This window comes from Methanogenium sp. MK-MG (assembly GCF_009914725.1).
Taxonomy (GTDB): domain Archaea; phylum Halobacteriota; class Methanomicrobia; order Methanomicrobiales; family Methanomicrobiaceae; genus Methanogenium.
In genome coordinates this window covers 1-57671 of the sequence record NZ_JAAAWJ010000005.1, presented here as the reverse complement: position 1 = coordinate 57671, position 57671 = coordinate 1, and the positions used below count along the sequence as shown (strand labels likewise).

54 protein-coding genes are annotated in these 57671 nt (G+C 55.5%); 31 read left to right on the top strand and 23 right to left on the bottom strand.

Translation table 11 applies throughout. The features are described from left to right. The first annotated feature begins 53 nt into the window (after positions 1-53). The gene (locus tag MKMG_RS01670; RefSeq protein WP_165074801.1) at positions 54-2693 is read left to right on the top strand and encodes a S8 family peptidase; all 2640 of its coding nucleotides are present in this window, start codon (positions 54-56) and stop codon (positions 2691-2693) included. Between the two features lie 52 nt (positions 2694-2745). Here the strand turns inward: MKMG_RS01670 and MKMG_RS01665 are convergent, their stop codons facing one another. Beyond that, positions 2746-3219, bottom strand: coding sequence for a universal stress protein (locus tag MKMG_RS01665; RefSeq protein WP_165074799.1), 474 nt, complete (start codon positions 3217-3219; stop codon positions 2746-2748). Positions 3220-3528: 309 nt separating this feature from the next. Here MKMG_RS01665 and MKMG_RS01660 point away from each other — a divergent pair, with 309 nt between their 5' ends. From MKMG_RS01660 to MKMG_RS01620, 9 genes are all read left to right on the top strand, one after another. After that, entirely contained in the window at positions 3529-4761 is a 1233-nt protein-coding gene (locus MKMG_RS01660; RefSeq protein ID WP_165074797.1) for a methanogenesis marker 16 metalloprotein, read from the top strand. Beyond that, positions 4758-4895, top strand: coding sequence for a hypothetical protein (locus MKMG_RS01655; RefSeq protein WP_165074795.1), 138 nt, complete (start codon positions 4758-4760; stop codon positions 4893-4895). Before MKMG_RS01660 ends, MKMG_RS01655 begins: the two co-directional genes overlap by 4 nt. Continuing rightward, entirely contained in the window at positions 4888-6042 is a 1155-nt protein-coding gene (gene comD / locus MKMG_RS01650) for a sulfopyruvate decarboxylase subunit alpha (RefSeq protein WP_165074793.1), read from the top strand. The genes MKMG_RS01655 and comD overlap by 8 nt, the downstream gene beginning before the upstream one ends. A 45-nt stretch (positions 6043-6087) precedes the next feature. Then, a complete protein-coding gene (locus tag MKMG_RS01645) occupies positions 6088-7113 on the top strand; it encodes an iron ABC transporter permease (protein WP_254059042.1) in 1026 nt (341 codons plus the stop codon). Then, on the top strand, positions 7110-8363 hold the full coding sequence (locus MKMG_RS01640) for an ABC transporter ATP-binding protein (RefSeq protein ID WP_165074791.1): 1254 nt from the start codon (positions 7110-7112) through the stop codon (positions 8361-8363). Before MKMG_RS01645 ends, MKMG_RS01640 begins: the two co-directional genes overlap by 4 nt. Positions 8364-8491: 128 nt before the next feature. Further along, entirely contained in the window at positions 8492-10861 is a 2370-nt protein-coding gene (locus MKMG_RS01635) for a PQQ-binding-like beta-propeller repeat protein (RefSeq protein WP_165074788.1), read from the top strand. Beyond that, positions 10846-12423, top strand: a complete 1578-nt coding sequence (locus MKMG_RS01630; protein ID WP_165074786.1) for a DUF4430 domain-containing protein — start codon at positions 10846-10848, stop codon at positions 12421-12423. Before MKMG_RS01635 ends, MKMG_RS01630 begins: the two co-directional genes overlap by 16 nt. 22 nt (positions 12424-12445) lie before the next feature. Beyond that, entirely contained in the window at positions 12446-14431 is a 1986-nt protein-coding gene (locus MKMG_RS01625; protein ID WP_165074784.1) for a helical backbone metal receptor, read from the top strand. Further along, positions 14428-15534: a WD40 repeat domain-containing protein gene (locus tag MKMG_RS01620; protein ID WP_165074782.1), complete on the top strand. Its 1107-nt coding sequence runs from the start codon at positions 14428-14430 to the stop codon at positions 15532-15534. The genes MKMG_RS01625 and MKMG_RS01620 overlap by 4 nt, the downstream gene beginning before the upstream one ends. 125 nt (positions 15535-15659) lie before the next feature. Here MKMG_RS01620 and MKMG_RS01615 read toward each other — a convergent pair whose 3' ends face one another. Further along, the gene (locus tag MKMG_RS01615) at positions 15660-16148 is read right to left on the bottom strand and encodes a helix-turn-helix domain-containing protein (RefSeq protein WP_165074780.1); all 489 of its coding nucleotides are present in this window, start codon (positions 16146-16148) and stop codon (positions 15660-15662) included. Positions 16149-16291: 143 nt separating this feature from the next. On the opposite strand from MKMG_RS01615, the gene MKMG_RS01610 reads away from it, so the two are divergent. From MKMG_RS01610 to MKMG_RS01580, 8 genes are all read left to right on the top strand, one after another. Beyond that, positions 16292-17545, top strand: coding sequence for an aldehyde dehydrogenase family protein (locus MKMG_RS01610; protein ID WP_254059041.1), 1254 nt, complete (start codon positions 16292-16294; stop codon positions 17543-17545). Then, a complete protein-coding gene (locus MKMG_RS11485) occupies positions 17451-17726 on the top strand; it encodes an aldehyde dehydrogenase family protein (protein ID WP_254059040.1) in 276 nt (91 codons plus the stop codon). The genes MKMG_RS01610 and MKMG_RS11485 overlap by 95 nt, the downstream gene beginning before the upstream one ends. Positions 17727-17796: 70 nt before the next feature. Then, a complete protein-coding gene (locus MKMG_RS01605; RefSeq protein ID WP_165074778.1) occupies positions 17797-18699 on the top strand; it encodes an ADP-ribosylglycohydrolase family protein in 903 nt (300 codons plus the stop codon). 26 nt (positions 18700-18725) lie between these two features. Further along, entirely contained in the window at positions 18726-19718 is a 993-nt protein-coding gene (gene argC, locus MKMG_RS01600; RefSeq protein ID WP_165074776.1) for an N-acetyl-gamma-glutamyl-phosphate reductase, read from the top strand. 20 nt (positions 19719-19738) lie between these two features. After that, positions 19739-20224 carry a CBS domain-containing protein gene (locus tag MKMG_RS01595; protein ID WP_165074774.1) on the top strand — a complete coding sequence of 162 codons (486 nt, stop codon included), beginning with the start codon at positions 19739-19741 and terminating at the stop codon, positions 20222-20224. After that, entirely contained in the window at positions 20224-21396 is a 1173-nt protein-coding gene (gene argJ / locus MKMG_RS01590) for a bifunctional ornithine acetyltransferase/N-acetylglutamate synthase (protein WP_165074772.1), read from the top strand. The genes MKMG_RS01595 and argJ overlap by 1 nt, the downstream gene beginning before the upstream one ends. Next, positions 21393-22265, top strand: a complete 873-nt coding sequence (argB, locus tag MKMG_RS01585; RefSeq protein ID WP_165074770.1) for an acetylglutamate kinase — start codon at positions 21393-21395, stop codon at positions 22263-22265. The genes argJ and argB overlap by 4 nt, the downstream gene beginning before the upstream one ends. 92 nt (positions 22266-22357) lie before the next feature. Next, entirely contained in the window at positions 22358-24871 is a 2514-nt protein-coding gene (locus MKMG_RS01580; RefSeq protein ID WP_165074768.1) for a PAS domain S-box protein, read from the top strand. A 22-nt stretch (positions 24872-24893) separates the two neighbouring features. Here the strand turns inward: MKMG_RS01580 and MKMG_RS01575 are convergent, their stop codons facing one another. After that, a complete protein-coding gene (locus MKMG_RS01575; RefSeq protein ID WP_165074766.1) occupies positions 24894-25178 on the bottom strand; it encodes a chorismate mutase in 285 nt (94 codons plus the stop codon). Between the two features lie 108 nt (positions 25179-25286). Between MKMG_RS01575 and MKMG_RS01570 the strand changes: the two genes are divergently transcribed. Both MKMG_RS01570 and MKMG_RS01565 read left to right on the top strand, forming a co-directional pair. After that, positions 25287-25946 (top strand): peptidase M50, encoded by a 660-nt coding sequence (locus tag MKMG_RS01570; RefSeq protein WP_254059039.1) that lies wholly within the window; start codon positions 25287-25289, stop codon positions 25944-25946. A gap of 207 nt (positions 25947-26153) precedes the next feature. Then, positions 26154-26729 carry a flavodoxin family protein gene (locus MKMG_RS01565; protein WP_165074764.1) on the top strand — a complete coding sequence of 192 codons (576 nt, stop codon included), beginning with the start codon at positions 26154-26156 and terminating at the stop codon, positions 26727-26729. 219 nt (positions 26730-26948) lie between these two features. Here MKMG_RS01565 and MKMG_RS01560 read toward each other — a convergent pair whose 3' ends face one another. After that, entirely contained in the window at positions 26949-28505 is a 1557-nt protein-coding gene (locus MKMG_RS01560) for a sodium:solute symporter (protein WP_165074762.1), read from the bottom strand. Next, a complete protein-coding gene (locus MKMG_RS11725) occupies positions 28495-28626 on the bottom strand; it encodes a symporter small accessory protein (RefSeq protein ID WP_371415186.1) in 132 nt (43 codons plus the stop codon). Before MKMG_RS11725 ends, MKMG_RS01560 begins: the two co-directional genes overlap by 11 nt. Before the next feature lie 653 nt (positions 28627-29279). Here MKMG_RS11725 and MKMG_RS01555 point away from each other — a divergent pair. After that, entirely contained in the window at positions 29280-31076 is a 1797-nt protein-coding gene (locus tag MKMG_RS01555; protein WP_165074760.1) for a chloride channel protein, read from the top strand. Between the two features lie 84 nt (positions 31077-31160). Beyond that, positions 31161-32279: an aminotransferase class I/II-fold pyridoxal phosphate-dependent enzyme gene (locus MKMG_RS01550; protein WP_165074758.1), complete on the top strand. Its 1119-nt coding sequence runs from the start codon at positions 31161-31163 to the stop codon at positions 32277-32279. Positions 32280-32384: 105 nt separating this feature from the next. Here MKMG_RS01550 and MKMG_RS01545 read toward each other — a convergent pair whose 3' ends face one another. Beyond that, the gene (locus MKMG_RS01545) at positions 32385-33821 is read right to left on the bottom strand and encodes an MATE family efflux transporter (protein ID WP_165074756.1); all 1437 of its coding nucleotides are present in this window, start codon (positions 33819-33821) and stop codon (positions 32385-32387) included. Beyond that, on the bottom strand, positions 33799-34278 hold the full coding sequence (locus MKMG_RS01540; RefSeq protein WP_165074754.1) for a MarR family winged helix-turn-helix transcriptional regulator: 480 nt from the start codon (positions 34276-34278) through the stop codon (positions 33799-33801). The genes MKMG_RS01545 and MKMG_RS01540 overlap by 23 nt, the downstream gene beginning before the upstream one ends. A gap of 133 nt (positions 34279-34411) precedes the next feature. Between MKMG_RS01540 and MKMG_RS01535 the strand changes: the two genes are divergently transcribed. Together MKMG_RS01535 and MKMG_RS01530 are read left to right on the top strand one after the other, a co-directional pair. After that, the gene (locus tag MKMG_RS01535; RefSeq protein WP_165074752.1) at positions 34412-34693 is read left to right on the top strand and encodes a hypothetical protein; all 282 of its coding nucleotides are present in this window, start codon (positions 34412-34414) and stop codon (positions 34691-34693) included. A gap of 161 nt (positions 34694-34854) precedes the next feature. After that, complete coding sequence (locus MKMG_RS01530; RefSeq protein WP_165074750.1) at positions 34855-35130, top strand: hypothetical protein; 276 nt, start codon at positions 34855-34857, stop codon at positions 35128-35130. Between the two features lie 302 nt (positions 35131-35432). Here MKMG_RS01530 and MKMG_RS01525 read toward each other — a convergent pair whose 3' ends face one another. Next, positions 35433-35591, bottom strand: a complete 159-nt coding sequence (locus tag MKMG_RS01525) for a hypothetical protein (RefSeq protein WP_165074748.1) — start codon at positions 35589-35591, stop codon at positions 35433-35435. A 186-nt stretch (positions 35592-35777) separates the two neighbouring features. On the opposite strand from MKMG_RS01525, the gene MKMG_RS01520 reads away from it, so the two are divergent. Then, a complete protein-coding gene (locus tag MKMG_RS01520) occupies positions 35778-36386 on the top strand; it encodes a hypothetical protein (RefSeq protein ID WP_165074746.1) in 609 nt (202 codons plus the stop codon). 263 nt (positions 36387-36649) lie between these two features. Here MKMG_RS01520 and MKMG_RS01515 read toward each other — a convergent pair whose 3' ends face one another. The 4 genes from MKMG_RS01515 to MKMG_RS01500 form a co-directional block, all read right to left on the bottom strand. Then, positions 36650-39955 (bottom strand): AAA family ATPase, encoded by a 3306-nt coding sequence (locus tag MKMG_RS01515; RefSeq protein ID WP_165074744.1) that lies wholly within the window; start codon positions 39953-39955, stop codon positions 36650-36652. Further along, positions 39952-41190, bottom strand: a complete 1239-nt coding sequence (locus MKMG_RS01510) for an exonuclease SbcCD subunit D C-terminal domain-containing protein (RefSeq protein WP_165074803.1) — start codon at positions 41188-41190, stop codon at positions 39952-39954. The genes MKMG_RS01515 and MKMG_RS01510 overlap by 4 nt, the downstream gene beginning before the upstream one ends. 407 nt (positions 41191-41597) lie before the next feature. Further along, positions 41598-43715, bottom strand: coding sequence for a histidine kinase N-terminal 7TM domain-containing protein (locus tag MKMG_RS01505; protein ID WP_165074742.1), 2118 nt, complete (start codon positions 43713-43715; stop codon positions 41598-41600). Between the two features lie 67 nt (positions 43716-43782). After that, complete coding sequence (locus tag MKMG_RS01500; RefSeq protein WP_165074740.1) at positions 43783-43974, bottom strand: hypothetical protein; 192 nt, start codon at positions 43972-43974, stop codon at positions 43783-43785. A 289-nt stretch (positions 43975-44263) separates the two neighbouring features. On the opposite strand from MKMG_RS01500, the gene MKMG_RS01495 reads away from it, so the two are divergent. Then, entirely contained in the window at positions 44264-46513 is a 2250-nt protein-coding gene (locus tag MKMG_RS01495) for an RND family transporter (protein WP_165074738.1), read from the top strand. A 92-nt stretch (positions 46514-46605) separates the two neighbouring features. On the opposite strand, the gene MKMG_RS11635 is transcribed toward MKMG_RS01495, so the two are convergent. Continuing rightward, positions 46606-46734 (bottom strand): hypothetical protein, encoded by a 129-nt coding sequence (locus tag MKMG_RS11635; RefSeq protein ID WP_256366053.1) that lies wholly within the window; start codon positions 46732-46734, stop codon positions 46606-46608. Positions 46735-46853: 119 nt separating this feature from the next. Between MKMG_RS11635 and MKMG_RS01490 the strand changes: the two genes are divergently transcribed. After that, complete coding sequence (locus tag MKMG_RS01490) at positions 46854-48122, top strand: metallophosphoesterase family protein (RefSeq protein WP_165074736.1); 1269 nt, start codon at positions 46854-46856, stop codon at positions 48120-48122. A gap of 175 nt (positions 48123-48297) precedes the next feature. Here the strand turns inward: MKMG_RS01490 and MKMG_RS01485 are convergent, their stop codons facing one another. From MKMG_RS01485 to MKMG_RS01445, 9 genes are all read right to left on the bottom strand, one after another. After that, positions 48298-48930, bottom strand: a complete 633-nt coding sequence (locus tag MKMG_RS01485; protein WP_165074734.1) for a flavodoxin family protein — start codon at positions 48928-48930, stop codon at positions 48298-48300. Continuing rightward, positions 48927-49646: a flavodoxin family protein gene (locus MKMG_RS01480; protein WP_165074732.1), complete on the bottom strand. Its 720-nt coding sequence runs from the start codon at positions 49644-49646 to the stop codon at positions 48927-48929. Before MKMG_RS01480 ends, MKMG_RS01485 begins: the two co-directional genes overlap by 4 nt. A 367-nt stretch (positions 49647-50013) precedes the next feature. Next, positions 50014-50271 (bottom strand): helix-turn-helix domain-containing protein, encoded by a 258-nt coding sequence (locus MKMG_RS01475; protein WP_165074730.1) that lies wholly within the window; start codon positions 50269-50271, stop codon positions 50014-50016. Positions 50272-50352: 81 nt separating this feature from the next. Next, positions 50353-50514 (bottom strand): hypothetical protein, encoded by a 162-nt coding sequence (locus tag MKMG_RS01470; protein WP_165074728.1) that lies wholly within the window; start codon positions 50512-50514, stop codon positions 50353-50355. Between the two features lie 344 nt (positions 50515-50858). Beyond that, the gene (locus MKMG_RS01465; RefSeq protein ID WP_165074726.1) at positions 50859-51674 is read right to left on the bottom strand and encodes a DUF1670 domain-containing protein; all 816 of its coding nucleotides are present in this window, start codon (positions 51672-51674) and stop codon (positions 50859-50861) included. 158 nt (positions 51675-51832) lie between these two features. Beyond that, positions 51833-52498: a peroxiredoxin gene (locus tag MKMG_RS01460; protein WP_165074724.1), complete on the bottom strand. Its 666-nt coding sequence runs from the start codon at positions 52496-52498 to the stop codon at positions 51833-51835. 172 nt (positions 52499-52670) lie between these two features. Beyond that, positions 52671-53015 carry a carboxymuconolactone decarboxylase family protein gene (locus MKMG_RS01455; protein WP_165074722.1) on the bottom strand — a complete coding sequence of 115 codons (345 nt, stop codon included), beginning with the start codon at positions 53013-53015 and terminating at the stop codon, positions 52671-52673. A gap of 4 nt (positions 53016-53019) precedes the next feature. Next, positions 53020-53145 (bottom strand): desulfoferrodoxin FeS4 iron-binding domain-containing protein, encoded by a 126-nt coding sequence (locus MKMG_RS01450; protein WP_165074720.1) that lies wholly within the window; start codon positions 53143-53145, stop codon positions 53020-53022. Between the two features lie 52 nt (positions 53146-53197). Then, entirely contained in the window at positions 53198-53416 is a 219-nt protein-coding gene (locus MKMG_RS01445) for a zinc ribbon-containing protein (protein WP_165074718.1), read from the bottom strand. A 129-nt stretch (positions 53417-53545) separates the two neighbouring features. Here MKMG_RS01445 and MKMG_RS01440 point away from each other — a divergent pair, with 129 nt between their 5' ends. Then, the gene (locus MKMG_RS01440) at positions 53546-54151 is read left to right on the top strand and encodes a flavodoxin family protein (protein ID WP_165074716.1); all 606 of its coding nucleotides are present in this window, start codon (positions 53546-53548) and stop codon (positions 54149-54151) included. 60 nt (positions 54152-54211) lie between these two features. Here MKMG_RS01440 and radC read toward each other — a convergent pair whose 3' ends face one another. Next, the gene (gene radC, locus MKMG_RS01435; RefSeq protein WP_165074714.1) at positions 54212-54877 is read right to left on the bottom strand and encodes a DNA repair protein RadC; all 666 of its coding nucleotides are present in this window, start codon (positions 54875-54877) and stop codon (positions 54212-54214) included. Positions 54878-55039: 162 nt separating this feature from the next. Here radC and MKMG_RS01430 point away from each other — a divergent pair, with 162 nt between their 5' ends. From MKMG_RS01430 to MKMG_RS01420, 3 genes are all read left to right on the top strand, one after another. Beyond that, the gene (locus tag MKMG_RS01430) at positions 55040-55540 is read left to right on the top strand and encodes a rubrerythrin family protein (RefSeq protein WP_165074712.1); all 501 of its coding nucleotides are present in this window, start codon (positions 55040-55042) and stop codon (positions 55538-55540) included. A gap of 59 nt (positions 55541-55599) precedes the next feature. Beyond that, entirely contained in the window at positions 55600-56760 is a 1161-nt protein-coding gene (locus tag MKMG_RS01425; RefSeq protein ID WP_165074710.1) for an FAD-dependent oxidoreductase, read from the top strand. Between the two features lie 80 nt (positions 56761-56840). Then, the gene (locus tag MKMG_RS01420) at positions 56841-57443 is read left to right on the top strand and encodes a HEAT repeat domain-containing protein (RefSeq protein WP_165074707.1); all 603 of its coding nucleotides are present in this window, start codon (positions 56841-56843) and stop codon (positions 57441-57443) included. Positions 57444-57671 lie beyond the last annotated feature (228 nt).

The following is a 57671-nucleotide window of genomic DNA, read 5'->3' as shown; positions in this document are numbered from 1 at the left end:
TGGCACAGTATTATACCAATCAGAACACTGCCGCGTCGTACCTGGGTGATTCGATGAAACATTCAAAGACAATACTATTTCTTTTCATTCTGATTGTGTGTGCAGGAGTCTGTATCTCTTCTGCCGTTGCCGGTATGTCTCCTGAGTTTATCTCCTCCTCTGCAACGGATAGTATCCGGTTCAGTTCAGCGGGCGATGAAGAGAAACCGGTTGTTGCACCAAAAACGGTTCTGAAGAAAGAGATTCTATATCCAGATCGGAGATATGCCCCGGGTGTGGTCATCGTCGTCTATGAAGTGCCGGATATGGTTGCCACAGGCCCGGAACATACCATATCCGCATCAGTCAATGCCGGAATCGGTGCGGTGGTGACAGCGTCGTACGTTACCGGGGTGCTGCCCGGTTATCAGGTTGTCTCCCTCCCTGAGAGCATGAGCGTTGATGAGGCACTCATCTATTATGGGAATCAGCCCGGCGTGGCATATGCCCAGCCGGACTTCATCTACACGATTGACGCGGTGCCGGACGATCCTCTCTACGGGCTTCAGTGGGGGCTGCAGAACACCGGCCAGGCAACCCCCCAGTTTCCTTCGGGAGGCACCGTTGGCGCTGACATCAGTGCAAAAGATGCCTGGGACATCACCACCGGGTCTGATACCGTTGTGATTGCGGTCATCGACACCGGTGTTGACTACCTGCATGCAGACCTCGTGGCAAACATGTGGGACGACGGATCCGGTCACAGTGGGTATGACTTCGTCAATAATGATGATGACCCGATGGATGACAACAGCCACGGCACCCACTGTGCCGGCATCATCGCTGCGGTGGGGAATAACGGGCTGGGTGTCACCGGTGTCTGCTGGGACACGCGAATCATGGCACTCAAGGTCTTTAATGCAGACGGTGTGGGGACGACCACCGATGAGATTGCCGCCACCAACTATGCGGTTACCCACGGGGCAGACATCCTCTCCTGTTCGTGGGGCGGGACGGATTATGACCCTGCGCTGAAGACGGCGATTGACAATTCCGGTCTCCTTACCGTATGTGCGGCGGGGAATGACGGCACGGACAATGATGTCATCCCGCATTATCCGTCAAATTTTATCAGCCCGAATATTCTCTCGGTGGCAGCCACTGCACCGGATGACAGCCTCTCTTCTTTCAGCAACTACGGCGCAACCAGTGTCGACGTCGGCGCTCCGGGCACGGACATCTACAGCACTATCCCACGGGAGATTTCGATAGGCACCACCCGCTACAGCGATGATTTTTCATCCCTTGCCGGATGGTTTGAGTATGACCATACCCAGTCCGGCCGGATGGCATGGCATCTCGACAACATGACCTACACCAGCGCCCCGTCTTCTGCTGCAACCGGGCCGTACGAGAATAGCTGGGACCAGTGGCTCGTAAAAACAGACAATATCTCCTTAGCGGGACTGACCAATCCGGTTCTCCGGTATCAATGGTCGGTTGATACCCAGATGAATTCTGATTTCGCATATGTGGGTATATCGGAAGACGGATCGGGTTTTTCATTCATCGGCCTGTCAGGATATACCGGCGGGTTTATCGAGCAGACGCTTGACCTCACAAACTTTGGTGGTACAGATTACACAGGCAAGAATATATGGATCGCCTACCGGCTGATAAGCGATGCATCAACCACCGGCAGAGGTGTCTGGGTCGATGACATCCAGATCGGTCAGCTGGACGGGCCGGTGACGTCAGTCTATGGCTACAAATCGGGGACGTCCATGGCCACACCGATGGTGTCAGGGGTGGCCGGCCTGCTTCTCGCGAAGAATTCCTCATATACTTTCGCTGACCTGAAAGCAACCATCATGGATACCACAGATTCCATCCCTGCCCTCACCGGAAAATGTGTCAGCGGCGGCCGGGTGAATGTCTCTGCCGCCATGGGCCCGGCGCCTAAGCCGCCTGTTGGTCCGCCGTCTGTCTCCGGGATCACTCCCTCCACGGGGTATGACACCGGATTCACCTATATCTCCGCCCTCACGGGGACGAACTTCACCGGCAATATGACCGTTCAGCTCACCCGCAACGGGGAGGCAGCGATCCCGGCGGAGTATGTCTATACTGAGAACACCACGCACGCCCGTTGCGCCTTTGACTGTGCAGGTGCTGCCGCCGGTGCCTGGGATGTCTCTGCCACGACCGTGGGCGGCACCGCTACCATGACCTCCGCCTTCACGGTCGCTGTCGATACCTCAGCGACAGACACGCTGACAATTCCGGTGGAGACCGGCTGGAACATGGTCTCTGCTCCCCGACAGGGCCTGGACGTTGACCTCACAAACATCACCCCCGGCACCCTCTACTCTTATGACCCCATGCAGGGGAAGTACACGAGCTGTAGCGTCGCTGATATCATCCCCGGCAGAGGCTACTGGGTCTCTGCCCCGTCACTCACTGATATCAGTGCGACCGGACACACCTGCCCGACATACCAGTATGGGGTGCATCCCGGCTGGAACCTCATCGGCTCCATCCAGACACCGGTTGCAACAGGAAACATCACTCTGGTTCCTGACTCACTGATCCTCACCGGACAGGTCTACGTATATGACCCCGGTACCCGGCAGTATACGGAAACCACTATTCTCACGCCGGGGAAGGCATACTGGATGGCCTTCTCCGGTGACGGGGTGATAATCGTTGAGTGACGGGGCCTTTCAGTGCGGAACCATTCAAAAAACTGAGGGGGAGACCTCTCCCTCATTGCGATTCAGAACCCCGCACCACCAGTACCGGCTGGCGGGCACGGCGGATCACGTCAGCAGAGACTGAGCCCAGGAATGCCTGTGAGAGGCTCGTTCTCCCGTGAGCACCCACTACGATGAGAGAGACATTTCTGTTATCTGCTATTCGCACGATCTCGTCTGCCGGGTTACCGCTGATGATCAAAGGTTCTACTTCAAGCCCTGCTTCGCGGAATCGGGTGACGCTCTCCATCATCAGCTGCGAGCACTCCCGGTGGACCCGGTCACGGAGGGTGTCTTCATAGGCTGTGGCCGAATCGGCATCCAGACCAGGAGGTTCGCTGATGACGAATTGTTTTTTCGGGCCGTCGGACACGTGCAGGAGCACGACCTTACGGCACCCGGCGCTCGTGAGTCTGAGGACGTAGTCTGCCGCCCTCACGGAGACGGGGGAGAAGTCGGTTGCAAGGCAGACCGTCTCAAAAAGCATACTGGCCCCTCCCCGGTATTGTATGTGCTGGTCTCAGGTGTATCATGATGATTCTTCCTGTCACATGTTGTTTACTGTCCGGCAGGGAAAAATATGTTGCGGCAATTATCTCCGGTCTTGCGGCTGAAATGCGGCTCTTCAGTATCTGTCCGGTCGAAAGAGTGAGAGTGCCGCCGATAGCAGGTTCGCACCCATGACATGCAGTGAGGTCTGTGCTGTCTCTCACATCAATGAATCGTGAACCAGCCAGGAGTGCCTCCAAGGGCAAAAAGAGAATACTATAAATGCCTGTACGAAGAAGAGCGCACGATGAAGACGATGCAGGAAATCCGGGACCGGCTGGCCAGTGGGGAGGCGGCTGTCTGGACGGCGATGGAGATGAAGGAACGGGTGCGGAAGGGAGACATTCCCACGGTGGACGAGGTGGATGTCGTCACTACCGGTAGCTTTGGTGTCATGTCAGGCACTGCTGCCGTGATGACCGTCCCCGTCGCAGCCCCCGGTGCATTTCTTCGGGCAGATACGGTCACCCTCAATGGTGTCCCTGCCTTCCCCGGCCCCTGCCCGAATGAACGGCTTGGCACCGTGGATCTCATGGTCTATGGCACTGCCGCCGCTTCAGAAATCTATGGCGGCGGCCACCTGTTCCGGGATCTGGTGGACGGCAAAGAGGTCGATGTGGTGGCAGAGGCCGGCGGGAAGACCTTTGAGAACACCATCTACATCGAGGACCTCCCTGCCGCCCGCATCTTCACCACCCGGAGCTGTTTCCGTAATTACACCGCCTTTGTGAACCGTGGATCTGATCCCGCCCGCACCATCTTTTCGGTCCTTCCCTTAGAGGGTCACATGAGCGCGGCAACCGTATCAGGGTGCGGGGAGATAAATCCGGTCGAAAACGACCCTGCTCTCGGCCATATCCGACCGGGCACCCCGCTTCTGTTAAACGGTGCCATTGGCATGGTGATGGGTGAAGGCACCAGAAGCACCCCGGAACGCCGCAACATCGCCGCCTGTGCCGAGCTCAGTGCGATGGACGGCGACTGCATGGGAGGTTTTGTCACTGCCCATGGCCCGGAGTGCCTCACCTCGGTCGCCATTCCCCTACCTGTCCTTTCCGCAGACGACATCATCCGCCTATCAGTCACAGATGATCAGATCTCTCTCCCGGTGGCAGACATAAACGACCGTGTCCCCTTCTCCGCTGCCTCCTATGCCGATGTCTGGCAGCAGACCGACTTCACTGTGCAGGTAGATCCGCTTCGCTGCCTCTTCTGCGGGCCCTGCACCGCCGCCGAGGCCTGCCCGACAAAGGCCGTGATGATGGGCGGTGGCATTATGCGTTCACGCTGTGTTGCCTGCGGGACCTGTGTGCATACCTGCCCGAATGGTGTCTATACGATGGATGCCGGTGCCCTGCATCTGCAGGATGACAGCGAAGCAGCCGTGCCCATCGTGCTCCGGCAGTCAGACAGATCACGGGCTGAGGCACTCTGTGAACATCTGAGAGTGCAGCTCCAGAGGGGGGAATTCCTGTTATGACCGCCTCAGATCGTCTCATCAGGCCGACACAAGGTGTCTCCATCCTGCCGGTATTCTCTGTTTGGTTTTGCAATGCAGGGATGCCTGCAAACATGAAGCTGATGCACTCCGGGGAGGTGACCTGCCATGCATGAAGAGAGTGCCCTGAGGTATGTTGCTTCCGCCGGTGTGGACACGGTCGTCAGCCTGCCCTGTGACCGGACACAGAATCTACACTCCCTGATTCTGGACAGCTTCCGGCAGATCACGGTTATGCGTGAGGAGGACGGTGTCGGCCTCTGTGCCGGTCTCTTTCTTGCAGGAAACCGCCCGATGATGCATATACAGAGTTCAGGCATCGGCACGATGCTCAATGCAGTCATGAGCCTGCCGGTGCCGTATGAACTCCCACTCCCGGTTCTTGCCTCGTGGCGGGGCATCCACCGGGAGAAAATTGAGGTCCAGATGCCGTTTAATATCCATCTCCCCGATCTCCTGGATGCGCTGGACATTGTCTATACAGTGATACACGAGGCAAGTGACCTCGATCGTATCGGGGGAGCCATTGCCGATGCCTTTGAGCACCACCGGCCGCATATCATCCTCGTCTCCCCGAAGGTATGGGAAGGTATCGGGGGTACAGCCGGGAGTCCGACCCCCCGGGCCCTTCCCCCCCGCAGCCGTGAAATCACTCTTGCATACAAACGAACGGTCACCGAACCGTTCTGGCGCCGGGCGGATGCCATCGGTGCTGTGGCACCGCTCCTCACCAGTGAACTGGCGGTCACCAATCTCGGGGTGCCTGCAGACGAACTCTACGCTGCCCGGGACCGGCCGGAGAACTTCTACATGATGGGAAGCTATACGCAGGCGACGCCCATCGGGCTGGGGCTTGCCCTCGGGCAGGACCGGGACGTGGTCGTCTTTGACGGGGACGGCAGCCTCCTCGGGACGGCTATCCTGCCGGTTGTGGCCGCAGAAGCGCCGGAAAATCTCACCATCATCGCCCTTGACAACGGGTCATTTGGCAGCACCGGCGACCAGCTGACCCATGCGTATGGGGTCGCTGACCTCGAACTGCTGGCCCGCGGTGCAGGCATCACCCGGACGTGCAAGGTGCAGGATGAGGGAGGTCTCCGGGCGGCATATCGTTCCCGCGAACCCGGCCCCCGCTTCATCCATGCGGTGATCGCACCCGGCAATGCAAGGGTGCCGGGTATTCCTTTCCGGGCACGGGAGATCAGGGACCGGTTCATGGGGGCGGTCTGGTCTCCTGCGATGAAACAAACCCTTTTTGGTTAAAGCAAAATCATTTTAGTCCATCGATCCAACGGTATTGAGAAAAACATGCCCGAGATATCGCGTGTCCGCACTGTCAGTATTATCACTATTCTCATAGCCATGCTTGTCTGTGCATTCTTTCTGGCACTGAGTCTTGGACCGACGACGGTGCCATTTGCCGCGTTCATCCCGGACGATCCGCTGGGCATGCTTGGGTCCCTCTTCTCCGGTGGGGACATTGCCCGTTTCTTCTCTGACCAGACGTCGTATCTCATCGTCTATTCGATCCGCCTGCCGCGGGTGATTGCAGCAATCCTCGTCGGTGCGGGCCTTGCTGCGGCGGGCACTGCGATGCAGGGACTCTTTCGCAATTCAATGGCAGACCCCTATATCATCGGCACCTCTGCAGGAGGGGCGTTTGGCGCCGCCTTCACCATCGTCTTTATGGGCGGTCTCTTTCTGCCGGTCTTTGCCTTCTTCGGCGCCATTGGGTCAACCTTCCTGGTCTATGCCATTGCCACACACCGCGGGCGTGCGTCGGTGGAGACTCTGCTCCTGACTGGTATTGCGATATCGATGTTCTTCTCGTCCATCCTCTCGTTTCTTATGTACTCGGCGGGAAAGAGTCTGCATCAGATCGTCTTCTGGCTGATGGGCGGCTTCTGGAATGTCTCATGGAACGATGTCTGGCTTGGCCTGCTCATTCCCATAGGGGGTATTCTCCTTATCGCCCTCGCCCGTGACCTGAATATTCTCTCCCTCGGCGAGGAGGATGCCCTGCATCTCGGTGTCAATGTAGAGCAGTTCAAGCGAATCTTACTCTTTGTTTCATCAGCACTCACGGCGGTTGCGGTATCCATTGCGGGAGCAATCGGATTCATCGGGCTTATTACGCCGCATGTGATGCGGCTTATTGTCGGCCCTGACCACCGGATTCTCTTTCCAACGTCAATGCTTGCAGGCGGCCTCTTCCTCCTGATCGCTGATACCCTCACCCGGTCGTTTCTGGGAGAGATGCCGGTGGGTGTGATCACCTCCTTTGTCGGTGCACCTTTCTTCATCATGCTGCTGCGCAGGAGAATGCGGGCATGATCGATGTGGACGATCTCTGTGCAGGATACGGCGGCAAGGATATCATCGGGGAGATCACGTTTGCCGCGGGGAGAGGGGAATTCATCGGCATCATTGGCCCCAACGGCTCCGGGAAGACCACGCTTCTGAAGGCAATCAGCCGGGTGCTGGAGATCTCCGGCGGTGTGGTGACCCTGGAGGAGCGGGCCCTCGCTGACTTCGGGCAGAAGGAACTCGCCCGGGTGGTGAGTGTCGTCCCGCAGGATACGGCGATGAACTTCTCCTACACGGTGGCAGACATCGTCATGATGGGCCGGTTCCCCCATAAGGAACGGTTTGCAAAGGATGATCCGGATGATTACCGCATTGTGCGGGAGGCAATGGAGGTGACCAATGTCGTCCACCTTAAAGACCGGCCGGTGACAGACATCTCTGGCGGTGAACGGCAGCGGGTAATAATTGCCCGTGCCCTAGCCCAGCAGCCGAAGGTGATTCTCCTGGATGAGGCGACCGCCCACCTCGACATCAGCCACCAGGTGGAGATCCTCTCCATCATCCGTGACCTGGGAGAGACAGTCACAAAGATCGGGGTATTCCATGACCTGAACCTGGCCGCTGAGTTCTGCGACCGGATTGTTCTCATGTCAGAAGGCCGTATTCGTGCCATCGGTACACCTGCTGAGGTGCTCACAATGGATCGCCTGCGGGATGAGTATGGCATCACGGCGATGGTCCAGGCCAATCCGGTCACCGGCCGCCCGCTCGTGACACCCCTGAGTGAAGGGGTGCCGCCCGCTCTCTGTGGTGCCCGCATTCATATCATCTCCGGCGGGGGCACCGGTGCGGGCCTGATGTATACACTCTCGGCGGCCGGCTGTCTGCTGACAGCGGGTGTGCTCTCGCCCATGGATTCTGATTATGCGGCAGCATCACGGCTGGGTATTCCCTGTATTACGGTGCCTGCCTTTGCACCCATCACCCCTGCCGTCTGTGATGCACTCGGGGCATACCTTGACGGGGCGGATGTGATTATTCTTACGGCAATGCCGGTGGGGGAAGGCAATCTGCCGAATATCCGGGTCATTACCAGCACCCGGCGCTCCCGGCTTGTGTTGTATGTGCCTCCCGGAGAGGAGTTCACCGACTGCACACCGGCAGGGGACCGTTCCTTCCTTGCGGCGATCCGGGCCGCGGGCTGTCCGGTTGTCTCATCCCGTAGTGCCCTCTATAAAGAGGTCGAAAAAATGGTCCATACCCGTAAAAAGGCGTAAATACTATTGCTAATGCAATTGGTTTTTCTTTTTTGGCTATCTCTTTAAAACAGGTAATGTCAGGGATTTAGATATAACTAAATATTATTTAATCAGATATCATTGATTTATTACCAAAAGGTTTGTGTATGACTCTTAAGAAATGTATTCAGTTTTCCCTTTTTATCATGGTGCTTCTCATCATGGTGCAGGGCTGTACAGCAACTGATTACCTGACATTCCACGGCGATGCCCAGCGTACGGGCTACGTCGCGGATGCAGGTCCTCTCTCGGAGAATATCCGCTGGTCGGTTTCACCCGGCTCGATTGATTCCTCACCGGTGGTGGCGGGCGATCGTGTTTTTGTCGCAACCAGTCCTGGCATGAGTGATCCCGGCGCAACACTTGCCGTATACTGTTATGATACGGATACCGGGGAAGAACTCTGGACATATGAGACCGGATCTGAGTCTGGTCTCACCATTGCAGATGATCTGCTTATTGTCGGTGGCATGGACGGGTATCTCTATGCTCTTGACATCACGGACGGCTCTCTGTCCTGGTCGGTTCAGGCAGATGAAAACCCCGGATTCTTTGGTCTTTCCTCATCTCCGCTCTATTACGACGGTCTGCTCTATGTACTGACTCCCTCTGACGGCGGTCTGCATGTCTATGACCCTGCAGACGGCAGTGAGATCTGGTCGGTGGCATTCGGCGCCTGGGACGTCGGGTGGACTAATGCGACCTACTTCACCGCTCCTGCAGCAGCAGACGGTGTGGTCTATTTCCCGTCCAACCTCTCAGAGCTTTACGCGTATAACACGGCAACCAAAGCAGAAATCTGGAATGTATCCCTTGATGCGACCATCGCATCAGCGCCTGTTATCGGCACTGACTCGCTCTTTGTGACAACCGCAACGAGACTCTATGAAGTATCTCTTACAGATGGCAACATCCTTGCGAACCGGGAGATTAATGCCCAGCTGGGCACTCCGGCACTGGACACCACCACCGGTCTGCTCTATGTGGGAACAGGAGGTGGACTGGTCTGCCTGGATGCCACAGATATCACCGCAGCTCCGGTCTGGGATGTGGCTACCGCAAAGATTGCTGTTTCACCGGTGGTGGCAGGCGATTATGTCTATGCCGCAACCAATGAGGAGCAGTCCTCTCTCTATGCCTTCGCTGCCGCTGATGGCGCAGATGCCTGGTCCTATACCCTCCCTGCACCGGAAGGCGGAAACTGGGCGTCATTCTGGGGCTCATCACCTGCAGTCGCGGACGGCACTCTCTATATCGGCGCTGAGTACACGAACACACTCTTTGCCTTCGGTGAAAATGTTACCCCCATCGAGCCTGTCGTTATCTTCGACGGCAGCGTGACGGTCGTCGAGGGTGAGACCTTCAGCTTCGTTCCGTCCAACAATGCGTCCGCGTCTTACACGGTCAACCGCACCACTGACCTCGCTGCCCTTGACATTGCAGCCACGACAGGCGGGTTTACCTTCAACGCCTCTGATGCCTGGTATGCAGACTATGGTTCGTTCCTCTTAGAGGATATTGACGGTGTCACAAACGATGACTGGCAGACAGAGAACGCTCATTCATGGAGTATCTACCTGAATGATGCTCCCGCACCGGTCGGTCTTGGTGCCAATGATCTCACAGACGGCGACACACTGACCTTCTACTTCTGTCCGACCGACCCAGACACGTGGGCTGCCCTCATTGACGAGGCAACCTACATCGTCGAGATTGATGTGACCGTTGACGGCGGTGTCACCCCGGAGTACATCTTCGATGGCAGTGTGACGGTTGTCGAGGGTGAGACCTTCAGTTTCGTCCCGTCCAACAATGCGTCCGCGTCTTACACGGTCAACCGCACCACCGACCTCGGTGCCCTTGACATTGCAGCCACGACAGGCGGGTTTACTTTTAATGCCTCTGATGCCTGGTATGCAGACTATGGTTCGTTCCTCTTAGAGGATATTGACGGTGTCACAAACGATGACTGGCAGACAGAGAACGCTCATTCATGGAGTATCTACCTGAACGGCGCTCCCGCACCGGTCGGTCTTGGTGCCAATGATCTCACAGACGGCGACACACTGACCTTCTACTTCTGCCCGACCGACCCAGACACGTGGGCTGCCCTCATTGACGAGGCGACCTACATCGTCGAGATCGATGTGACAGTATCTCCTGTTGCCGTCTCTGATGTTGTGGTGACGGATGCCGCACGTGGCGGCATGGCCCAGGCACAGGTTACAGTCAAAGCACAGGATGCGGGCTGGTATGTCGTGGTTGTCAGTGGCGTAAACAGTGGCGGCGACAGTCTTGCAGGCATCGCCACGGTGCAACTTGACGCGGGCACTCCTATGGATATCCCGGCGCTCATTGCTGTGCCGCAGCAGGCACAGACCGGCACATATACTCTCTATGCTGGTGTCTACACGCTTGATGATTACCCCAACGGCCTGCTTAACCACAGTGAGGGAGTAGAATGCGTCATTTCCTGACGGCACTTCTCATCACCCTTCTCTTTGTCTGTGCCGCACCGTGTGCCGCACTTTCGATAGAGACGAGTGGGGGCACAGCAGGCCAACCGGTCACGGTAACGATGGATGGACCGGCGTTTGTGACGTTCCAGATGGACAGTGGAGTGCCGGTGTATGCCTATGGCACGACAGTCAATTTCATTCCCGCGACCACAGGGACGCTTTCCATCACTGCAGAGAGCGGTGGTGAAGTGGCAGATGCAACCGTTACTGTCGTCACCGGCGGCGGTGGTGGCGGCGGCGGTGATACCCCTTCCATTGTCTGGAAGACCGTCACCCTGCCCACAGGCACTTTTAACGTAACCGCTGACAATTCCGAGGAGATCTATGCGGTTAAATGGCAGACAGCGCTTGGTGTGCTGGAAGCAGCGGGCATCAGCTTTAAGGTGAGTGACAAGTGGGATTCTGGTCTCTTTGTCCTTGAAGTGGATGGAAAACCCACCGAAGGTACCGCCGGCTGGATGTACCAGGTAAACGGTGTCTCTCCTGCCTTAACTGCAGACAAAAAATCGGTATCTGCCAATGACAGGGTGGTATGGTACTACAGCGAGTCGATGAGCCAGACACCCGAGCAGTCTTCGAGAGCATTCTTCTTTAAGGTGCAGACGAGCACTGCTCCCGCTCCCGGTGGTTCATCCACTGAAACCGGAGAGACTGAAACCGAACCTGATGCCGGGGCAGAAGCTGCCTCGTATCCGCTCTCCCTCCCGCCGGGTTCCGACCTCCGCCTGAGCGAGGGCCGGATGTACCTGACGGTCAACGTCCCGATGGCCACTTCAGCCGGGGATCAGATCAGCTTTGAAGGAAACACCATGCTCATCACCCGTGAGGATGTCATCTTAAAAATTCGCTTTGCTGACTTCACCGACAAAAAAGGCATCATTGCAGGGGAAATAACCGATGTCAATGTCGAGACCATGCCTGTCACGGTGATATGTGCAGGTGGGGCCACCCCGGAGATTGGCCTCCTGATATCCCTCATGACAGTCCCGATGGACGCAGACGTTGATGTTATTGCGACTCCGCTCTCTGGTCTCTCTGATGTACCGGCAGCTGTGCTGAATGCTGCAAACAGAGCACTCAGCGCTGATGGCATGGCAGTCGGCACTGCCGGCTGGCAGATGGATGTCGAGAAACGCGGTCTTGAGAATGGTGTGGATGTGGGCGATGTGACCGTCCGCATCACCACAGACCCTGCATGTATTGCACAGGCAGGCGGCATCTCCGCACTGCGCCTCATCCATATCATGGATGACGGCACCGCAGAGGTGCTTGCCCTTCGGTCTGTGGGCACCACTGCTGATGGAAAGACCATCCTTGAGGCAGGGCCTGCAGCAGGACTCTCATCGTTCCTTTTTGTCTCCGTCACCGATGCGCCGGCATCGTCCGGCACTGCAGCTGCAACACCGGCACCGACCGGGACTCCTGCACCAACCGAATCCGGTACACCCCTCTCTGCACTCTGTGCAGCAGCGGCCGGTATTATCGGGATAACCGCCATATACCGGAACCAAAAAAGATAATCCATACAGGACTGGTTGAAAAATGAATACAGAAAAACTTCTTTTTTTTTTAATACTTCTCATCATTCCGTGCCTTACGGTCACGGCAGGGGCATATCCGCTCACAGCAGACAATGATGAAGTCGACAGTGCGCTTGCCTACCTCGCCTCCTGCCAGCAGACAGACGGCGGGTTTGCAGAAGACGGGGAAGAGTCGTCCCCGGCCCTTTCCACCTGGGCCATCCTTGCGATTGTGGCAGCAGGCGGCGACCCAAACCAGTGGTCTCGTGGCGGTGCCTCGGCAGGTGAGTATCTCCACACAGTGGCAGATGAGACCGTGGCAATCGACGGCACGTCGGAGACTGCGAAACTGGTAACCACACTTGTCGCGGCAGGCGAAGATCCCCGGAATTTTGAGGGGTATGACTTTGTCGCATTCCTGCAGAAGAAACAGCGGGAAGACGGCCGCTACGGAGAACATATCTACACGACAAGCTGGGCCATCATCGCCCTTTCTGCGGCAGGTGAGGATGTATCCAAAGGGGTTTCATGGCTCTGCTCCCAGCAGAATGAAGACGGCGGCTTTGGCTGGGCAGTAGGGGCAGAGAGTGATTGTGATGACACTTCATCTTCAGTTGAAGCTCTCATTGCAGGCGGAACGCCACAGGATTCCCCTGTCATCCGCGATGCGGTCGCCTTCCTGAAATCCATGCAGCAGGCAGACGGCGGGTTTAACTACGGCGGGTCAAGTGCGACCAACTCCGCATCTGACTCATGGGTTATACAGGCACTTGTCGCGGCAGGCGAGGACCCTCTCACCTGGACGACTGCTACCGGCAACACCCCGGTCTCCCATCTGCTCGCATTCCAGGCAGATGAGGGGTATTTCCGGTGGACATCTGTTCTCACCGATGTCCCCTGTAAGATGACTGCAACCGCCATCCCGGCGTTAACCGGCAAACCGTATCCTGTCATTCCGGATAAGGGTGCAGTGCCGGTCCCGCCCCCAACACCAGCGGCAACACCGGCGCCCGCACAGACACCGGCAGTCTCTGCCAAAGAGACGTCTGCCACCGCCCCGGCAGCAGGCGGACGGACCATCACCGATGACTTCGGGAATGAGGTATACATCCCCGCCGAACCTCAGCGGATTGTCTCACTGGCACCGGCCAATACCGAGATTCTCTATGCACTGGGTCTCGGGGACAAAGTGGTCGGTGTGACTGACTACTGTAACTATCCTGAAGAGGCCCTCGCCGTTGAGAAGGTCGGCGGCTACAGTTCGGTGAATATCGAGAAGGTCCTGCAGGCGAAACCCGACATTGTGGTGGCGGCATACGGCAACACCGCAGAAGTCATTGACCATCTGGAAAGCCTGGGCATCACGGTCATTGCCCTCAACCCCGCCTCCATCGGGGATGTCATGAACAATATCCGCCTCATCGGTGAGGCGACCTGGACGGATGCCGAAGCCACAGCCGTGGTGAATGATATGCAGGCACGGATTGATGCTGTGGAAGAAGCGGTTGCATGCGCCAACACCACCCCGTCTGTCGTCCACATGGTCTGGAATGATCCGATCTGGGTCAGCGGCAGTGGTTCGTTCCAAGACGAGATGTTTGAGATGGCAGGCGCCTCCAACGCCTTCTCCTCGGTGAAAGGCTGGGAAATAGTGAGTATGGAGGAGTTCATCGTCACTGACCCGGATGTCATCATTGCGAACTCCGGCTCCGGCATGGGTGGGGGCAATTATGATATCCTCTACCGGTATATTACGGAAGAACCACGGTTCCAGGGTCTGAGCGCCGTCAAAGAGGACCGGGTCTATCTGGTGGACTCTGACATCATCGACCGGGGCGGCCCGAGAATTGTGGAGGCCCTTGAGGTGGTGGCGCGTGATATCCACCCCGAGTGCTTCCCGGAAGGGAATGTCCCCATGCCGGTTGCAACACAGACCCCTGCCCCGTTCATCGGTGCGCTGGCGGCCTTAGCCGTTGCAGGGTTCTGTTTCAGGAGGCAGGGTGAGTGATCGGACGATATCCGGCTGTTATTATTGCAGCCATTTTTTTCTCTCTTCTTCTCCTTTCTTCCCCTGTTGCGGCAGACGAGTGGGTGCCCGCAGGGTCTGATCAGCCGGGCTTCCGCATCATGGATGTGGCGGTCTCCGGTGACGGAACATACACTGCCCTCGCCGGGGATGCCGGTATTATTCTTTTCACGTCAGAGGGCGCTGAGTGCTGGCGCAGCCCGGAAGGAAGCTACCGCTCTGTTTCCCTCTCCGATGACGGGAGCATTCTTGCGGCAGGCGGTGACGGAATTCGTGTGCTGCACAAAAATACCACCGTACTTGCCACTATACGGTCCAGAAATTTTGTGAATGACGTCGCAGTGACAGCAGACGGCAGCCGGATTGCCGCCGCGGCTGATGACGAAACCCTGCGTTTCTATACGTCTGCAGGGGAACTTGTCTGGAGCACTGAAACGGGTGATGACCTGGTATCCGTTGCCGTCAGCCCGGATGGGACCTACATTGCAGGCGGGACATCTACCGGGAATGTGGTGCTCTTCTCCGGTAGCGGGGATGAACGCTGGACCTATGCTCTCTCCCGCCAGCCGGTGCCCTCGGTGGCTGTGGCAGACAATGCCCGGACCATCGCTGCAGTCTCTGCAGATGGTGCGGTATCCCTTATTTCACGGGCGGGTGGCCTTCTCTGGTCAGGATCTGCTCCGCATGCAGGCGGCGTCTCTGTCACTGCGGACGGTGCCTGTGCTGCTGTGGCAGACCGTCAGGGTATCCGGTTCATTGAGCGGGATGGCACCATGAACGGTCAGATTACGGGTGTGGACGCCTCGGTCGCCGTTGCAATGGACAGCGGCGGAAGGCTCATTGCGGTGACCGACGGTGCCCGTGTCAGTGGATTTACCCGGGAGACTGCCGCCACCGCACCGGGTGAGACGAAACTACCGGTAGGAACCGTAGTAAACGCGACAAACACTCCCGCGGCCGCACTCACTCCGACACTGGAAGATACACCGGTTTCGACCCGGTCACCCCTCCCTCTTCTTCCGGCGATAGCGGGCCTGCTTCTTTCGGCAGGTCTCACTGCGGCGGGCAGACGGTTCAGGGAATAATCAGGATTTACCCGAATTGCATTTCCATTTTTTTACTATGTCATGCAGCCCGGCCAGGCCTGCCGGGTGGCAGCTTACGTTGACGGCACGCTCACCATGATGGCATAAAAAACAGATTTCTCATCTTACTCCCGGCGGCGGATCAGGGATTCAAAGGCTGCACGGTAGGCGTCCGGGCTGGGTCTGATGATGGCCACCGGTATATCGACGATACGCTCCACCAGTGTGGTGAGAATCGGGGCACAGATGATGCCGATGGCGCCGTCCTTTTCGGCACGCACGGCAGCGATGATCACCTCTTCCATCGTATTGGCGCTATAGCCGTGGATGCGGTAGGTCGTATCGTTTATTGTATACTTCACTGACTGGAGTTCATCCAGGAGAAACTTTGCAGCGATGACTGCGACAAAGTCCTTCTCTTTCGGGTCAAAGACATCAGCGATTGCCTTCACCAGTGAGAACCGGGGATCCCTGTCGCCGGAGGTGATCTTATAGAGGGTCGCAGGGGAGATACCCACCAGCCCTGCCAGTTCCTTTATGCTCATACCCCGCCGGTCAAGCTCCTCTTCCAGTGCCGTCCTGAAATCCGTCTCAAATACCCGGGTTGCAAACATCAATGTTCATTAGGACAGTACCCACTTAAGGGTATCCAAGTCTGCCTTGAGGTGGTTTTTGCTGCTGGGGCAGGTATCTGTCGGGGATGTGTGGTGTCCCCGGCAGCTGACGGTTTATATATGGGCATGGCATAGTATCTTCCATGCAGGATCTGGAACCATTTCTTGTGGGCGGCGAGTGGCGCACCAGCCCGGCCGTCCTGGACGTCACCGACCCCTATAACGGCGGTAGCGTGGGGTCAGTCTGTTTAGCAGGAAGGGAAGACTGCAATGATGCCCTTGTTGCAGCAGAGGCCGGTTTTATGCAGATGCGCGATCTCCCCGCGTATCGACGTTCCGAGTGCCTTATGGCGATGGCGGACTATCTGGAGGAGCATGCGGATGAGGCAGCAGAACTCATCATATCTGAAGCAGGCAAACCCCGGCAGGCGGCCGTTGGGGAGGTGATACGCTCGGCTGACACCCTCCGTATCTCCGCAGAAGAGGCCCGCCGCATCGGCGGTGAGATCCTGCCTCTGGACTGGACCGAAGGCGGGGGGGGACGGACCGGTTATCTATACCGTGTGCCGCTGGGGATTATCCTCGGGATCACCCCCTTCAACTTCCCACTCAACCTTGCCTGCCACAAACTCGGCCCGGCCCTTGCCGCGGGCAATGCCTGTATCCTGAAACCGGCCTCAAAGACACCGTTCTCTGCCCTCTTACTCGGGGAAGCGGCCCTGGCCGCAGGTGTGCCTCCCGAGGCTGTCTCGGTTCTGCCCTGTCTGCCGGAGACCGCAGAGGCGATGGTCAGTGACTCACGGGTGGCGATGGTCTCGTTCACCGGCAGCCCGGAGGTGGGCTGGCACCTGCAGGCGGCGGCGCGGACACCGCGGGTCGGGCTTGAGCTGGGTGGAAATGCGGCAGTCATCGTGCATGAGGATGCCGACCTCGCCTACGCGGCCGCCCGGATCGTGCGTGGTGCCTTCTCCTACAGCGGGCAGGCCTGCATATCGGTCCAGCGTGTCCTTGTCCACCTCGCGGTCTACGATGAGATGCGGCTCTTAATCTGTGAACGTGCGGCAAGTCTCGTCACCGGTGACCCGGCGGCACCCGAGACCGATGTGGGCCCGATGATCAGTGAATCTGCAGCGATCGCAGCAGAGAAGAAGATACAGGAGGCGGTGGAGGCAGGGGCAGTCTGCTGCACCGGCGGAAAACGCGAGGGTGCGGTGCTGCAGCCTACGGTTCTTGAAAATACCGAACCGGCGATGGCGGTGAACGCGTGCGAACTCTTCGCACCCGGCCTCACCCTCACTCCGTATGAGACATGGGCAGAAGCAGTTGCAATGGCGGCAGACACCCCGTACGGGTCTGCAGGCCGGTATCTTTACAAACGACCTCACCCGCATCCGTGAGGCCTCCCGTGGTATCCCGGTGGGAGGGCTCATGGTAAATGACATCCCGACATTCCGGATGGACCATATGCCCTATGGCGGCACCCGGCGCTCCGGTTTTGGACGGGAAGGGCCGCGGTCTGCCATACGGGAGATGACCGAGGAACGCCTGGTCGTCATCAACCAGCAGGGCGGGTGCTAAGAGCCACCCTCCTCCTGTCCACCCCCTTATGCAGAGCTTTTTTCCCTTCGGCACCGCTATACTACAACATATGCTCAGCAGGTACAGGGGATGCATGCTGGGTGCTGCCATCGGTGATGCACTGGGGATGCCGCAGGAGACGCTGCCCCCCTCCCTCTCGCGTCTGGGGGAGAGCTACGGAAAACCGCTGCGCCGCCACCCAAACGAGGGCCTCAGGCCGGGCCAGTTCACTGATGACACCCAGATGATGCTGTGCGCGGCCGAACTGTTAGGTGAAGGGGCGTTTACCCCAAAGGAATACGGCAGCAGGCTTGCTGCCATGCACGCGAGGAGGCGGCTGCGGTTCCCGGACGGTACGGTTTCAACGGCGTGCGCCCGCATCACTGCAGGCCTGCCTGACTCTGGTCGTGCCTCGACCACCGCCGGGTGCATGGCCCTTGCGGTGCCGTTTGCCCTCGCCTGCCGGGACGGCGACGATATGCGCGAGCGCCTGCAGGCCGCCTGCGAGGTCACCCATACCCACCCGGCCGCCTATGGTGCCACCATCTCCTATGCCCTCTTTCTGCGTGCGGTGCTGCACCGGCATCCCGACCCCTTCCGCGTGGCAGAGGAGATTGCAGGAGAGTATGATGTCCGGCTTGCCGGGTCCATCAGAAATGCTCTTGCGCTGGAGAAGGAAGGTCTCTCTCTGGAGACTGCACTCATTTCTGTGGGCAATGATGTCGCTGTCTACCATACATATCCGCTTTCTCTCTTCCTGATTGCCCGTTTTGGACAGGATGAGACGTTTTTACCGGTTGCCACCCATGTCGGCGGCAACACTGATACCATCGGTTTTATCTGCGGGTCATGGCTTGGTGCAGCAGATGGGACCGCCGGATTTGGCTATGAACTGCTGATGCAGCTGGAGGACCGGGCACACATTGAGGAGACTGCTGAAGAGCTATTTGACCTGGTTTCAGGAAAGAATTAATTCCTGTATAGAACGATATCTTTTTTATGGAAATTGCGATCATCGGAGCCTCCGGTTTTACCGGCGGTGAGCTCATCCGCCTCCTTGCAGGTCATTCCGAAGGGGACGTGGTCTGTGCAACCTCCCGGAAACTTGCGGGAACAGCAGTTGCTGCGACCCATCCGCACCTCAGGGGATTTACTGACCTGGAATATATGAACCCTGATGTGGGTGATATCGATGTGGATGTTGCTTTTCTTGCAGTGCCGCACACTGCCGCGATGCAGTATGCCGGTTCCCTGATGGAGCGGGGTATTCGGACCATCGACCTATCGGCAGACTACCGGCTCCCAAAGGAGATCTATGAGAAGGTATACGGAGTTGAGCACACGGATTACCATATCGTGCCTTACGGCCTGCCGGAACTGCACAGAAATGATATACCGGGAGCCCTCTTTGTGGCAAATCCCGGATGTTTCCCGACCGGTGCGACACTCGCCGCAGCACCGCTTGCGAAATGGGCACACACCATCATATATGACTCCAAGTCCGGCGTCACCGGTGCCGGTGTCTCCCCTTCTGTCACCAATATGTATACCAGTGTCGGCGACAACTTTACCGCGTATAAGCTGACTGCCCACCGGCATGTGGCAGAGATGTGCCAGGAGATGGCATTTTTGGGCTCGTCTGCCTCTGTGCACTTCACCCCGCATCTTTTGCCGGTGAACCGCGGCATCCTCACGACCGCCCACATCCTGCTCGACGAACCCATTACCCAGGAAGAGGTGGATGCACTCTATGAGGAGTGCTATGGCCGTGAGTACTTTGTGCGCCTCCAGGCACCGTCCCTTGCCGGTGTCCGGGGCAGCAACTTCTGCGATGTGGCAGTTGAAGTGGAAGACGGCGGCAAACGTGTGGTCGCCGTCTCTGCAATCGACAACCTGGTAAAAGGTGCCTCCGGGCAGGCAATCCAGAATATGAATCTGATGTGCGGGTGTGCTGAACCCGACGGCCTGATGGTCGTTCCCCTTCAGCCCTGATAAACAGCGGTGAACAAACGATGAAAGTACAAGATGTAATGACTCCCCGGCCGATATCGGTCACCCCGGATACCCCGGTGAGCAAGGTATCCCTCCTGATGAAGAAGAACCGTATTGGAGGTATTCCGGTCACAGAAGACGGAAAACCGGTCGGTATTGTGACTGAGACGGATATCCTCTCCCTCCTCACGATGCCGGAGATCAGTGATGACCTCTGGCTGCCGTCACCCTTTGAGGTGATAGAGATCCCCATTCGTGAACTGATGAACTGGGAGAAGACGAAAGAGGCACTCTCCGACGTCGGCAGTATGCCCATATCAGAGGTGATGTCAGACGATCTAATCTGCACCTCACCGGATGTGGATATCGAGGAAGCAGCCCATATCATGATGAAAGAGGGCATTGCCCGCCTGCTGGTCGTTGAAGGTGACAATCTGGTGGGTATTGTGACCCGGGCAGACCTGGTACGCGGTCTGGGGTCACGCTACGGCGAGTTGGAGGAGTAATGCAGAGCATCTGTCTTGTTGAAGGTGTCCGGGCGGCCGGTGTGCGTGAGGGCAAATACGGAATTGCTCTCATTGCCGCATCCGGCACTGCCGCTGCCGTCTTCACCAAAAACCTGGTCTCGGCAGAGCCGGTCCGCCTGATGCGTGAACGCATCGCGGCAGGCACCCTGGACGGCATCGTCGTCAATGCGGGGAATGCCAATGTCTTTACCGGTGAGCAGGGCTACGCCGATGCCTGCCGGATGGCTGAGGATGCAGCGGCCGTGCTCGGGACTGTCCCGGAACGAATCGGTGTCGCATCAACGGGTGTCATCGGCCGGTATATGAAGATGGAGACCGTCGCCCGTCAGATTGCAGAGGCAGGCGGCATGCTCCGCAGTGATGCCTCGGCAGAGACTGATGCCGCACGGGCCATCATGACGACCGATCTTGTTGAGAAGCATGCGGCGGCGGTGCGCGACGGCTTTGTGGTGGCGGGCATCACCAAGGGAAGCGGCATGATCGCCCCGAATATGGGCACGATGCTTGCCTTCATCTACACCGATGCCACGATACCGGCACCGGACCTGCAGGAGGCCCTGCAGACGGCGACCAGCCGGAGTTTTAACCGGGTGGTCGTCGACGGCGACACCTCAACCAATGACTGCGTCTTCTGCACGGCGACAGGCCGTCGCGAGGCGCCGGATATGGTGGTCTTCCAGGAGGCACTGGAAGAGGTCTGCATCTCTCTCGCACGCCAGATTGCTGCAGACGGTGAGGGGGCGACCAAGCTGATCGAGGTCAGGGTGACCGGCGCTCAAACAGAGGAGGACGCAGCCGCTATCGCCCGGACGGTAGTGAGTTCCCCCCTGGTGAAGACCGCGGTCTATGGCAAAGACCCGAACTGGGGCCGGATCATCGCTGCCGCCGGCCGTGCCGGTGTGGACTTTAATCCTGTTACGGCGACCATTGCGGTGACAGACGGCACCCGGCGGGTGGTTTTGGCAGAGAAGGGCAAAATATGTGCGGATAGTCTGATGCACCCGGAGGCACTCGCAGAAGCGGCGTCCCTGATGGATGGGGCGGAGGTTATTTTTGAAGTGTTACTCGATGCCGGCAGTGCTGCGGCAACTGCCTGGGGCTGTGACCTCACGGAACGGTATGTGGAGATAAACGGGAAGTATACGACATGAAACGCGAAGATGTGCTGATGGAGGCGATGCCCTACATCCAGAAGTTCCACGGGAAGACCATCGTGATCAAACTTGGCGGGCATGCAATGGTGGACCATACGATCCTCGATACCGTCATCCAGGACGTCGTACTGCTGCGGTATGTGGGAATAAACGTCGTCCTCGTCCACGGCGGCGGGCCGGAGATCACCGAGAAGATGGAGGCAATGGGCAAGAAACCGAAGTTTGTGGCAGGTCTGCGTATAACAGACACCGAGACGATGGAGATTGCCCAGATGGTGCTTGTGGGCAAGATAAACGACAATATCGTCTCTGACATCGCGAAGTTCGGTGCCCTTGGGGTAGGTATCTCCGGTAATGACGGCAAACTGCTCATTGCCCGCAAGACAGGGACAAAGACGGTGATGGTTGATGAAACCTCACATGAGGTCGACCTCGGGCTTGTCGGTGATATCGATGAGGTCAATCCCCGTATTCTTGAAGTCCTGCTGGAAAACCACTACATCCCTGTAGTCGCTCCGGTCGCAATCGACCGGAAGGGACATTCCCTCAATGTCAATGCCGACACCGCCGCAGGGGAGATAGCGGTCGCCCTGAATGCTGACAAACTCATAAACCTCTCAGATATAGATGGCGTGATGAATGCGAACCGAACCCGCACCTACCAGCGTCTCACGGTACAGGAGGCAGAATCACTCATCACCGACGGGACCATCGTGGGCGGGATGATCCCGAAACTGGATTCATGCCTGTATGCGCTGAACCACGGTGTCCGGTCGGCACATATCATCAACGGCAACCGTGAACACAATCTGCTCCTGGAACTATTCACCGATAATGGTGTTGGAACGATGATTCACCTGCCCTGAAGCGGAAATACCGCTTCGGCACCTATTTATTTCAGTATGGCTGAAAATGTCATATGAGTATGGCGGGAAACGGCCAGGATTCTCAAAGGGCAATGAGATGTACTGTTATTGCCTGCCTGACGTTCCTCTCATTTGTGGTGGTGACGGCAGGTATCTCCGCCGGGGTCACGATTCTGCTGGCCCATCTCTTCTATATCCCGATCATCCTGGAGGCCTACTGGTTTCACCGGAAAGTTCCTCTCTTTGCAGTAGGTGTCGGCCTCTGCTATCTGCTTATTGTGGTAGGATTTGGCAGCCCTTTCCTGATCATCTTCATGGTTGCCGGGAGAGTGGCACTCTTTGTCGCGGTCAGTCTGCTCGTCTCGTACCTCTCTGTACAGCTGCACGACGAGGAACGGCGTTTCTCCCGCCTGGTCGGCAGTGTGAGTGATCCTCTGCTCTGGATGACCGGGGCAGGCACGGTTGCGTATGTGAATGACGCCTACTGCAGCCTTGCGGGCATTACACCTGCAGCCATCACCGGAAAGACATACATCCCTGCATTCTTCAGGGATGGTGCGGTGGGAATGGAGGAATTTTTCTCCTCCCTCAGCCCGGAGCACCCTGCGGGGATGATAGAGTCAGTGGCTGCCGGCGGTGACGGGCATGACCATGTGGTGCAGTGGAATGTACATGCCCACTACACGACAGACGGCACCGTCTCCGGGTCGATTACGATTGGCCGTGATATCACCGCACTCCGGGAGGCAGAAACGGCACTCACCAAACATGTGGAGACCCTGAAGGCAGTCTTTTCCAATGCGCGGGAGTGCCTTATCATCGGCACCTGTGACGATGACGGGATGCCGGGGCAGATACTGGATGTGAACCAGTATGGATGTGTGATATTCGGGTATTCCATCGCAGAGATGCAGTCGCACCGGGTAAAGGATCTCTTCCCGGATACTCTCTCCTACCTCTCCACCGCAATGGAGGCGGGACGTGTCGGCATCACTGACGGTCATATTGAGGTCCGGGCACGGGGAAAGGGCGGTGCCCGGTTTCCTGTGGAAGTGGCCATCTCCTCTTATGAGCTGCATGGTGAGACACTGTTTGTGCTCGCGATGCGTGACATCACTGCATGGGTGACTGCCCAGAAGGCCCTGACTGAGAGTGAGCGACGGTCCCGTGACTTTGCTGATTTTCTTCCAGTGCCGGCCTTTGAAGTGGAGGCTAATGGAGGTATTATCTTCAGAAACATGACCACAGACCCATTCTTTGGCTATGATGAGGCGGACTGGATGGAAGGGCTCACTATCTTTGCCCTCATCTCATCCGGTGAGCATCCTGAACTGCGGGAAATGTTCCAGGTCTGTCTTGTAAAGGATACCATTCTCAGCAATGAGTTTACCGGGGTCCGGCAGGACGGAACACGGTTCCCTGCCATGGTCTACTGCCGTCGGATGACAGAGAAAAGTATTGTCACCGGGCTGCGGGTGCTGGTGGCGGACCTCACCGAACAGCGGGGCGTGGAAAATGCGCTGAACCGGTCAGAGATGATGTACCGCACGGTCTTTGAGAATACAGGGACCGGCATGTTCCTTTTGAACGCTGACGGCACCATCGTGAATACCAACCGTACCGGTGCTGAACTGGTGGGTTATCCCCTCGGCATGCTTCTCAGCGGGGAATATAGCTTTGCAGATCTGGTGGTCAGCGAGGACCGCATCGGGTTCCGCGAGAATGCTGTCCAGATGTTTGCAGGGACCGTGCCTCCCCGCACGTTGCCATCTGTTGGCCTGGTGGACGGCGATGGCATGGTGCACGATACCCGCGTTACGCTCTCGTTTATTCCTGACAGTTACCAGCTGGCAGTCTCCATCACTGATGAGACCGGAAAGAACCAGTCTGAACGCCTGATCTCCGTTGCAAACGGGATCATCCAGCTCATCATATATGAGAATGATACGACCCATCTGTTGTCTGCTGCCTGCACGGAGTTCAGCCGCCTTGACCGGTATTATGTCGTCTCCCTCGCCCTTTGCCATGATGGGGACATTATCATCTCCGGAATTTCATCACCAACATTCCGGGAGACGAATGCGGCGTTTATCAGCAGATCACCTGCGCCAAAGGAGGCAGTTGCATCAAAGATGGTGAGTTATTCCCCGTGGACGGTGGGGGACGCAGAGGCAGGCACTGCTGAAGAGATTGATGTCTTTGTCCTCCCGATGATTGCAGGCGACCAGGTGGAGGGCGTGCTCTCGGTTTATATCCGGCCCTCTGCGATGGTCACAGAACAGGAACTGACCACCCTGCAGGTGCTTGCCAATGATGTCGCCTACGGCATCCGGTCCCGGCGTCTTGAAGAGCAGAAGAGAGAGGCCCTCTCACAGATCGAGCGGAACATGGAGGAACTCTCAATTCTCAATGACCACATACGAAATCCCCTGCAGGTCATCCTGGGGCTGGCAGGAAACGGGGACGCAGCGTATTATGATACCATGGCAGCGCAGGTAGAGGAGATTGACAGTATCGTCTGCCGTCTGGATCAGCGGTGCCTGGAATCAGAGAAGATACGGCATTTCCTGCGCAAACATTATCATTTTGATATGAAGAAGAAGTGAGTGGGAGAGAAGCCGGTGGAGATCAGGGAAGGTTTCCTTCTCCGGAATATTCCCGCTGCCGCTCTTCGTTCATCGCAATGAGGATCTCAAAGATTTTCCGCACTTCCACCGGGTCAATATTGCGGGTGACGGCATACTCAAAGGCCCGGTTCAGCACACGGGCGTGCTGCTCCCGGTCTTTTACCGGAGCACCGGTCTGGTGTTTCTCTCCGATTACCGCTGCCGCGAGGTGCTGGCGTTCTGCGATGAGGTCTATTAACGCGTAGTCAATACGGCAGATCTCATCACGGACGCTTTCAAGTGTCATACTATCTTCTCTTCTGCCCGGAACGTAAAAAAGGATCTCTTCTGATCAGGTGGCATGCGGCAGGTAACGACGTATTGAATACAGAGGAGTGAAAAAATATACTCATTCATGATCACCGATAAAATTAACCGCGAGGAACGCAAGGACCTGAGCATTGCGTGTCTCGCGCTTGCTCTCGCGTTCACCCTCGTATTTATCCGCGGGGGCTGGGATACGTGGACAGACCTGGTATTCATATTCATCATATCGGTCATCACCGTGGGTGCCGCTTTCATTCTCCACGAGATGGCACACAAATTCACGGCGATGAAGTTTGGCTATTATGCGGCATTCAGGAAGGACAACGGGATGCTTCTCATGGGTGTGGCACTCGCCGCCCTTGTGGGTGTGGTCTTTGCCGCACCGGGGGCAACAGTCATCTATGGACAGCCCGGCCGTGATATGAGTAAAAAAGAGAACGGCATCATCTCTGCAGCAGGCCCGGTGGTGAACCTCTGTCTTGGAGTGCTCTTCTTTGCGATTCTTGTCGCAGGATTTGCCGTGCAGACACTGCCGGTCATTATCATCGGTACGATGGGCCTCTCGGTGAACGGTATGATTGCCTTCTTCAATATGCTGCCTATCAGTGTGCTGGATGGGAAGAAAGTCCTCGCATGGAACCCGGTGATCTTTGCCGTATTAATTGTCCTTTCACTCGGGATGGTCCTCTTTGCGACAAACTACGGCGGGGTAATGGACACCGTCATCAGTGCGATCTTCGGGTGGTAATCCGGATATCACATCCCCTGCTCTCACCATCCCTTTTTTGTTTCTTCTCCGCTTTCGCCTGTTTCATCACCGGTATCTTCCCCCGCAATTCAGGAGATTCAACGATTCCCCAGCTGGTTTATGGTTCAGAAAATGGATTCTTTGTCATGAGCCGGGGATACCATACGATTAAATACCACTTTTTAGATGTATCAGGTGGAGATCCAGATGAAGGTTGTAGCATTTAACGGAAGCCCGAGAAGAGGCGGCAATACCATCCGCCTGTTGCGGATGGTCTGTGAGACTCTCGAAGATGAGGGTATTGAGACCGAGATCGTCCAGGTGGGAGGCAGGAGTGTGCACGGCTGCACGGCCTGCATGAAGTGTGCGGAGATGCTGGACCAGAGGTGTGTCATCACAGGCGACCCGGTGAACGAATGGATGGAGAAGATGTTTGCGGCAGACGGCATCATCATCGGCAGTCCGACCTATTTTGCCGACCTGACACCGGAGACAAAGGCACTCATCGACCGGGCAGGCTTTGTCGCTCTCGCAAACGGAGGTCTCCTCAACCGGAAGGCAGGTGCGGCGGTGGTGGCGGTCCGCCGTGCAGGCGCTATCCATGTCTATGACTCCATCAACCATCTCTTCGGCATATCGGGGATGGTGACGGTCGGTTCATCCTACTGGAATATGGGCGTCGGCCTGAACCCCGGTGACGTGGACAGTGACCAGGAGGGTCGGAAGACGATGGTGGACCTCGGGAAGAATATGGCGTGGGTGCTGAAGAAGATCACGGCATAGGCGGCGATTCCCGCCGTCATTTTACCTTTTTTTATTCTTTTTGTTACTATTCGTTTTACCTCCTCTGCGGGTTGGATGGTGTCTCTGTTGTTTTGGGTTCGTCCGGATTCATGCCAGTCCCCCTGCCGTGAGAGGATGGGGGAGGTGATACGGAATAAGGGTGGCGGGAGTGGAGGAGAATAATCCATCCCAGCCAAACGACATCTTTCAATCAAAAAATCAGGAGGTGGTGGATGCTCTCTTCTGAATAACCAGAACTGCCAGAAGGGCAACGGCTGATATGGGGAGGGCAATGACGATCGGGTTCACCACTCCCCATGGCATCGGAAGAACGGACTGCACCCCAAAAAGGGCATCTGATATGCCGAGAACAGATGACTCCTTTACGTGAACGAATGCAGTCCACAAAAACCATGACAGAGCGCCTGCTGTAATGCTCACTTTTGCAGCCGATACCGAGGGTTTTTCTGCATATAATGCATGGGCAAATGCCGGAATAAAGGACGCTGCACAGAGTCCCATGAATATGACCGTCGCCCGTGCAATGATATTTTCGGGAAGTGCATAGGCAACAACGGTGCTTACCACAATCATGGCGAGCGTTCCAAGCTGAATCGCCTTCATTGAGGGCTTTCTGTTCTTAACCAAGGGATTTAAGTCGTATCCTATGGTCGTTCCCATCGTGTGGAACAGGGAACTTAAGGTAGACATCGCCGCTGCCAGGAGTGCGAGCATGAAGATGATGATGAAGAGATCCGGCATTGCGGAGTTGATGTAGAGCGGTATGATGCTGTCAACATTTCCTCCGGCGGCATCAAATGCAAGCATTCCGTTTTTCTGCATAAACCAGACGTTTGTCAGGGGCCCTACCGTGAATGCAACACATGTCATCATAAGAACAAACGGCCCGCCGATCAGCACTGCCCGATGAATGGAGCGGCTGTCTTTCACCGTCATGAAGCGGACTGCAAGCTGCGGCTGGGCAAGAACACCGATGCCCACGCCGAGAACCATGGTGGTGATCATGGTCAGCCATATCGGCGACAAAAACTCAGGCATTGACGCCCAGCCCGTCATACCGGCTGCTGCAAGGTTCTCCGGAACAAGGGGTGCAAGTGTATCGAGTGCGGAGTTTGCCACAACGACTCCGCCGAGGTATGTGTATGTCAGGACAAGAAGAATTGTCATGCCGATAAACATGATCGCACCCTGGAGGGCATCGGTGTACATCACCGCGATAAGTCCGCCGAGTACAACATAGAGCGCTACAACCGCCGCAAATGCAAGAAGTGCGGTGTCATAGGGTATGGAGAGTGTCGCCTCGATAAACCGTGCACCACCGATGAGAATTGCAGCAGTGTATATCGGCATACTGACAATGATGATGAGAGCAGTTATTTTTCTGATGAATGCTGACTGATAACATTTTCCTAAGAGATCAGGATAGGTGAGGGCGCCTGTTTTATGACCGAGGCTTCGTGTCTTCTTCCCAAAGAGGATGAATGCCACAAGAACGCCCACACCGATGCAGAGTACGGTCAGCCACACAAGCCCCATGCCAAGCTGGGCCGATATGCCGCCAAATCCAACGATTGCAGACGTGCTTATGAATGTTGCACCGTATGAGAGTGCCAGAACGACAGGGTTGATTTTTCTTCCGGCGACCAGGTAATCATCGCTCCCTTTTGTCTGACGGTAGCCGATGTAACCGAGAAAGATTACCACACCCAGATAGACAAGGGTGATTACGGCAAACATCAGTGTGTCAACTGCCATCTTCAGAACCCTCGTCAGAGCCGTTTTTCCAGTTTATTATGCCGTACGCTATACAGACTGCTGTCAGGAGAAATGACAGCAGGTATCCTACCCATATCCCTGGATCTGAAATACCAAACATAGTAAAAACCTCACGGTATTGAGAATGATGACCCGAAAATACAAGGGCTGCCGGATTTTAGTTTCTGTCCGGAGCCCTATCTAAAGCTGATAAAGCTAAAAAAACGAAAGAAAAATGAATTGACACAGGTGTAGGATGAGACCCCGGTGTCATTTTTTGCATTTTCGTCTTTGGTCATAGTACAAAATACCTGATTTTATTTGGATGGGGTTTTATTTAATGGATATGTCGGCGATATACCGGGAGAGAGGAGGTCTCAGCTCTCTCCGGGGATATCGGCCCGGACCGCTGCGTCGTCTTTGCAGGAAGCAGAAGATCAGCACCTTTCTGAGCTCATAATTGGAAATATTGGAGTGAAGGTTCGTATTACAAATATTCCTGGAAAGTATTCCGGCCAGGATGAAAGGTAAATCTCTGAAGGGGGTCAGGGAATGAGTTACCGCACAAGTAAGGCGCTTTCTCGTCTTCCGGAAAGAGAATCATCCTGGAAGACAGAACGTAGTGCAATAAATGCGACTCAGTCACGATCCCATACCACCCGTTGACCGGAGGCAGCAGACTATCCGGTCCGGCGGTGCAGAAGTTAGAGAAAACCAAATCATTGAATTATCCTTTTCCCGTATAGTAATCCAGGAAAAGAAGGTGTCGTCTGGGTGGGCAAATATATTACCTCTGATTTTCAGAAAATTCTGGTCATCGGAGTTGTTGTTGGAATAATCTCTGGTTTTGGTGCCTATCTCTTCTATAGCGGCCTGAAGTATGGAGGTCTCTTTGTAATGAAGTACCTCTGGGGGTATGATTTCCCCGCAGAGGGGGCATCCATTATAGAGATTGCCTCATGGGCCCCACCTGAGGTTGGATTCCTGTTCCTTCCGATTATCTGCATTGGTGCACTGATTTCAGGCTACCTGGTCTATACCTTTGCGCCTGAAGCAGAAGGGCACGGGACTGATGCCGCGATTACCGCTTTTCACGGCACCGGGGAAATTCGGCGGCGCGTACCTCTTGTGAAGGCCGTCGCTTCTATCATCACAATCTCGACAGGAGGAAGCGCAGGGCGTGAGGGGCCGACAGCGCAGATATCCGCCGGGTTTGGATCGCTGGTGGCTGATAAACTCGGCCTTTCCATGAAGTACCGGCGCATTGCGATTGCCACCGGCATTGGTGCGGGTATCGGGACGATATTTAAGGCACCCCTTGGAGGGGCGATTCTCGCCGCAGAGATTCTATACACCCGTGATTTCGAGTCCGCTGCCATCATTCCTGCGTTTATTGCCTCAGTGATCGGGTATTCTATCTTTGGCATCTTAGAAGGATTCGATCCGGTATTTGGTACGGTCTCAATAACCTGGACCGTCTGGCAGATACCGTTTTTCGCGCTGCTGGGTGTTGTCTGTGGTCTGCTGGGAAAACTCTACTGCCATTCGTTCTACGGCACCAGAGATCTCTTCACAGACTTTTTCACCCGTCACGGACTTCCGAAAAAACTCAAACCCATGACCGGTGCGTTCTTTATCGGCGTCGTCTTCGTTATATTCTGGTACCTTGCCCCGGAAACCCGGATGGTGGCTCTTGGAAGTATCGGGTCGGGTTATGGATTCCTTCAGCTGATGATGTATAACATGGTCCCGCTGTCTGTGCTGATCATGATCCCGTTTGTAAAGATTTTCATGACCTCCTTTACCATCGGGTCGGGGGGATCCGGTGGTGTCTTTGCACCGGGTCTGACGATTGGCGGGTCAGCAGGTGCCGCGGTTGGTATGATTCTTCATCTATGTTTTCCCTCGCTTGTGGGCATCACGGCGGTTCCTGCCTTCGCGGTGGTGGGTATGATCGCCCTCTTTGGCGGGGTGGCGAACGCACCGATTTCCGTGCTGATCATGGTTATTGAGATGACTCATAATTATTCCCTGCTCCCTCCGGCGATGGTGGCAGTTGCCATCTCCTACATCGTAACATCCAAAGACACGATATTCCGGGCACAGGCAAAAACAAAGCTTGATTCCAACGCCCACCGTGGTGAATACCACATGGACATTGCCCAGATGATCACTGTGGGAGAAGCGATGGTTCCGGGTAAGCAGGTGATCACACTCTCGCCGGAAGCGTCCACTGAAGAGGTGGTGAACCTGATGAACCAGACAAGGCACACCGGTTATCCGGTGACCCGTGCAGGTGTCCTTGTGGGTATTGTGACCGTTGGCGATCTTCCGAATTACCACCTGGGAGAAACGGATCGTCCGGTGGGTGAGTGTATGACAAAGGATGTAATGACGACGTCACCGGATCAGACACTGGATGTGGTGCTTCGGCAGATGGCAGAGAACAGCGTTCATCACTTCCCGGTAACTGATGCTGACGGAAGGTGTGTTGGATTTCTGACGACAAGTGACATTCTTCGATCATACACCGGGAAACTTACCGCACTCTCGAAGGCGGACGAAGAATGAAAAGAGATCACCCCATCCTTTTTCGCATCCAGTATCTTTCATCCGTCCATGCCTATTTATCACATCACTACGCATGGGTGAAACATGCAGATTCCCCCGTTTGCCCTTGAACGTTACTTCGGGAGATACGAATTTTCAGCACCACACATGTTATCTGCCGCTGACTGTGAGACCTGGTCTGCCGGAGACCTCTTTGCGCTGGAAGAAGGTTCACTCGATGCCTTCTGTTCGATGCGGTTCGGGTATACCGAGTCACAGGGTGACCCGGCCTTAAGAGAGGAGATCTCAGCTGTTTCAGGTGATATCGGCCCGGACCTGTGCGTCGTCTTTGCGGGTGCAGAGGAGGCGATTTTTCTCACGATGCATGCCCTCCTCTCACCCGGAGACCATGTGATCGTCCTCTCCCCGGCATACCAGTCCCTCCATGAAATTGCCCGCCACATAGGGGCCGATGTCTCCTACTGGCAGATGAAAGAAAAGTATGGGTGGCGGCCGGATATGGCGGAACTGTGGTCGCTCATCCGTCCTGAGACCAGATGCATTGTGATAAACACGCCGCACAACCCGACCGGCTTCCATTTTTCTGCAGCAGAACTGGACGAACTCATCGGGATTGCAGAGGAGAAGGGCATATGGCTCTTTTCAGATGAGGTATACCGCTTCGGGGAGTACAGCTCCGCTGCCCTCCTCCCGTCTGTTGCCTCATGGTATGATAAGGGCATCTCGGTCGGTGTGATGTCAAAGAGTTTCGGCCTCGCAGGCCTCCGGCTGGGTTGGGTTGCGACACGGGACACTGATCTGATCCGCCGCATGCTCGCGTGGAAGGACTACACCACCATCTGCACCAGTGCTCCGTCGGAGTTCCTCTCCACACTGGCACTCCGCCACAGGGATGAAATCATTGCCCGCAACCGGGACATTCTCAATGAAAACCGTGCCCTGCTTGCCGCCTTCTTTGCCCGTCACCCCGACCTCTTCACCTGGCAGGAACCACTGGCAGGTCCGGTCTGTTTCCCCCGGTTTATGGGAGAGGAGGGAGCAGAAACCTTCTGCGACACCCTCGTCCGGGAAACCGGTGTGGTTCTGCTTCCGTCAACGGTCTTCGGTGCCGGTGACCAGCACATCAGGTTTGGATTCGGGCGGCGGGACATGGTGCCTGCCCTCGCGGTGCTGGATAAATATCTAACAGAAAATGGGCGCTGAGGGGCCCGCTAAGAACAGACCTGTTTACCCCTCTGTATATCAGGGAAGAGGTGATAAATTAAAAAAAGGTTCAGACCGGAATGCAGCGTTCCGGTCTCTCTTCTCTTATAAATCCGGCGCTGTGGCGGTACCGGTTTTCTTTTCGTTCTTTTTTATGAGCTTCCTCACATAGAGGGCAGCCCATCCGAATGCAAGGAGGCCACTTACGATGTCACCCAAAACAATGCCCCACCAGGCGCCTGATTCCCCAAGTCCGAAGGTGAGGGCGAGCAGGGTGGCAAAGAAGGCAATAAAGAGGATATTCCTGAAGAGGGAGAGGATAAAGGAGGTGGTGCCTTTTCCGGTGCCCTGGAAGATGGAGGATGACATAATCCCCATCGGGACGAAGGGGTAAAAGAAGCACATCGTCCGGAGGAATGCGGTCAGCTCCGGCAGCAGGTGGGCACTCTCCGGGGTGTAGGCAAAGAGTGTCGCAATCTGCGGTGCAAAGACCCAGGTGAGGATGCTGATTGCAATTGCTATCACCGTGCCCAGGCCGACCGAGTAGAAGTGAACTGTCCTGAGCTCTCCATAACGTTTTGCCCCATAGAGTGCACCTGTGACTGATATAACGGCTGTGCCGATTGCAATCATCGGGACGATGGCGAACATCACCACCCGCCATCCGCCGGTGTAGACGGCAACCCCGTCTGTACCTGCCACCGCGACAAAGAGGCCGTTTAAGATGATCCCGGCCCCTGCCATCAGCAGGAATTCTCCGCTTGCCGGCAGGCCGACCTTCAGGATATCAGAGACGATCGCCGGGTGATAATGATAGGATGCCCGGCGAACGGAGACATAGGTGTCGCGTTTCCACAGAAACCAGTAAAGCAGGACAGCAGAGACAGATGCAACAGATATAACGGTCGCAAGGGCGGCCCCTGCCATACCCATGCCCAGACCATAGATGAGGATGGGGTCAAGAACCAGGTTGATCACCGATGAGACGGCCATTGCGTACATCGTCCGCTTCATGTCCCCTTCTGCACGGAGTATCCCGTAGGCCACATTCGTGAAGAGGATGAATATTGTGCCTCCGAAGATGATGTTGGCATATTCAAGCGCAAGGTCGATGGTACCCCCGGCACCGATGAGGAGCAGGGCGGGTTTGAGGAAGATGAGGAAGCACATCGTCAACACAATCGAGACTGCTACCGTCAGGTAGAGGGCATGCATGGCGGTATTGTCTGCCCCCTCCCGGTCTTTTGCCCCGATACGCCGGGCAATCGCTGATGTAGCCCCGGCACCGATGCCGTTTGAAAATCCAATCAGCACCATGAAGACCGGTGTGACAAATCCTATTGCGGCGAGTGCGTCCGGGCCCAGGCCTGCCACCCATATCGCATCGACGATATGGTAAACAGACATGAGAAGCATTGCAACAATCATCGGGCCTGAGAGTTTGATGATGGCCCGTTTCGGGTCTCCGGTGAGAATCGAGATACCTTTGGTGGTGCCCGAAGCGGTGGCAACGCCCGATTCAGTCTCTGCTTTGTGTGCCATTGCAATCGATCTCCCTGTCTGTCATTCTACTGCTGGTGTATGCCATTGACCGGAGAATGGGCATCAGGTATACCTGTGCTTCCTCCGGGAGACTGCCGGTGATTTCACGGTCAACGGTGTCTGCTGCTCTGATCACTTCTTGTGCAACCCGTCTCCCTTTTTCCGTCATAATGATGCAGAATTTCCGGCGGTTTGTCTCATCCGGGATGCGTGTGATACAGCCTTCCTCTTCCAGCCGGTGGATGGTCCGGGCAATGGCTGCCTTATCGATCATAAGCCTGCGGCTGATCTCATCCTGGGTGGCATCCGGATGTTTTGTAAGATAGATGAGGGGACCCACCATGCCAGCCGAGATACCCATGCGTCCCGTATGTTCATTGAGAACTATATTCCGGTTTCGGTAAATGATCGAGAGCAGAGCTCCTATCGGCAGATCAGGAGGAAGGGGGACGTCCATAGTACAGGTTGTGTGTGTCAGTATTTGTCTGTTGACATGACAACAGTTGATTAGTCTACGGTCTGACTATCTTCCACTCTCACTACCTGCCGCACTGTTCGTGGGGCGCACAGATGAGGAATACTCATCAGGGATGATGAGATCTCTTTCTGCAACAGCCGTGGTGTTTATATTATCTGCCGCCGGTGACAGCGGCACGGATGCGGCAGCGATTCTTGATATATTCACCCGTATTGCGGCAATACCACGGTGTTCGGGAAACGAAGAAGGGGCCGCCCGTTTTATTCTGGACCGGGCAGCGGCAGCAGGGTTTATGGCAGAAGAGGACCCGGCGGGCAAGGTCTTCATCACCCGGAAATCAGCAGGCATCCGTCTTTTATCCCGGAGTTTCGGTATGCCGGGCAGTATATGCTGATGAAGATATCCGGGAACATCCCGAACCATTCTCCGTTTGGGAATGCTGTATGATACTGCCTCACATATCATTTTTTTATCTCTTTTGTATCGGTATGTCACAGGGATTGCAGGTATACAGACATTGCATGCCTGATCCTTTGTGAGTGATTGAGGTAAAAAATGCTAAAAAAATGTGGAATCTTCATCGTGGTTCTTTTGCTGTGTTTTTCCGTGTATGCGGTCAGTGCACAGGATATAGTTCCACAGGAAAGTGCCAGTCCAGACGATTCATCCCTGTATGAAAGCCCTGCCGGAGTTGGGTATTTAGAATCGTCAGAGCCCCCGCCCCCACCAACATGGCCGGTGCAGACACCTGTACCTGAATTCCCGGCTATGGCGCTTCCGATTGGTATGGTTGTCAGCCTTTTCGCCGTTGCACTCGTGCTTCGGCGCTAATTTTTTTCTTTTTCTCTTTGTTCACTCTGTATTCAGATCCGATAGGAGCAATACTGCGCTGCGGTGCCTGACGGACACCGATATCACATATTATTGACAGGTGTCAGGAACAGAAGCGTATCTCCTTTCGCAGATATTTCCTTATATCAGGCCAGGACCTGCCTGCAGCACAGGTTTTACTTCATCTGTTCTCCTGCGGACAGGTGTGGGAAGGGAGGAGTGCGTCTCCGCGGTCTGCATGCCGGCCTCAAGACCGCCTGGATTGCACAGAAGATGCCACGATCCGGGCCGCATCCATTCTTTCAGCAGGACGTGTCTGTGTGATGCTTCGGGAGACCTTCCAGCGGTGTGCCGGAGTCCCTGGAGAGCAGAACAGGAATTGGTTCAGTGATGATATGATACTCCCATAATATCTGCCGATAATTTATTCTGGGACTGTTCTCTGCGATTTCAGGTGCCATGCCTGAGTCTGAAACGAGATCTGGGAAATCGACAGGTATTTGTCTTTTATCTCAGTGTTTTGGAAGTGCTGTGTAGTACTACCTCGCATATCATTTTTATCTCTCTTTTGTATCTGTAACTCACAGGGATTGTCGGTATGCAGACATCGCATCCCCAGTCCTTTGTGTGTGTGTTGGAGGTAATTAATGCTAAAAAAACGTGGTATTTTAATCGTGGTTCTTTTGCTGTGCTTTACCGTGTCTGCGGTCAGTGCATATGAAATGATAAGCTCAGAGAAAAGTGTCTGTCCTGAGGAGATCTATCTGAATGAAAGTGGGTGTATGCCCGATACAACGACTGTGACCATTGAAGTGACCGGATCCGGGTGTGGCATTTTAGCACCGTATTATGTGAATCTTGTAGAAGTAACAGAGTCGTACATCGTGGGGGAAGCAGACTTTTCGATTACCCCCGACTCAGTGGTAGAAAATGGTGATGGCACGACGACGATGACTTGGCTAAACATTGGTCAGTATGTTGGAAACAAAAATAAATTCCTTACCAAGGATGAAACTTTTGTTGTAACCTTTACGGCTGGTTCAGATGTATTGGGAGAGGATTTGCCGGTTGATACCGAAGAAGCTGTTATCACGTACAGGTATGGGATTTGGGGTGAAGGTTGTGTACTGGTAGATCAGGCCTGGCTTGATGTAATTAAATGTCCACCTACACCTGTACCTGAATTCCCGACAGTAGCGCTTCCTCTTAGTATGATTGTTGGTCTTTTAGGCGCTGCAATTGTGCTTCGGCGCTAATCTCTGTCTCTCTTTTTTTTGGATACTGTGCATACATAATTGGAACAATATTACGGTATATACTGTGCCTGACATGCACTGCCATCATCTGTCATTGGCGGGATTCCGGGACAAAAGGAGTGAATTTCTTCTACTGATCGTTTCATGATTCCGGGCCAGAACCTCTCTGCAGCACAGGACGTGCTCCACCTGTGTTCTGGTGTGGGAAGAGTGGAATATCAGCTCTTTTTCTCCCTGGATACTCTGCCTCTCCGCCCTTCTCTTCAGATCCCATGCCGGATAACGCCCGGCCCTTTCATTGTGCTCCTCCCGCCGCTCTCTTTTTTGATCCTGATGACGGTTCCAATCCGCTCGTTCAGGGCAGGCACATGCGAGATGACGCCGATTATTTTCCCCTGGTCACGCAGGGAGGAGAGGGTGGAGAGGGCCATATCGAGGGCATCCCCGTCCAGTGTCCCGAACCCCTCGTCAAGAAAGAGAGAATCAACCTGTATCTTCCCGGATGCCATTGAGGCGAGGCCGAGGGCCAGGGCCAGACTCACCAGAAAACTCTCCCCGCCGGAGAGATTTCTTGTCGACCGGATGGTTCCGCCCTGGTAATTGTCGGTCACAGCGAGTTCCAAAGGCAGATTCGGATCATGAATCAGGATATACCGGTCGCTCATCGCCTGCAGCTGGCGGTTTGCTGAGGCGATCATCACCTCAAAGGTGAGGCCCTGTGCGAAGTTGCGGAACTTCTTTCCGTCTGCCGACCCGATGAGGGCATGGAGTTCGTCCCACCGGCCCGTCTCGGCCCGCTGCGCTGCAATACGTTCCAGCTGTCTGGCATGCCGTGCCACCTCATCTTCCTGGCGCCTGAGCTGCTGCCGTATTTCGCCCCTGCGGGTATTGGACTCCTGAACTGCTGTGGTGAGGGCCTGCAGCTCTTCGGTGAGGGTTGCCTCATCCTTTACCGTACCTGCCAGGGGGCGATGTGTCTCTGCCTCTCTCAGGGCGGTTGCATGCCGTGCTGCAATACCTGCCTGCCACTGCTTCAGGCGGTCACGTTCGGTTCTGAGGCCTGCCGCCTCTTCCGGTGCAAGAAGGGCAGCAGCAAAGTCGCTTTCTCCAAGGAATCCGGCACTGCAGACCGCCTCATCAAACAGGCGTTCAGCCTCTTCCAGCTCCTTTCCCTGTGTCAGAACTGCTTCCCGGAGGGTCTGTATCTTACCTTCCAGTATGGCATTCTCCTGCAAAATGTTCTGATGGTCTTTTTGTGCTGCCTTCACTGTTGCTTCTCTCTCCCGGCACATCCGGGCGGACTGCTGTTCGGCCTCGTCCGGGCTGGTATCACCAAAGAGGTCCTGCCGTTTGTCCCTGAGTCGCTTCAGGTTTGTCTGTTGTATCGCGGTGCGTGCTGCACAACTCTCAGCTGTTCCGAATCTCTGTATCGCCTGCCGACAGTGGCTGATGAGGGCTCTGGTTGCACGGCCCTGCTCTTTGAGTGCCCTGATGGCAGTATCTGCTGCATAGCAGCGTTCGATTGTCTCACTGGTGGCACTGATGGCACTACGCACGGTCTCCTCCCGTTCCGGTGTATCAGGGTCAATGTCGCATTCCCGGCAACCGTCTGCCCAGGCTTCTTCCCGGTGTGCAGCCCGTTCACGGATGGCGGTGAGTGTTCCATCTGCGGCCTGCGCTTCGCTTTCGCTCCGTGCAATGGCAGAGAGAAGGTTGTTTTCCTTCTCATGGATGGTTGCGAGTGTGGCCCGTTCCCGCCTGAGGTCTTCGTCTGCCGCACGGGGCAGCGTCGCCGTGTCTCGGAGATACGGATGGCTGGTGGCACCACAGAGAGGGCAGGGCTCACCTGTCTTCAGATGGGAACGTTCCTCTTCAAGGTCATGAACCCGGGCCGCAAGGCGGGCATTCTCCTCCATCTGGTCTGCAAGGCGTTCATGTGTTTCACGCTCGCGGCTGCACTCTTCCAGTAACACCCGGTATTCGGTGACCTCATGCCTCTTCTCACTGATGCGTTCGTTGAGTTCGCGGCTCTGCCGGGCATCGTCTGCACCATCTGTGAGGCGGTCAAGGAGTCGGCTCAGCCGCGTTTTCTGCTCCTGGCAGGTGGTGATCTCTTTTCTGAGGGTGTCAGGGTCTGTGTACCAGGGCATCCCTGCAAGCACCCGTTCCAGAGCATCAGCCTGCTCTTCTGCGATGCTGCATTCCTCTGCAGCATCAGGAGGAAGCAAATGTATGTCATCACCGGGCACTGCATCTGCCACCTGCTCTGCGATGGATTTTATTGTCGTATAGACCGCGTCCGGATCTCCCGCAATATTGTTGTCTCTGAGGAACGCTCCAGACGCCTCCGCTGCTTTCGGGGTGAGGGTATCCGTCTCTGTTCCCGGACACAGTTCCCTGCAGGCACTCTGCCAGTCCCCGTCTGCTCTCTCCTGTTCACTGCGCAGCTCCCGGAGACGGTCTCCTGCGGCCTGCACCTGTATGTCGAGTGCCCGCACCTCTTGTATGACGGGGGCTACCTGTTCAGCCTGTTTTTGTGTGTCCCGGAGTATCTCTTCCTGAGATGATACTGCGGATTCTGCCAGTCTGACGGCGGTTATCCGTTCCGGCATTGCCGCATCAAGCTGCCTGAGGGACGTTTTGTTCTTCTCCTGCCCCTCCCGGAGGGTGGTGACCCGGCGGTAGGCACCCTCCTGTGCGGCGGCTGTTTCCCCTCTCTGCAGGTGGCTGAGCCCTTCCTCTGCTGCGGCCCGCTCTTCAATCAAGTCCGCCTCTTCGTGTTCTGTCTCAGCGATGGCAGAGGCAATTCTCGTCATCTCCTGATGCCAGATAATCCCCGTCCTGCACTGCTGTATATCTTCCTGCAGTGCATCTCCGTTCTCTGCAAGGGTTGCCTCTTCCTCCCGGAGTGTGGCCATCTCCTCATCCGGGAGCAGCATGATTCCGCTGCCTTCCGCCTCCAGCACCTTCAGTGTCTCATCTTCCTTCCGTTTCCGTTGATGCACGGCAACCGAGATTCTCGAATAAATTTCCGTGCCTGTGATCTGTTCAAGCAGGGGAGAACGTTCATCCGGCGAGGCGTTTAAAAATGCCGCAAAATCACCCTGTGCGAGCATCACGGAACGGGTAAACCGGTCATAATCCATGCCGGTTAACTCCTCAACCCGTTTCGGTACTTCACGCTTCCGCGTGGTGATAATCTCCCCTGTGAGTACATCCGCAATTTCGTGGTGCGGGGTCTGCAGTGTACCATCCGGTTTCCTGCGTGCCCGCTCCTGTGCCCAGGTGCACCGGTAGACGCCGCCTGCTGTCGCAATCTCCACTTCTGCACTGCATTCCGCCGCCCGGCGGTGCATAATCTCGTTGGTTGACTTGCTGATGGTCCTGAGCCGGGGTGTGCACCCATAGAGGGCCAGGCAGATGGCATCCAGGATGGTCGTCTTACCCGACCCGGTAGGCCCGGTTATCGCAAATATTCCGTCTGCAATGTAAGCTCCTCCGGTGAGATCTATTTCCCAGACGCCTGCAAGAGAGTTGAGATTTTTGAGCCGTATTTTTTGTATTCTCATGCCAGGTTTCCTCCGTCTGATCCATCGGAGTCCATTCCCCTGAGGACTTCCCGGAAGGTGGCCATCAGCTTGTCCCGCTGTTCGGGGGGAATTTCTGCTGTCTCCATGCGCCGTTCAAAGACTTCGGTCTCCGTCAGTTCTGCAAGCTCCTCGCATGACTGGTATGCCGAAAGTGCTGCAGAGACGAGACGCATGTCTTTCACCCGTAAGACCTCAATCTCAGTGCCTTCAGTCATCCCGGCCACCTCTCCCATCAGGTCTCCCGGAAGGGCGGCACCATCGTATATCACTTCGGCCCAGACCGGGCCGCCGGTCTCTCTGAGTTCATCTATTCTGCGATTGATGGTCGGCAGGTCCCCCCGGATGGTGATGAGGCGGCGGAACTGTGGAACGGGGACTGAGCGCACCGCAGCGGGCATCCCCGGTGCGGTGGTGACGATGATCACTTCCTTCTGCTGCTCTGCCTCTCCGAATCCGACCGGCACCGGGGATCCGGGGTATCGTATGGTATTGATGCCTGCCACTGTCTGTGGTACATGCAGGTGTCCGAGGGCCACATAGGCAGCCTCCTCTGGAAAGATGTCAGCACCGACCCGTTCGATAAAGCCTGCGACCTGGTCACGGACACCGTCGCCCTCGACGGTTTTCCCCCCGGCAGCAAAGAGATGGCCTGTGATGATCACCGGCAGCTTTGGCCCGGGGGGTTGTGTGGCACAGGCAGCCTCCCATGCCTCCCGATACAGGGATTGCACGCCTTCCCTGACCTGTGCTGCCTTCTCCCCGATGGAGGCGCCGGGTGCCGACCGGCGGATATCGCGGTCGCGAAGGTAAGGGACAGCGGCCACGATACATTCCGGTTCTCCGTCCGGCCCGTCCAGAAGAAAGGTGCCGCCCGGCCGCCCTGCCCCTGCCGTCCCCACGACATGGATATTGAGTGCCTCAAGGATCTCATGTGGGGCCTCAAGAAATGCCGGGGAGTCGTGGTTGCCTGCAGTGATGATGATATGACGGCAGCCTGCCGCCGCTGCTGCGGTCAGGAAGCGGTAATAAAGAGACTGTGATCGGGCAGACGGGGTGCCGTTGTCAAAGATGTCACCGGTCACCAGCAGGAGGTCAATGGTTTCTTTTTCGATAACACCTGCCAGCCAGTCAAGAAATGCTGCGGCCTCAGTGTCCCGGCGCCGCCCGCAGAGGGTCATTCCGAGGTGCCAGTCGGCCGTATGAAGAACGTTCAGTGGTCTCCCTCCGCGAAAAGAGATGTAACCGGATGGTCTGCTATACGAGTGGTTCTGCCCTGCATATGGTGCATTCTTCTTTCTGGTACCAAAAAGGTGAGGTATGCGGAGTGAAACTGTGAGGTGTAAATATGGTGTCCGGCTGTCATAGAAATATCACTGAACCTCTGTCGTCTGAGAAAGTGGTTATCACCGGGTTTATATGGCTGTATCGGAGGGTGTTTCGGCCAGATGGTTTTTCATCTGCCGGAGACGGGTATTTTTATCCGCCTGTCCGGTGGATATCCCGTGAGAGGAGACACAATAGGTATGGAGATGCTGTACAGACCATATCGATCGTCTGGCCACTACACAGAGAGTGGAGAGGAGGCCGGGGGATGACGAGGTGTGCCCACCTTATCCTTCCCTCACTCTCCCTGATATCCGCGGTATCCGCCATCAGGGATGTGCATCACAAACCGTGAGCCTTCCCCTTCCGTTCCTTCCTCAGTGATTGCAATGCGGGTGAGAGTAAGGATCTCTCTGCTCAAAAAGAGGCCGAATCCCGTATTCTGCCCGTAGCCCTGCGAGAAGATCCTCTCCCTGAGTTCCTTTGGCACACCCCGGCCGTTGTCTTCCACCACCAGACAGCCTTCGCCGGGCCGGTGTTCGAAGCGGACGGTCACTGCGGTGACATGTTCTCCATGGCGGTGGGCGTTTTCAAAGAGGTTCTCCATCACCTTCCGGAACATGGGGTCAGCATAGATTTCCAGTGTGTCCGTATCACAGGAGACTGTGATCCCGGTCTGACTTATTGCCCCTTCGGCCCGTGCGGCCACCGCTGCCACGTTCTGCCACGAAGGGGCATAGGAGCCGAGGTCTTCATAGTCACGGGTAAATGAGAGCTGATCCTCAATCACGGCAGCGGCATGGTCGATCTGTATGACCATCCTCCTCACCTCCGGGCTCATCGCCTCTTCGGGCTCCATACCCGTGAGTTCAGCTACCATCCGGATCACCATCACCTGGTTGAGAATATCATGCCGGGTGATTGATGTGAGTAGTTTGAGCTTCGTGTTCGCCTCCATCACGGCAGAGCGGGCTGCATAATGAGTGGAGACATCCTGGGTGATCCCCACAATCCACGCAGACTTTCCTGCCTCGTCCCGTTCAATGATCCGGCCGGTGATCTGGACCCAGCGGCCCTTCTCCGTGTCCCCGATGGGAAACTCAAGGGAGAAGGTATTCATCCTGCCGGCCGCAATCTCTGCAAACGGCTGGTCAAGTGCAGCCTCATGTCCCTTTGGCAGGTATCCCTTCATCTGGTCCACGAGCGCTTCTATGGTGATGACATTCTCTATCGTACGGTCGGCGGGCAGGTTTTCATAGATCACATATCCCAGACCTTCCCGCCACTCCCAGGTGGCCAGGCCAGCGCCCTCCATCGCGATCTTCAGTCTGAGGTCCTTTGCCTTCATCTCCTCCTCTGCACGCCTTCGTGCGGTTGCGTCACGGATGAGGATTATTGTCCCTCCCGACCGGGTGTCATATCCCTCCACCCGGCTGACAGTCAGGTCAGACCAGCGTCTCTCTTTGGCGGTGTCCGTGTGTGAGACCGTGAGTGACCGGGCCTCCCTGAGTGCAGTGAGACTGGTCCCGAAGACCCTGCCGAGTAGTTCATTGGCAGAGAGTGAGATGGCCTCATCCTCAGTCAGGCCTGCTGCCAGACAGGCGGCACTGTTGATGTCGATGATGACGCCGTTTCCGTCTGCGACGATCACTCCTTCATGGATCTCGGTGATGATACGGGCCCTGGCAAACGGCACGATGCTGAAGAGGCGCAGCCAGAATATGGTGATGAAGATGAGGATGGCACTCAGGGCAAAGAAGAGCGGGGTGATGTCGACGTTGCCGCCACCCAGCACCGTGATGATCGTGAAGACGGTGATTATATTTGCGGTGAAAGGTATGAGGGCACTCAGGATCAACAGGTATATCTGCCGCCTGAAGTGTTGTGGTGAGGACGTCAGAAGGCCGGTCAGAAGGAGCAGGGCGCCGGTGATGAGTGCATATGAATATACTAGGTTTACCCAGAACCAGATGCCGTGGGGTCCGGCGTATCCGTTGAAGAGCCAGAGGGATGGATCAGCTATCTGCACATAAAAAAGGCCTGTCCACGGGTTTGTGAGTAGGGCACATATGCTTACTGCCGGAATAATGGAGACTGCTGCCCGCTGCCATCCCGGCATCTGTTCGTCCTTTCCGGTATATGCGAGGGTAAAAAAGAAGAACAGGAGCGGGGTGAGGATGATGAAGATGAACTTGGCACCTGAGAACGCGAACTTGATGGGGACGTCCGGCACGGTGATTATTGCAGCGTCACAGCAGAGCCACCCGGTCAGTGCGGCAGAGGTATACAGGAGCCAGGTGGCGCCGCGGGCGTCCTGCCGGGTTCGGAGCACCCAGACAATACCTCCGGTAATACACGCTGTCCCCAGTAAGAGGAGGAATACTAATAGCTCCGGGTTACTCATTGTTATTATCACGATCTCTGCTCCGATTCCTGTTTTGTTTGTATATGCACCTGTTCAGCTGGATGACACGGATATGATGTTATTTGGGTTTTGGATTTATGATGATATAGATGAGTGAAAGGCAGGATGGCGGTCCTGCCGGCAGCGACATCATCCGTGTCTCCTTTCCAGGTGTGTCAAAGCTGACTTTTTCCCCGAGATCTTTTCCGCGCTTCCGGATAGCACAGGAGGATACACCTCCTGCGCTGCCCTCCCCGGAATTCCCATACATGTTTTCAATTATACTATATGATACGTATTTTCCCGTTTTCAGGCAGGCATCATCTCTTGTACATCACATCCTGACATACCGGCACGGTGTGCCCATTTTAATATCTCAGACGTTGTTGTTTTTTAAGTAACAACAGTCGACATTCGCGGATCATGGTGTACCCTCTTTATCTCCCGGACTCCGGGTGTGGAGGGAGCAGGATAAACCGGCACAACACTACCTGACCTGTTGTCCTGCATCCGTGGATCTCCTGGAATATCAAAACAATAATAGATAATAGAGAGATAGCATGCAGTCACCGTTTGCCTTTCTGGCCAATTCCATTAATAATCACCCGAAGACCGTTGCAGCAGTAGTCATTGGTGTGATCCTGGTGATGATGTTCTTTGCGTCCGGTGTCACGATGAAGACCGGTACCGAGACCTATGTGGACATCACCTCACCCTCGGGTTCCCTCATCAAACATTATGAGGACACGTACAGTTCTGACTCCGTTATTCTCATGATCGAGGGCGACGCGGTCTATATGCCTCAGACGCTGGATTACATCCAGAGCCTCTCAGAGGATATCGAGAATGAATACCAGATTGTCTCAGTCACGAGTATCATCGACCTTGTTGATATCTACAACGGCGGGGTGATTCCCGGGTCTGAAGTGGAGATAAAGAGCATTGTTGACCAGCATAAAGATGTCATTCCCGGGGCTGCAACGACCGGTGCAATGACCCTGATGCAGGTCATCGTGCAGCCCGGTCTATCCGACTCCGCCTCAACCGCTGCCCTGAATAACATCCGCTCTGTGGTGGCCGCTCATAACCCGCCGCCCGGCATATCTGTTACGGTAACAGGGATGGCGGCATTTGAGGATGAGATGAAGACTTCCCTGGGGTCATCCACCGGTATGCTCATTGGCCTTGCCATGCTTTTGATGGTCGTCGCAATGGCCTTTCTCTTCGGCCATGTCCGTTACCGCTTCCTGCCGGTCCTGATTGTGATGATGGGTGTCATCGTCTCCTTCGGTATGATGGGCGTCACCGGGACAGGACTCACCATGATGGTGATGGCTGCCTTCCCGGTGATGATCGGTATTGGTATCGATTACGCCATCCAGTTCCAGACACGGTTTGATGAGGAGGTGAGGAAGTCATCCATTGAAGACGCGGTCTTTACCACCATCACCCAGTCGGGCAGTGCAGTCGCCATTGCGATGGTCGCCACCTCGCTTGGGTTTATCGCTCTTACCATGTCGCCGTTCCCCATGGTCACTGACTTTGGGGTGATCTGTGTGGTGGGTGTCCTCTCCTGCTATCTCTGTGCCCTTGTCATTGTCCCTACCTTTGCAACACTGGTAAAATACCGCCCGCTGGACCCCAAACCCAAAAAACGCGGCAGTGGCAACCAGAAGTCCATGATGGAACGCTATGATGTGTTTCTCGGAAAAGTGGCCGGATGGATTGCCGACCACCCGGTTGGTGTCCTCCTCCTCGTTGGCTGTGTTGCGATGATCGGCATCCCGCTGGATGACAGGATTGTCATCAACACAGAAGAGGAGGCGATGGTGCCGCCGACGATGCCTGCAAAGGTGAGCATGGACAAACTGGGCAGTGCGATGGGGTCGATGTCCACGATACCGCTTATGGTACGGAGTGATGACATCTTCGAACCCGATACGTTGCGATGGATGTATGCATTCACCGAATATGAGAAACAAAAGCATAGTGAGATCACGGGAGGGACGAGTATTGCAAGCATTCTTGCGTCGATGAACGGCGGTATCCTTCCGCAGGATCGAGAACAGATAGCCGCACTCCTGAAACTCGTGCCGGAAGGCACCATGTCCCGGTATACGGCCGGCCAGATGGAGGCGGTCATTGAGTTTTCCACCGAGGATCTGAACCTCAATAGCATGAAGGCGCTTCTCAATGAGATGCGTGAGGACCTTGCCTGGTACGAGACTGACCCCGGTACTACCGGAGAATTCACCGGTACCATGGTACTCTTTGGTGACATGATCGACGGCATCGCGGAGTCCAAGAGTGAGATGAACATGCTGGGATTCGGCCTGATCTTTGCCTTCCTCCTCCTCCTCTACCGGAAGGCAGCGGCCATCATCCCTATAATCCCGATCATTATGATCGTCGGGTGGAACGCGGTCATCATGTATGTCCTCGGACTGGAGTACAATATTCTCACGGCCACCCTCGGTGCGATGACCATCGGTGTCGCGTCTGAGTATACCATCCTCATTATGGAGCGGTATGATGAGGAACGCGAACGCGGGCTCTCCTGCCGTGATGCCATCCAGACAAGTATCCAGAAGATTGGAACGGCTATTACCATCTCCGGCCTGACGACGGTCTTCGGCTTCTCCGCCCTCACGCTCTCGGAGTTCCCCATCATGGCCAACTTCGGCCTGGTGACCGTGATCACGGTGGGATTCTCTCTCGTGGGAGCCATCCTCGTGATGCCTGCGGTGCTGGCCGTTGTCAGCAGTATCCAGGACTGGCTTGATGCACGAAAGCATGCAAAAGCGTGCTGAGTGCACCACAAAAAAAATACAGGGTCTACAATCCGGCCCTGCAAAAATCGTTTTTTACTACGTTTTTTAATCACAATGACCCGATTCCGGCATTATTCTGCCGGACACTTTCGGAGGTTGCCCCGCACCGCAGAGAACCCGATGCCTGCGGTAAACATCATCACAAAGGGCGTCCAGAAACCGGGAGATAGGGCGGCACCTGTGAGGGAGACTGCCATCATGAGAATGCCTGCCAGAAATGTCTGCCTCTGCCCGAAAAAACCCGTAAAGTATCTGATGCTGGGTGATAGAGGATATATACAAAAAAACGGGTCTTTCTCTGAATGAATGGTGATGCAGGATGAAACGGGTGGCAGGTATGGTATGCATTCTCTTTCTGGTGCTCTGCTGTACCTGGGTGGGGGCGGCTGATGCCACTGTCACAGGAATGAAGGATGATATTGGAAGTGCAGGGGATGCCTCTGCTTTCAGCCGGGGACCGTACCTGACCGGCACTACGGTGAATGAAACGGTGGTGAACTGGATGGGCACCATTCCTGTGGTAGGAACCGTCGCATACGCAAGCGATGCATCTTACCAGGAGACGGGTGGGTATGAACAGCAGTTCAGGGATGATGCGGAGGTAGCTCTGCACCATGTCTCCATCACCGGCCTTCAGCCTGATACCTGCTATCACTATGCAGTCACCGTCGGCGGGGAGACGTCCGGCGACCACACCTTCCGGACCTTCCCGGAATCCGGGCCGTTCACATTCATTGTTTACGGAGATACACAGGAACAGCTCCCGTATTTCACCCAGACAGAGCGGCATGCTCTTGTCGCAGAGCGGATTGCAACGGAAGAACCGGACGCCCTCTTTGTGTTGCACGTCGGCGACACGGTCTGCGAGGTGGAAGATGTTGAGGAGTGGGACCGGTTCTTTGCGGCAGGAAGTGCTCTCTTTGCCAATACTACTATTGTAGCGGTGCTGGGCAATCATGAGAACAATGCGACTGTCTGGTATGAGGCGTTCGGCATGCCGGAGTGGTATTCCTTTGACTGCGGGGATGCCCATTTCGTGGTGCTGGACTCAAACGACTGGGCGGCCCCGCACCTGGACGAAGAGACGGCATGGCTCAGGGCAGATCTGGAGGAGAGTCCGGCGGGCCGGACGTTTGTTGCCTTCCACCACCCGCCGTACAGTTCCGGCACCCGGCATCCCGGCGGATGGAGCGATCTCCGTGAACTCTGGGGCCCGGTATTAGAGGAATACGGGGTCGATATGGTCTTCACCGGGCATGTCCATTCCTACCAGCGCTATGCGGTGAACGGCATCCACTACGTGATCGCGGCAACGGGGGGCGGGATGATGTATAATCTTACCGAGGATAAGGCGGAAGGCTATGCCGCAAGTGCCGACCATCAGCTGGGATATGTGCGGGTGACGGTGGATGATGACCGTGTGACCTCGGTCTTTGTGCCGGTGGCAGTGGTATCGGCTGACAACCGTGCGGTTACAGAGGTATTTCCGGTGGGGACGGAGTATGATCCGGTGGTTGTCGGGGGTTGTGATGATGGGATTGTTGGGGTTTTTGAGGAGATCTTCGGCAGGCTTGCGCCTCTTTTCTGAGTGCGGGTGATTTTCTGATTCTGGTCAGCTACCCACGACTGAAGTCGTGGGTTTCCTGCCTGTTTTCTTTGTGAACCAAGTAAAAAATAGATTGATGGTGGGTCTTCCATCTATTCTCAGTCTGTTTCTATCTGTGTCCATACTCGTATCTTCATCTGAGGGTGGGCTTCTGGTTTTATTTTTCCTGCATCCGCTCAAGCTGTCTTACTGCCTCTTTTCCTGCCGTGTAGGCGAATGTGAGGGCGGTTGGGTGTCCCTTAATACCGCCCCAGCGATCCATGCCGGGTGCGGTGATATTGTGGTCAGGGGTGTAGCCGCAGCCGAATCCGTTGAAGAATGCGGTGACGATGGGGTATGCGTAGTCAAAGATATCGGGCCGCTCCATCCCTGCTGTTGCAAGGAAGTAGCCAGGGTGGGTGGTGAAGTGCTCTTTGTCGTAGTGCACCTGGTGGAGCTTGAACTTCTGTGCCCAGATGGTGTGTGCCCGGTCGATGAACGCCTTCATCTCCGCTGTGATGGACATTGAGTATATGGGGGAGGCAAGGACAACGACGTCTGCCTCCGGGACTGCCTTTGTGAGAATCGGGATAAGGTCGTCGTTGATGATGCAGATGCCGGTCTTGTGGCAGGCATTGCACCCCCGGCAGGAACGGTAGTCAAGGGCGGAGAGAATGATCTTCTCGGTATCTCCCCCGGCGTCTGCTGCCCCCTCCAGAAAGCGGTCAAGCAGCTGTTCGGTGTTCCCATGCCGGTGGGGGCTTCCCGATATGCCCAGCACCCGTAGTGGTCTTCCGGTGTTGGGGTTCACGCGGTCTCATCCCTTTGCGGCTCGGTCTTTCTGTCTTCCTCAGTTCCCGCCTGTTTATCTCTCGCTTCCGTTCTGTCTCCTTTCTGCATTTCCCTTTCTTCCCCGGCAAGCCTCGTTTTGATCTCTTCTATCATCTGCTTTCCCAGGACTGCTGCATCCGTGGTCGCCGTCGGGTGGGCGGCAAGCGCCCCCATCTTGTCCACATTGTTCACCATCAGGTACGAGATGTCGCGGTTTTTGATGTCCATTACATGGAAGAAGCACTTCACCGACGGAATGAGGGCATCAAAGACATAGTCCCAGTCCTGCCCGGCGGTTGATAGAAACGCCCCAAGCCGTTTGCCCTGCCGCTCTGCAGGGATGACGGGGAGGTGAAGCACGTATTTCCGGGACCGCAGCACCTGCATCCGGTCGACAAGAGCCTTTGCCTGGGCACACATTCCCATGCAGAAGACGGGGGAGGCCATCACCACAATGTCTGCTGCAATGATCTTCTCCAGCACCCAGTCGAGGTCGTCATCATCAATGATACAACGGTTGAGTTCTTCGCAGGCATTGCATCCCCGGCAGGGTTGGATCTCTATTTCATTGAGTGCATACTTCTCCACCGTGACACCCTCTTCTGCCGCCATTGCCCCGAGGAGGGCATCAAGAAGCGTCTCGGAGTTTCCGTGCCGCCGCGGACTTGTCGCAAAGGCGAGAACATTCACACCCATTATGCCACTGTTCGCAGGAATCCTACTTTAGGGTTTCCAACAGGGTGGCAGAATTTCCATATATCATCGTATATTGCCTGGTCCGCCCTCACATCACTGAGATCCATGGCCTGAAGTATGGGATGAAGTTGGCAAAAAAGATATTTGGAAAGGAACTCCTCATTCGCCGGGTGAATCCCGGCTAAGTCGCCCATGAGAAATCGCAGACGCTGCTGTTATTGCCGGAATGCCCTCCTCGGGCCCTTTCCTGTTGTATGTGAGAAGGTAACCGGGCAAAGATATGGTATCTCATCTCTCTATGGCTGATAAAACGGGAGGTTGCAGCCTCCCGCTAATTTTAGGAGTATTATTCCTGTTGCCCTGGTGCCTATGGCCGCAGGTAATAGACCTGGCGTGCGTCTGTGAAGTTGAACTTCCTGACGACAAACCCTTCCTCAATGAGCCTGCGCAGTGCATTTCTGACCGTGCGTGGTGCCCATGCGACCTTATCGGAGATCTCTGAGAATGTCCGGGGTTCATGGTCATCGAGGATATCGAGGACTGCCCGTGCTGAACCCGGAAGTTTCTCTTCTGAAATCTGGGGCTTGATTAAGTCTTGGCTGGGTGTTACAGTATACGTTGTCATTGGTGTGCCTCCTTGACTGGTGTATGATGTCTCTGGTGCTCATTTCAGCACCGGTTTTCTGAATTACTGTGCATTTGCTGGTTATTCCCGTGCATCGGTCTCAATTGCGATTGGGAGGTTGTGGTGTCCTTCTACGGTATATCTTTTCTGGCTCACGGTGTAGTATCTCCTGAATTTTTCCGCAATGTTGTGTTCGACGAATGGATCTTCACGGGTGGCTGCCCGGACCGGGTGTGGATCCACGTGCTGCCGCCGGAGAATTACCTCTCCATCTCAGGTCCCCATCTCGCCGGATTTGATCAGGGAGCTGGCATTCCCGAATGCCTGCTCAATCATCTCCGGGTCATCGGTGTCCACCTCATGTGACATTTGTCATCCCTATCTCTACGCCAATTGGTATTAATGCTTTCGCATACATGAAACTATTACAAAATGGTGATAAATCCAATTCGTGCTTAAATTTGATTTTTTAGAGAATATTGCCTAAATTTTACGTTTTGGGGAATTTTGGGGTTTTCCTGCCCCGTAGACTTCAATCCATGGTTGACTGCATCTCCTATAAGGACATATGTCTGATTGCCTGTGGGCTATCTGGGGGCGAACGGGACCGGGCGCTGGATGGTGCCCGGTGTGTATCGTGTGAAGAATTCATTGAGCCGTGGGCACTTCCGGTTTTTGTGACATTCATAGAGAATAAGAAACTCCCCGACCACCTTCTCAGGGACGCCTGTCACATCAATAATCTCATCTCCCCGGTAGCTCCGTGCATACAGCACCACAGTATCGGTGAACTGCCGGTGGTATTTGCGCACCATATCGGTCGAAACACCGCATTCTAAGGCCGTATCCTCTACTTTCTCTCCGCAGAGAAAACGATCCACACAGACCGAGCGTATGGATGGAATATGGCCATATTCATATATTGCACCCCGTGTCGGCAGCCGGATGCCTGCACATCTCAGTTCCTTGATGTCGCGCTGGATGGTGCGTGACGAGGTGGTGAGCAGGAGTGCGAGGTCATGCTGGGCTAACATGCCGCCCTGGTCATAGGCCTCACGGGCAAGACGGATCAGTTTGTGCTGCCGCATCCCCTGCAGCCCTCCCTTCTCAAATGCCGTTGCATCCTCAGATACTGAGATCGTGAGGAGTACAGGGCGCAGTGGTATTTCCCCGAATGCCCGGCCTGGTGGTTCCCGCATATCCACTGCCCGGTAGATGATCTGCATGTCGCCGCGGTGCCAGCCGTAGGACTCTTCAGCGAATTCGTTCATCAGGTGGACAAGGGAACGGCTGGTCGGATGTTTGAAGCCGTATTCCTCTTCAAGAATGGCAAGGAACTGGTACTCTTTGGTCTTGGTCCAGGCGCTTCTGAGCGACGGGACCTCGGTACGCTGCATCGGCATGAGGATGTTTCCTGATGGAATATGGATCCTTCTGCATGATAAACCCGACGACAAATGTCAGATCAGTTTTTATGTCAAACAGGTATGAGTTTTTAGCTTCACATGTTCTAATGGCAAAACATAGGATGGTTTAAATAGTAAAAAGGGTGGGTGAGAATTCAGATCTCCTTAAAGCAGAGATACCAGTCTTTGCAGTCGTAGCCCTCTTTCAGGCGGGCCTCTGCCGCTTCCTGGGTGGCCGGCGGCGGCACAACCACCTTGTCGCCCGGCTGCCAGTTGGCAGGGGTGGCGACGCCGTTCTCGTCAGTTGTCTGGAGTGCCTTCACCAGCCGGACAATCTCCGGGATATACCGGCCGTTCGTGAGCGGGTAGTAGATCATTGCCCGCATAATGCCCTCCGGGTCAATAAAGAAGACGCACCGCACCGTCGCCGTGCTGCTCACCTCTTCCTGGATCATGCCATAAAGCCTGGCCACATTCATGTCAGAGTCGGCAATTACCGGGAAGGGAATCTCGACTCCCAGCCGTTCCTTAATGTTCCTGATCCACCCGAGATGGGCATGGACCGAGTCAATGGAGAGACCGATGAGCCAGGTATTCAGTGCCTTCAGCTCCTCACAGACCTCCGCAAGTGCAATAAACTCGGTGGTGCAGACAGGGGTGAAATCTGCCGGGTGGCTGAAGAGCACCACCCATTTTCCCCGGTAATCCTCCAGTTCCATCGGCCCCTGTGTCGTCACGGCGGAGAATTCCGGTGCAGGTTCGCCCAGCACTGGTCTCCCCTGACAGCAGAGGTAATCGTCAAATATCTCTTCGTCACACATATGCATTCCTCTTCACAACGAGGGCACTGCCGTTCTGGCGGCAGAGTCATCTGATTTGTCTCATTCTCACCATCAGAAGGGCAGAAAGGGACATGGTTCGCATCCAAACGCTCCGCTTTTCTGTACAGATCATCGAATAAGGAGGGTGCTGCCGGGGAGTGCCTGGGCGGATTTATTTCTTCATCAGGTCGTCGATTGCTGTGCGCCCATAGGTATAGGCCGGCATACCTGCGAGCAGGAATGTCACCCTGAGCGCCTCTTCCACCTCCCCATAATCGACACCCAGGTTTGAAGCCCCCGCGGCCTGGGCCCGGACCGCGTGCCGGTCCCGGAGGGCTGCTGCCACACAGATTGCGATTATTTTCTTCGTCTGGCGGGAGAGTTTACCGTCCTTCCAGATGAGTTTGTCCATTGATACGACCCAGTCCTTCAGGTCAGGGTCTTCATCTGCCCACTTCTTCACAATTAACGGGACCTTGCCGATCTCCTCTTCCAGTTCTTTGAGCTGTGCATCCATCCTCTCACTCCTGCAGGGACATCGGCTCGCCGCAGCAGACGAGTTCTCCCCCGCCCACTTCTATTACTTCAACAACATTTCCGCAGACTTCACATTCAAATTTCTGATCTTCACTCTCTACGTTTACCATTTTTTTACTCCGTGGCTGGGGGATGCAAACTCCCCCATCTGGTCGTACCATCTCAGCGTTTCGGAGGATGTCTGGCATCTTCCGGGGTCTTGATATCTTCCCGTATATGAGTCATCGGGATGCAGTCGTAATACTCACAGGCACACGTGGGGCATTTTCTGAGATCCTTGTCAGACTCATCGACGGCAAATTCCAGACCGCAGTCAACACACTTGTATGTTCCCGGTCCGACTTTTTCGCCGGCTTTCACTCGGTTCGGGTTTTCACTCATGGATTTATCACCTCTATGCCCTACATCATACTACGGTGTAATAAATCTTTCCCGGATGTTAATGACGGATAAATACTACCTGTCTGTCTTCAGGAATTATTATCACAATTTGCACCGTAACCACTCCCAATGGCACCACAGATAATTGCCCTCTTAGGAAGTCCCCGACCGAAGGGGAATATGGCAAAACTGATGAATGAAGCGGTGCGGGGTGCCCGTGACGCAGGCTGTGAGGTTGAGATTGTCCATGTGCCAAAGCTGACGTTTGGCCCGTGCAAAGAGATCCTCTACTGTCAGGAGCATGCTGCCTGCGGTCTTAATGATGATGTGACCCCTTATTTTGAGAAATTCCGGGATATTGACGGCCTAATCGTGGCAACACCAGTGATGACGATGGGCATCCCGGGTGCCCTGAAGTCGTTTTTAGACCGGTTTCAGGTCTTTTTTATGGCGAAGTATTTCCGGAAGGAGCCGCTTGTTTCCCCTGAGAAGAAGGCGCACCGCAGGACGCTTCTCTTAAGCATCGGCGGGGAGAATATTGAACATGATTTTGACGGAGTAATCCTCTCCATAAAAGCCTTCTGTCATATTATCGACTGTCCATACTGGGATGAGGTGCTGCAGAATAACATGGATGAGGTGATAGACATCACGACACGCCCTGAAGTGATGAAGGCCGCCTACGAGAAGGGATACCATATGGGTGAACTGATCACCCGTGATATGGCAGAGTGAGCAGTCGGGAGCACCGCCCCTCCCTGCGTCTGTTTTTCATTTTTGAGATCTATGTCCTGTTCAGAAGAGGCCCCGCTCCTTCAGGCTGGTGTGGCCTGTTTTTGCAACGATTACATGATCAAGCACACGGATGCCGAGAATCTCTCCTGCCTCGGCGAGTGTGCGGGTGATGGTGATGTCAGCGTCTGAAGGTTCTGTGTTGCCGGAGGGATGGTTATGGACAAAGATCACCGAGGCGGCACGGTCGGTGAGGGCGGGTGCAAAGACCTCACGTGGGTGCACTGGTGAATGGGTGAGTGTGCCCTTCGTTATGGTGTGACGCCGGATAACCTCGCCTGCCCCGTTGAGTGTGAAGGTAATGAAGTGCTCCTGGTGTTTGTGGAGCAGGTCTGTGGTCATCATCAGGATATCCTCGGGCCGTGAGATGGTGGTGCCCGGCTTCTTTATGTAGCGGCGGGCCAGCTCAAAGGCTGCGACCATCTGGGATGCCCGGCTCTCTCCGATGCCCCGTATGTCCATCAGGTCAGTGTAGGTCATATCGGTCGCCTTCTCATCCAGAAGAGCGATAATATCGTTTGCGATTATGTTTACGTCACGGCCGGGGATGCCCCTGCCGATGATTGCCGCAACGAGTTCAGCGTTACTCAGAACCGCCGGACCGGCTGCGGCGATTCGCTCCCGCGGCCGGTCAATCATGTCTGTATCCCTCATCCGTTTTACTGCCATATTTGCCTCCTCCCCCATACCGGATTTGGACTATAAACAGAGAATGGCAAACAGGGAATAAAACGGTGACGGTATGCATGTTTTTCAACGTGACTGGCGAAGATATTAATAGGAAGCATGTCCGTTCTATTCCTATCTAAGAGGAAGAGGTCAGAGATTACAATGACAACAGAAGAGAATGCCTGGGAAGCGTTCGCCGGAGAATCACAGGCAAACCGCAGGTATGCGAATTATTCCGTGAAGGCAAAGGATGAAGGATATCCGGTCGTAGCGAAACTCTTTGCAGCCGCATCAAAAGCAGAGGAAATTCATGCAAGGCGTCTTCTCGGGGCCCTGAAAGCAGTGGGTTCAACGGAAGAGAACCTCGCCGGTGCTGTTGAAGGGGAGACGCACGAGTACACCACAATGTACCCCTCCTTTATCGAGGAAGCAACGTCAGAAGATGACGCTGAGGCACGGACGGTCTTTACCCATGCGATGAAGGCAGAAGAGGTGCACGCAGGCCTCTATGCCAAAGCACTTGCTGCCGTGAAGGCCGGTGGTGACCTGGAGGCATCTGTCGTCCATCTCTGTCCGTTCTGTGGCAATGTTGTCCTCGGTGAAGTGCCTGAGCGCTGCCCCATCTGTGGTATTCCGGGCACGAAGTTTGAACTGATTGAATAACTCCCCCTTTTCCAACCGGACCGGTAAGCCTTATCTGTCTCTGTGGTATAGAGGAGCGCATGGCGAATGTCACTGTATATTCTACTGAAGGCTGCCAGTACTGCCGTCTGACCAGGGGCTACCTCTCCCGCCTGGGGGTGCCATTCACCGAGGTCGACGTGGGCCGTGACAAAACCGCTGCAGAAGAGATGGTGAACCTGTCCGGCCAGTACGGGGTGCCGGTCACCGTGGTGGATGGAGAGGTCATCGTTGGATTTGATGTGAAACGGTTCCGCGAACTCTTCGAGACAGGGGGGGCGCTGGATGTCTACGACATGATCATCATCGGCGGCGGGCCTGCAGGTCTCACGGCCGCGACGTATGCCTCAAGGAAGATGCTCTCTGTCCTCGTGCTCACGGAGAATATAGGGGGCCAGGCCCTTGAATCGTGGGCCATCGAGAATTACATGGGGTTCCGTCTGGTGACAGGCGGGGAGCTGATGCAGAAGTTTGAGGAGAAGATGCGTGAGGAGGCGGGCATCACCCTTGAACTTGACTCGGTCACCGCCGTCCGGGAGGAAGATGAGGGTAGATTTGTGGCAGAGACTGCCTCTGCGCGAAGATTCTCCGGCCGGTCTGTCATCATCACCTCAGGTCTGCGTCCGCGGTGGCTGGGTCTCCCGGAGGAGAACCGGTTCATCGGCCGGGGAGTGAGTATCTGTTCGACCTGTGACGGCCCGCTCTTTGCAGAAAAGACGGTCGCAGTTGTCGGCGGTGGCAACTATGCCCTTACGACCGCAATCGAGATGGGCGGCATCGCAACAGAGGTGCATCTCATCGTCCGCTCAGATTTGCGGGCGGATGAAATATATCGGAAGGAGTACAGATCCATCAAAAATATCATCACCCATAAACCGGCGTTGGTGACTGCCATCCACGGAGAGACCCTGGTGCAGGGCATCACCATCACAGACCAGGAGACGGGCAAAGAGACCCGTCTGGCAGTGGACGGCATCTTCCTTGCTATTGGCCATCAGCCGAATAACGGCTTTTTAGATGGGTTTGTGGAGACGAACGACCACGGTGAGGTCATGATTGATGTGAACTGCACCACCTCGCGGCCCGGTGTCTTTGCGGCAGGCGACATCACGGAGATACACGGCAAACAGGTGATCATCGCCGCAGGTGAGGGGGCCAAAGCAGCGCTTGAGGCATATCAGTATCTCTCCGGAAAACACTGAACATGGCTTCTTTTCTCCCCACTCCTTTGTTCCTCCCCTGTGGGTGGGATTTTTCTCTGTTTACGGCAAAACGGGTATATATGCGACGATCCCCGGCACTGAAGGCCGGTGCCCTCATTCTTCTGTTCCTCACCGTATGTATCTCAGGATGCACGCAGAGTACAGCAGGAGGGGATGACACCGGCGGTGTAACTGACCAGCATATACAGGCACTCTCGTCCGATGACCCGGACACGGAACTGGCCGCCATCACCTGGCTCACGCAGGCCGGTGAACCGGCGGTGCAGCCGATCATCGACTCCTTTGCGACTGGTGACAACAAGACCCGTATCTACGGTGCCTTCATTCTTCAGGAGATAGGAGCTCCGGCGATCCCGCCGCTTGTTGCCGCCCTGGATTCAGAGGACACGGATACCCGGTCCATCTGTGGGACGACTTTGGTAGGTATGGGTGCTCCTGCGGTGCCGTATTTACTTGATGCTCTCGAACGTGGAGATTCTGACACACAGAATGTGAAGCAGGTGTTGGTCCGCATCGGTGAACCTGCCTTACCTGCCCTGCAGGCGGCGGCGCTGAGCCCGAACCCGACGTTTGCCGCTGAAGCAGACGCACTGATAAAATCAATCTATTTCACTGCGAAATTCCGGGAAGATACACAGAACATGACTGCAGCGGCCGCCTGACAGGTAACATAGCACAAAAAAGTGGGAGGGCTTTTCTTTTCCCTCCTGTTTCCATTGTATCTGTTTTGTAACTATTCAGCCCCCAACCAATTTTAGCGAGAATTAACCGTTAGATCAAAATATTATGGGTACATATTAACATTCAATGAATGTGCCTCCCAATCGGGATCAGATATTGCATTTAGTTCTGACCGATCCAGAAGCCACAACTGATCTCATTTTGGATCT

Coding starts and splice junctions, on each gene's coding strand:
- MKMG_RS01670 (WP_165074801.1), top strand. CDS start 54: ATGAAACATTCAAAGACAATACTATTTCTTTTCATTCTGATTGTGTGT.
- MKMG_RS01665 (WP_165074799.1), bottom strand. CDS start 3,219: ATGCTTTTTGAGACGGTCTGCCTTGCAACCGACTTCTCCCCCGTCTCC.
- MKMG_RS01660 (WP_165074797.1), top strand. CDS start 3,529: ATGAAGACGATGCAGGAAATCCGGGACCGGCTGGCCAGTGGGGAGGCG.
- MKMG_RS01655 (WP_165074795.1), top strand. CDS start 4,758: ATGACCGCCTCAGATCGTCTCATCAGGCCGACACAAGGTGTCTCCATC.
- comD (WP_165074793.1), top strand. CDS start 4,888: ATGCATGAAGAGAGTGCCCTGAGGTATGTTGCTTCCGCCGGTGTGGAC.
- MKMG_RS01645 (WP_254059042.1), top strand. CDS start 6,088: ATGCCCGAGATATCGCGTGTCCGCACTGTCAGTATTATCACTATTCTC.
- MKMG_RS01640 (WP_165074791.1), top strand. CDS start 7,110: ATGATCGATGTGGACGATCTCTGTGCAGGATACGGCGGCAAGGATATC.
- MKMG_RS01635 (WP_165074788.1), top strand. CDS start 8,492: ATGACTCTTAAGAAATGTATTCAGTTTTCCCTTTTTATCATGGTGCTT.
- MKMG_RS01630 (WP_165074786.1), top strand. CDS start 10,846: ATGCGTCATTTCCTGACGGCACTTCTCATCACCCTTCTCTTTGTCTGT.
- MKMG_RS01625 (WP_165074784.1), top strand. CDS start 12,446: ATGAATACAGAAAAACTTCTTTTTTTTTTAATACTTCTCATCATTCCG.
- MKMG_RS01615 (WP_165074780.1), bottom strand. CDS start 16,148: ATGTTTGCAACCCGGGTATTTGAGACGGATTTCAGGACGGCACTGGAA.
- MKMG_RS01610 (WP_254059041.1), top strand. CDS start 16,292: ATGCAGGATCTGGAACCATTTCTTGTGGGCGGCGAGTGGCGCACCAGC.
- MKMG_RS11485 (WP_254059040.1), top strand. CDS start 17,451: ATGAGACATGGGCAGAAGCAGTTGCAATGGCGGCAGACACCCCGTACG.
- MKMG_RS01605 (WP_165074778.1), top strand. CDS start 17,797: ATGCTCAGCAGGTACAGGGGATGCATGCTGGGTGCTGCCATCGGTGAT.
- argC (WP_165074776.1), top strand. CDS start 18,726: ATGGAAATTGCGATCATCGGAGCCTCCGGTTTTACCGGCGGTGAGCTC.
- MKMG_RS01595 (WP_165074774.1), top strand. CDS start 19,739: ATGAAAGTACAAGATGTAATGACTCCCCGGCCGATATCGGTCACCCCG.
- argJ (WP_165074772.1), top strand. CDS start 20,224: ATGCAGAGCATCTGTCTTGTTGAAGGTGTCCGGGCGGCCGGTGTGCGT.
- argB (WP_165074770.1), top strand. CDS start 21,393: ATGAAACGCGAAGATGTGCTGATGGAGGCGATGCCCTACATCCAGAAG.
- MKMG_RS01580 (WP_165074768.1), top strand. CDS start 22,358: ATGAGATGTACTGTTATTGCCTGCCTGACGTTCCTCTCATTTGTGGTG.
- MKMG_RS01575 (WP_165074766.1), bottom strand. CDS start 25,178: ATGACACTTGAAAGCGTCCGTGATGAGATCTGCCGTATTGACTACGCG.
- MKMG_RS01570 (WP_254059039.1), top strand. CDS start 25,287: ATGATCACCGATAAAATTAACCGCGAGGAACGCAAGGACCTGAGCATT.
- MKMG_RS01565 (WP_165074764.1), top strand. CDS start 26,154: ATGAAGGTTGTAGCATTTAACGGAAGCCCGAGAAGAGGCGGCAATACC.
- MKMG_RS01560 (WP_165074762.1), bottom strand. CDS start 28,505: ATGGCAGTTGACACACTGATGTTTGCCGTAATCACCCTTGTCTATCTG.
- MKMG_RS11725 (WP_371415186.1), bottom strand. CDS start 28,626: ATGTTTGGTATTTCAGATCCAGGGATATGGGTAGGATACCTGCTGTCA.
- MKMG_RS01550 (WP_165074758.1), top strand. CDS start 31,161: ATGCAGATTCCCCCGTTTGCCCTTGAACGTTACTTCGGGAGATACGAA.
- MKMG_RS01545 (WP_165074756.1), bottom strand. CDS start 33,821: ATGGCACACAAAGCAGAGACTGAATCGGGCGTTGCCACCGCTTCGGGC.
- MKMG_RS01540 (WP_165074754.1), bottom strand. CDS start 34,278: ATGGACGTCCCCCTTCCTCCTGATCTGCCGATAGGAGCTCTGCTCTCG.
- MKMG_RS01535 (WP_165074752.1), top strand. CDS start 34,412: ATGATGAGATCTCTTTCTGCAACAGCCGTGGTGTTTATATTATCTGCC.
- MKMG_RS01530 (WP_165074750.1), top strand. CDS start 34,855: ATGCTAAAAAAATGTGGAATCTTCATCGTGGTTCTTTTGCTGTGTTTT.
- MKMG_RS01525 (WP_165074748.1), bottom strand. CDS start 35,591: ATGGCACCTGAAATCGCAGAGAACAGTCCCAGAATAAATTATCGGCAG.
- MKMG_RS01520 (WP_165074746.1), top strand. CDS start 35,778: ATGCTAAAAAAACGTGGTATTTTAATCGTGGTTCTTTTGCTGTGCTTT.
- MKMG_RS01515 (WP_165074744.1), bottom strand. CDS start 39,955: ATGAGAATACAAAAAATACGGCTCAAAAATCTCAACTCTCTTGCAGGC.
- MKMG_RS01500 (WP_165074740.1), bottom strand. CDS start 43,974: ATGTATGGGAATTCCGGGGAGGGCAGCGCAGGAGGTGTATCCTCCTGT.
- MKMG_RS01495 (WP_165074738.1), top strand. CDS start 44,264: ATGCAGTCACCGTTTGCCTTTCTGGCCAATTCCATTAATAATCACCCG.
- MKMG_RS11635 (WP_256366053.1), bottom strand. CDS start 46,734: ATGATGGCAGTCTCCCTCACAGGTGCCGCCCTATCTCCCGGTTTCTGG.
- MKMG_RS01490 (WP_165074736.1), top strand. CDS start 46,854: ATGAAACGGGTGGCAGGTATGGTATGCATTCTCTTTCTGGTGCTCTGC.
- MKMG_RS01480 (WP_165074732.1), bottom strand. CDS start 49,646: ATGGGTGTGAATGTTCTCGCCTTTGCGACAAGTCCGCGGCGGCACGGA.
- MKMG_RS01475 (WP_165074730.1), bottom strand. CDS start 50,271: ATGACAACGTATACTGTAACACCCAGCCAAGACTTAATCAAGCCCCAG.
- MKMG_RS01465 (WP_165074726.1), bottom strand. CDS start 51,674: ATGCCGATGCAGCGTACCGAGGTCCCGTCGCTCAGAAGCGCCTGGACC.
- MKMG_RS01460 (WP_165074724.1), bottom strand. CDS start 52,498: ATGTGTGACGAAGAGATATTTGACGATTACCTCTGCTGTCAGGGGAGA.
- MKMG_RS01455 (WP_165074722.1), bottom strand. CDS start 53,015: ATGGATGCACAGCTCAAAGAACTGGAAGAGGAGATCGGCAAGGTCCCG.
- MKMG_RS01450 (WP_165074720.1), bottom strand. CDS start 53,145: ATGGTAAACGTAGAGAGTGAAGATCAGAAATTTGAATGTGAAGTCTGC.
- MKMG_RS01445 (WP_165074718.1), bottom strand. CDS start 53,416: ATGAGTGAAAACCCGAACCGAGTGAAAGCCGGCGAAAAAGTCGGACCG.
- MKMG_RS01440 (WP_165074716.1), top strand. CDS start 53,546: ATGGCACCACAGATAATTGCCCTCTTAGGAAGTCCCCGACCGAAGGGG.
- radC (WP_165074714.1), bottom strand. CDS start 54,877: ATGGCAGTAAAACGGATGAGGGATACAGACATGATTGACCGGCCGCGG.
- MKMG_RS01430 (WP_165074712.1), top strand. CDS start 55,040: ATGACAACAGAAGAGAATGCCTGGGAAGCGTTCGCCGGAGAATCACAG.
- MKMG_RS01425 (WP_165074710.1), top strand. CDS start 55,600: ATGGCGAATGTCACTGTATATTCTACTGAAGGCTGCCAGTACTGCCGT.
- MKMG_RS01420 (WP_165074707.1), top strand. CDS start 56,841: ATGCGACGATCCCCGGCACTGAAGGCCGGTGCCCTCATTCTTCTGTTC.